Raw genomic sequence first — 57,671 nt, 5'->3', positions numbered from 1 at the left:
GTGGTTTTTTATTCTCTAATGCTCAAATAATAAATAGAAGTAATAAAAATGATAAAAGCGCTACTCTAACGTCATCAATGTATTTAAACGCCGCATTTTACCATTCTTTTCAAGCCATACTTTATCCGCATCATCACGATAACAGTCAAATTGGGGTTTTAGTCTAACTTCACCTTTATCATTAATGATCCCAAACTTACCCGCTTGCTTATAAGTATAGAGCTGATGATATAGCAGTTTTCTAATCGGTGCGTCTGATGCGAGGATTAACTTACCATTAGCGTCGATAATTTGAGCGCTAATAATATCGTCTTGAATATCTTCACTCATGCCAGTAGCGGTGCTACCAGCAACTAACGTGCTGCATAAAAATAGTATCGGCTTGGCAGAGTTATTAAAAGATTCGATATGTTGGTTGGCAGCGAGTGGAATGATGACATCATTATTTTGGTCAATAAGCGCCGTTTTATTTTTAAAGCTGACTTGTAAATATAAAGGCTCGCCTGTACAGGCATTTAACGGATGAATCGTATCATATTGCGGCATTACAGCCCAGTAGCCTCTATCATCAAGCAATCCTGTCAGCTCGTTATTGTTAGTAACTATAAAATAATCTTGGTCATAATCAGAATCGTAATGCGCATGCTCGATATGAGCATTGTCTAACGGATAAACCCAGCCGCCATGGCGATTGATAACACCCTGTTTGGTCTTACCATCTGATGACTTAACGCTGACAATAAAGCTGGTGGCAATATCCGGTTCGGTTTGAATCTCATCATATGTAAAAGGCACAATTATCTTGCCAGCCGCATTAACAACGCCGTATTTACCATTTTGCTGAGCTAATACATATTTATCCATCACTATATAAGCATCAGACAAATTATCCGTGAGGATGTTGCCATTTAGATCGTGTAGCTGCTGCGTTCCATCGGCTTGTTCGACCAACTTGCCAGCAAAAGGCTTATTATTTTCGATACGCTCAAAATAACTACTGGGTAAATAACCGGCGCAGCTAATTGTTGCATAAGCAGGGGTAAAACTTAAAATAAAAGCGATGATTGTGAATATACCTACCATCATCGGTCGCACATTCATATGAGTAAGCTGAATCATAATGTGCATAACATTGGCCACTCCAAAATTTCTTTAGCATTAACTGGCTATATGATAGCAGCCTGGACCAGTAATTTTACTAAAGCCTCCTGACAGCTTATCAACTTGAATTTGGGTTAAAATACGCTCTTTTAGGGCTTGTACGTGTGAGATGACACCAATCAATTTGCCTTCTTGTTGCAAACTGGTCAAGGTATCTAAAGCAATATCAAGTGACTCTTCATCTAGAGTGCCAAAGCCTTCATCCAAAAATAATGAATCGACGCGGATATTGTGACTGGCCATCTGCGATAACCCAAGTGCAAGCGCCAAACTGATAATAAACCCTTCACCACCGGATAGGTTTTTGGTACTGCGTATCTCGCCACCTTGATAGTTGTCAATGACATTGAGCTCAAGTGGGTTGTTGTCATCACGAGCCAGCAAATAGCGATCGCTCATTTTGTGCAGTTGGGCATTGGCATGTGTCACCATAATATCAAAGGTTAAACCCTGTGCAAAAGTACGATACTTCTTACCACTACTTGACCCTATCAATTCATTGAGTTGTCGCCATACTTGCAGGGTCTCTTTTTGCTGAGCAATAGCTTGACGTTGGGCTTGTTGATTGCCTTTTTTCTCTTCATTGTCTTTGAGCTGTTGACTCATGGCGCCAATCGCCTCAATCAAACGGTGCAACTCATTTTGCGCCAGATGCTGCTGCTGAACCAGTGTTACTCTCTCTTTAGTGGTTAAGGATTCAGACTTTTTCTTAGTAAGTGCTTGCATGGTTTGAGCCAATAGCGATTGCGCTTGCTTGAGCGTATCACTTATCTGCTGCTGCTGCTCCGTCAGGCTATGGCGCTCGGCGGTAGGTAGGCGCGAGCGCATGAAGTCTGCTTCATCAATAAAGTCAGAGCTGGCGAGCGCCGCTTTAAAGATATCTTCTTGCATGGTGAGTGCAGTAGTAGCAGTGGTTAATTGGTCGGTAAGCTGTTGCTGTTTCTCCTGTAATTGCTGAAGGATATGCTCAGCACTGTCTAACTGTCTTTGTGCCGAGGCCTGTTCAGTATTTGCCTGTTCTACTAAAGCGCGTAATCGTGTGTCTTCTTCATCAGGATTAATAGTGATGTTATTGCTATGATCAGCACCGATATTACGTGCGTTGTCCGTAAAAATGTCGCGCCGTTCAGCCGTTAACTGTTCAAGCGTTGCAGTTTTATCAGCAACCGCTTGAGTCAGGTGATCAAGCTCAGCCTGGTCTTTATCTAATTGTGCCTGCTTGGTTTCGATTTGCACCGTTACGCTGCCAAGCGCGGTCATCAGGGTTTGCTGCTCATTCTTATACGCATTGAACTGCTGTTTTAATTGCACCAAGTTACTACGCTGCTGACGAAGTGTATGGATATGAGCGTCATAGTCCATTTCGTTTAGTACAATTCTCTCATCTATACTCGTTATCAGCGGCTGTAAGGTGGCAGGCTTTGCGACAGAATCTAATGCATAAGCCAGATACTTATTTAATATCGCTGATATAGCGCCTTTAAGCGTGGTTAATTCAGCAAAATTTGCGCAGGTTTTTTTGTCGATACCTTCTACAGCCAACAAACCTATCTTAATATTGGTTTCAATCTCATGCATATCACTAGCAAGCTGATACTGCTGTTGTTCAAGCGTCTCAAGGGTTTTACTTGTTGTCGTAAGCTCAGCGCTCAGCGCTTCATATTGGCTAAGCGTATTTTTTAGACAAAGCCTGCGCGCGGCAAGTTGGTCTTTAATCGTACCCAGTACTAATAAAGCGTCTTGTATAAGGTTAAAATCAGCTGAATCAGTCGCTATCTGCCCGCTCAGTAAATCCATGTCGGCGCCAATCTGGCCAAGTCGATTCATGATGGTGGTGAGGGCGTGAGAATCAGAATAGGTTTTATGCAAAAGTGGCTGTATTAAGCGACCGCTGTCTGCGCACAATGTTTTTATCTGCTCATATAGTGGGCTTTTTTGTTCTTGCCACTGGTCAATCTGACTTTGAGTAGTGGCATACTCAATACGCTGCTTAGATAAGGTTTGTTCTAGCGCATTTATCGTCGTATCTAGCTCGTTTATTTGCTGCTGCGTTTGGGCAACTTCGGATGGCTCCTTATCTAACACAGGGTGATGCTCACTATAAGGATGCTCAAGCGCGCCGCAAAGCGGGCAAGGGTCGCCCTTTTTTAATTGGCTAATGTAGCGCTCTAAACTTGCGACGTGTTGCCATGAGTCCAACAGCTTTTGCTTGTCTTGACGACGGTCTTTTGCTTCTATTATGACCGATTCGTTATTAGTAATAGCCGTCGCCAGTTTGACCAATATCTCATTGAGGGTGGGCAGGGTGGTGTTTATCTTATTAATTTGCGCCTTAAGCGCAGCCATTTGTTGTGCTTTAAAGATAACTTGCTCAATCTGTCTGTTGGTGTGGTCAATCTGTTCTTGCTCGCTACGTAAATCCGCCAATGACTGCTCTTGGGTTAAGCCAGCTTGCTTTTTTTGTAAAGCCGTTGATTCCTCACGCGCCTTGGCAATCAAAGATTTAGCGGTGTCTTGCTGCTGCTGACATTTATCAAGGTTGGCTTGATAGTCGCTGGTTTTATGATGATGGTTGTATTTTTCATTTACTAAAGCGGCATTGTCTTGTAGCAGCACCTTTAGACGGCTGCAATGACTGTCAAAGTTTGCCGCATCGGTATCGATATCGTGCAGAGCGTCAGCATCACTAAGGTACTTCTCGATACTCGTCAGCTGGGTGTTGTCTTGATTGAAACGCTCTTTATGATGGTCTATCTCTTGGCATAAGCGCTGTATATTGGCTGCTATAGCCTGCTTTCTTTGGTGATGGTCGTCTAACACATGCCCGTGCTGAGCGATAGCCGCATCCAGCTTGCGGGCTTGTGCAATTTTTGGCAAAGTGGTTTGTAGCTCATTACTTGCTGTCTGCGTACGAGCCTTAGCCGCTTGTAGAGCGCTCATGGCTTGCGTGAGTTGATTTTCTTGCTGCGGCAGTTGATGATTTAGCAACTGCTGTTCATCTTGTAAGCGCTTAACGGTGTCACGGTTATGGACAAGTCGACTGTATTGACTGTCAATCTCCAAGGCTTTATTGGCGGCGATAAGGCGCTTAGCATTAGGAATAAAATCTGCCTGCGCTTGCTTTGCCGACGTAACCTCCTTTTGATAACTGACGACGTTTTTTTCTAACTCCGCCACGGCATCGAGCCAATTGATTTGCTCGTTAAGATGCTGATAGTATTGTTGCTGCTCGGTTTGTGCGGTTTGATGCGCTGTTAATTTTTCGCCAATCAGCGCTTCTTCATCTGCTTCTAACAACGTTAAGCCATCTAAGCCAAACTGCAACTTGCTCAATATTTCTTCTTCATGACGTTTTTTTTCAAAGACATGGGTTGATATTGTCGCGTAGATATCAGTGCCAGTTATTTTTTCTAAGATGTCAGCACGTTCATCGGCTTTGGCTTTTAAAAACGCGGAAAAACTCCCTTGAGCCAATAAGATTGAGCGGGTGAACTGTTGGAAATCCATCCGTGTCAGCTCAATGATTTTATCTTTGGTGCGTGACAGCTTGCTTTCTAATATTTCATCGCCCGCTGGCACGTCTGCGTTGTCTAGATTGTCAGTTTCGGGCTTCACCAAAGCTATCTCGTGGGTAGCATCTTGCAAGTTACCATCTGCTTTGCCATAAGCGCGGCGCTGACCCCAGCGGCAGCGATATTGCGTGCCATTTAAATCAATCACCACTTCAGCGAAACACTCCGCCGTTTGCCGCGTCATGACCTCATTACTACTTTTGCTGATGCTATTAATCCGCGGTGTCTCACCATATAGCGCAAGACATATGGCATCCAAAATCGTCGTCTTGCCAGCGCCTGTCTGCCCAGTGATGGCAAATATTCCTTCATTGATAAAAGCGGAATCAGCAAAATTGATATGCCATTCGCCTTTTAAGGAATTTAAGTTTTTGAGTCGTAGTTCAATTAGGCGCATGTATAGGTCTTTGTATTTTTAATGGATGGTTTCAATAAGAAAAAGAAATGAGGAAGAAAAGAGAGGCTGATTAGATGCCCAGTAACTATTTTTACTCAGCCCGACTATCATCATGATAAATATTATGGAGTATCTGCTGATAAGCAGTGCGCAATGACGATTTTTGCGTATCAGCAATACCATTAATTTCTAGGCACTTATCAAACACATCCAGCTCATTTAAGTCTTGTAGGTTTTCAGAGTTTTGCTGTTGATTGAGAACTTTATTATAGTTACGCGGATTCTTTGTTAGTAACACTTCACAATTTAAGCCTTCTATCATGGCGTTTACTTCTTCACGCAGCTCATTGACGATTTCGTCACCGTCATAAACCACCTCTAGCCAAATAGACTCTGAGGACTTTAATGACTTTATCGCAGCAGCAATAGCGGTCAAATCACCTGTTATTTGTGCCAATTTTTGGAAACAAGGAATAGGAAGCGAGACAACCTGCATCTGACGCGACTCATCATGATGCAATAACTGAGAGGTTAAAGAAGATGTAACATTGGAAGTAGAGTGAGTGTGATGTATAGCAGCTGTTTGGTTAGAAAGTTCTTTATCCACGCTATTTGGTTTTGCTATGATTTCTGCTGAATCAGGAAAACCAAATAAATCATCTATAAAACCAGTCGTTTGAGTGGCTGCCTTTTTAGTCACTTGCTTGATTGGTGGTAAAGAATGCTCAGTAAAAGCGGTTGATGTTTTATCCTTAAAACCGTTTTCTACTGTACCAAATTTTACCAGCAATACTTGTTTTTGTTGCTTAGCCTCGCCAAAGCCCATGGCGATAGGTGAACCTGAATAGCGGATATGCTCACGACCACCGACACGCTGCGGTACATGCAGATGACCAAGTGCCACATAGTCAAAGCCATCATCGAACATATCAGCAGAGATTTGACCTAAATTGCCCACATACAGATCTCGCACACCATCGTCTTCCGTGGTCTTACTGCCAGCGGCAAATAAATGACCAGTGGCGATGATAGGAATCTGACATTGATGAATCTTCGCTAGTTCAGCTTGTTTGGCTCTGGCAATCTCTGCAACACCGTCGTAGTGGGCGCGAATGCCTTTGATAACATTGGCATTTTTGCTATCCGCAGACTCGCCAGCCTGACTACCACGCACGTCACGGTCACGTAAGTAAGGTACAGCAGCAATAATACAATGCGGGTTGCCGTCTGCATCGTCTAACACCATCACTTCATCGTTTAAGTCTTCACAAGCGGTACCGATAACATGGACGTTTAAAAACTTTAATACATTGCTTGGTGCATCTAAAAAAGTAGGGGAGTCATGGTTGCCCGCGACGATGACGATATGTTGACAGCATGACTTCGACACCTTGCCTAAAAATTCATAATACAGAGCTTGGGCTCTGTTACTGGGGGTCATGGTGTCAAAGATGTCACCAGCGACAATCAGTACATCCACTTGCTGCGCGCTAATAGTGTCTTGTAACCAGCGCAAAAACGCTTCAAATTCCTCGTAGCGCATGCGCCCATAAAGCCTGCGTCCTAAATGCCAATCGGAGGTATGAAGAATAGTAAGCGGTTTAATAGCAGATACGGACATAGTGAGGCTTAATGGTAAATAAAAGACAGCGATTATTCTAGCAAGAATTACTGTGGTTTGCTGTGCTTATAAACTTCTTAGCAAAGCAGAATAGATCAAGTCGAATAGCGGTATTTAGTAATATCTAAGCCATCATTAATAAGGGTATGTTATGTCATTTATTAGATTATGCACATTGGCTTTGATTGTCAGTGCTTCTTTATCAGCTTGCAATAGTTATGAAAAAGTAAGTCTTAATAATAAAGCGCATGTTGTGCAAGCTTCTGAGGCTATTATAGGTGAAGTGACGGAGGTAATGAAGAAAAGGACTACAGAGTAAGGATTACAGCAATCTCTATTAGAGATTGCTTAGAGTATTAATGCATTCTGGCGTGTTACGAACATTTTTTTAATTTTCTAATGCTTGGCTTGCGTATCCTCTCACAGTTAATAAACCCCAAAAGCCAACTTTTTATTAACATAATTATTAATACTGAATTTCATTACGGCTTAGGCTTATCGTCCCAATCAAGCAAGAATTTTCTACGCAATTCAGGGGTTAAAATTTCAATAGAATGTATAGTTGCTACTCTATCCGTTAAGCATTTTTCATTGCCAGTAGTTTGAAGTGGCGGAAGATTTTTCTTTTCAATAAAACCGCCTCCAGCGTAAACTTCTGTATCAAATGGAACTGCTGTTGCATTTAAGATTACAGTTTTTGAATCTAAGTCAACCTTGATATTACTAGCTTTCGTATCAAACACTGGAGTTATATAACCATCTTCATCGCCAAATAGAAGACATCCATTCTTCATTGTAAATTTACCTGATAATAATGCAGTTAGTTGAACATTGTTATTTTCATTATAATAAGAGAATAGATCGAATGAATTTTTCGTTCTTATCACTGGGTTAGAAGTACTACTTACTATTTGATTAGTGCAACCAAATTGAAATAAAACTAAGATAGGAATTAGGAACAAATATCTATTTATCATATTTAATAAGCCCATGGCACTGATGGAATAGTAACGGATATTTCATGTGCATTATGTATTGAGGAAAAGTATTTTGGTAATGAGACAAGCATTTTTTTTGCTATCGATATCCCAAGTATTTAACCCTTAATTTAGTCTAACTGGTAGTAACTTACCATAAAGACCTCAATTCCTCACTAGGGAGCCGAACCATAGTTGATGCTTTCATTGGCTCTAGAGGCTAAGCTGCTTAATATATCGATGTCGTAGAGGTCTTTGATGCTAACGACAATCTCGGTAGTGGCTTGACCTTAATAGCACTTAGCCAATCACCAACTGCTCCAAACCTTCTTCTTGCTGTGCAGCCAAATTGGCTACCATAGATAACGCATGCGCTTGCTGATTCGTAAATTGTTTTGAATCTTTATCCGGAGTAGCTGCTCTTTCACGTAGCCAGTTACTGGCTGTATCATTAACATTCTGGTTATTGTGGTTATACCAAGCCAAATCATGATGTAGGCTAACGACGTCACCCATAATGAGTAAAGCAGGGGTTGGCAGTTGTGCTTGTTCTTGCAATTCAACAATATTGGCAAGCGTACCGGTCAATACTTGCTGATTGGGCATACTGGCGTTGGAGACGATGGCAATTGGGGTATCTCTACTACGCCCAGCGTCAATCAAGCCTGTCGTCAAACGTACCAGCGAATGTAGACCCATATAAAACACTACAGTCTCGTCGGTATTTAAAAAGCTTTTAAAGTTACTATTGGGTGCGCCGGCCTTTAAGAAGCCAGTGACAAAACGTACAGACTGAGAATGATCTCGATGTGTCAGTGGAATACCTGCATAGCTGGCGGCAGCGTTAGCAGCGGTAATACCTGGTACGACTTGATAAGGGACACCATGCGCACGTAAGCTTTCAATCTCTTCGCCGCCACGTCCAAAGATAAAGGGATCGCCGCCTTTTAGACGTACCACACGTCGACCTTCTTTAGCGCTATTGACTAGCAGCTCATTAATACCAAGCTGAGCTACCGCATGGTTGCTGCGTTTTTTGCCGACAAACACTTTATCGGCATCACGGCGGCATAAATCCAATACTTGCGGTGATACTAGCGCATCATAGTAGACAATATCCGCTTGCTGCATAAGACGCAGCGCTTTAAAGGTAAGCAATTCTGGGTCACCAGGACCGGCACCAACGATATAAACTTCGCCCATCGTATTTTTTACAGTTTGGAATTCCGTAGATGTATCATCTGCTGTATTTTTTCCGTTGATATCGGATGCAGTGTTATCTAAATCGGCTTGTAATTGGGCAGCGGCTTCCTTTTCATTACCGGCAAACATCAGCTGGCTGACTTCACCTTCAAAAGCGCGTTCCCAAAACTGGCGACGTCCTGTCAAGGTTGGGATTTTGGCCTTTACCTCGCCACGAAACTCGCCAGCAAGCTTTGCCAATTTGCCATAACCTTGCGGGATTAAAGTCTCTAAGCGCGCCCGTAATAGACGTGCCAGCACCGGCGCTTTGCCATTGGATGAGATGCCAATCACAATGGGATTACGGTCAACGATGGCAGGGAAAATAAAATCGCATAAATGCGGAGTATCAACGACGTTAACAGGAATATTCAGCTCGCTGGCGTCAGCATGAATTTGATGATTCAGCGTTTCATCATCGGTGGCGGCGATGATAACGCGCGCGCCCGTCATATAAGCTTTATTATAATTTTCATAAATCAGTTCGTGCTTGGCTTTGTACTTAGTGTGGCTGAGCAAAGTTTGTAGCTCATGGCTAATGCTTGGCGCGAGAATAGTAATAGCGGCGCCAGCGCGACTGAGTAAGTCAGCTTTACGTAGCGCGACATCACCGCCACCAACGATCAGCACTTTGCGGTCTTCTAATTTAAAAAATAGCGGAAAGGTGTTCATAGCATCACCAATGATTCAATCAATATAAAATATGTCACCATTATGAGGTATCACAGGCGGACGCTCACCTAGTGAATTGGCATTAACATATTCTTTTTTGTCATGTTACTGATGATTTTCGCTAGGATGTGGAATAGCTGAGGAATAAAAATGCAGAATCGCGGCATAAAAAACCACAAGCTAACTTTTAAGCTTGTGGATGATAGATAATAGTTGATGGTTAATAGCTACATGATGACTTGCATTGATATTGGCAATGACGTCATTTAACGGACTGCCAAATTCTACTCAAACTCACTTAGCATTTTAGTAATGCGGGCATCTTTTTGTTGCCAAATGTCCTCTAGCCAATCAAACATCATTTTTTTAGTGGCTTCATCACGGTCATAGCCGCCGTCCATGATGGCAGCAAATAATTCGTCTGGTATCTGTAGGCGAGTCACATCGACCCCTAAACGGCGAATATTGCCTTTCCATAAATCATCATAGTCGGGCGCACCATCTGGATAGACGATAGTCACGTCTAGAATTGAGTCTAATTCATTGCCTAATGCATTAATGGCTAATGACAACCCACCAGCGCGTGGTTTTAATAAATGCTGATAAGGTGAGTCTTGCTTATCATGTTTTTCTTTAGTAAAGCGCGTCCCTTCCAAATAATTGAGTAAGGCAAAGGGTTTGTTTTTTAATTGACGACAGGCACGCTTTGCTTCTTCGATATCCTTACCTTTGAGGGCAGGATTTTTGGCAATCGCTTCTTTAGAGTGGCGGCGCATCATTGGGAAGTCTAAAAAGTAAAACGCTTGACCGATAACGGGAATGTAAATCAAATTAAACTTAGTAAAAAACCTTGTTAGAGGCAGGGTGTCTTGGCTGATATATTGCACAATACTCGTATCAACCCACGACTGATGGTTACTGACCAAGAGATATTGCTTATCTTCGCTTAGATCATCGGGCAGGTTGATGCGCCAGTCTTTATGAGGTAGTGCGTGGTCGATAACGGCATTATTAGTATTAATCCAATACTTAGTAATCGCAATTAAGGCATCATCGGTCAGTTTTGACCCGGTCAATACTTTCGCCGCGCCCATAGTCCAGACCGGTAGACCAACCAACGCACTATTAGCAGTAAGGACGCTAACGCCCGTGAGAAAAGAAGCCGCTTTGCCTACGACTGGCAGCTTATCGTGGAGTTTTTCATAGAATGAATCAATTTTTTTTATTAAAGGCATATCAAATGTCCGTATTGATGAGTGTGGCAAAGCCACGATCGAGCTTGATTATAAAAATGAGCACAAGTAGCCACAACGACGGGCAACTTCGTCCATAGTTTAGCTTTAAAAGGTTGGCTTAATGTTTAATGTTTAATGTGATGTTACGTCAGCTTTGAAGCCATAGAATACCTTAATGTTATCCGATAAAACGTTAAGAAAACGTTATTTATGCAACTAAGAGGGTGGATATGTGTCAGTTATTAGCTTATAAAAAATATCCAACATAGGCTAACATTGATAGTTAAGTGACTATGTTAATCTAACCCAGATACAATCAGATAGAAAAAAATCTTAATTTACAATATAAAAAAACAAGGATGAATATTATGGAATTACAAGATAGGGTAGCCATTATATTTGGCGGCACCTCAGGACTAGGCGAAGCGACTGCAAAAGCATATGCCGACGAAGGCGCAAAGGTAATCGTCACGGGTCGCGATCAAGAAGACGGCAATCGCATTGTTAAAGATATGACAGACAAGGGTCAAGAGGCTATCTTTGTGCTTGCTGATGTGACAAAGAAAGCAGAGATTCAAGCGGTGGTCGATAAAGCCTTAGAAACTTATGGTCAAATTGACATTTTATATAATGGTGCTGGCATCCATGATGGTTATGATAATGCCGTCGAGTTAGAAGAAGATTTATATGACAAACTGATGGCGATTAATGTTAAAGCGCCATATCTTGCCTCAAAAATGGTGATTCCACATTTTATCAAGCAAGGGCGTGGGGCGATTATCAATGTTGGCTCACAAGCGACGCAAATGGCAGGTCCGGGTGGTTCAGCTTATGTGACCTCCAAGCATGCGGTGTTAGGCTTCACCAAGCAATTGGCATTTGATTTTGGCAGTAAAGGTGTCAAAGTGAATATTCTATCGCCAGGTTTTATCGAGACGCCTATGACCGATGGTATTGAGGATGAGCGCTTAAATCGTATCCCAGCCCAGCGCGCCGGCAAGCCCGAAGAGATTGCAGCGCTCGCGGTATTTTTAGCGTCTGATGATTCGAACTATATGCATGGCTCGAACGTCTTTATGGATGGTGGTTGGGTGCTTGGTCGTAAATAACGCTCTAAAAAAGCTATAAGCTATCTAAATCGAAAAAGCCCTTTTATTTTTAAAAGGGCTTTTTACGTTCAAAAATAGTTGTTTATTAAATTAATAATATTATAACTGTGTATGCAAACCACACTCACGGCTTTCTTCTACTTTAGTCGGATCAAAGTAATCAAACTCATTTGGTAAGTTATGCTCTTGAAGATAAACATCCAAATCAGCGTCTGTTTTTTCAAACAATGGTGCGACTTTTAACACGCCGTCTTTTGATAGGCTAAGCACATCAAGTCCTTGGCGGAATTCCGTTTGATCCTTACGAATGGCATTAAACCACACATCTGGCTTTAGCTCATCTAGCGCACGGCGAAATGGCTCTAGCTTTACTTGGTCAGTGAATTCATCATGCTGCGGATTATCGATGCCTGGGATGCCGTTCATGGTCGCGTCACGATACGCTGCCGTTTGCTTAGGGATATAGGTGATGACGTTTAAGTTTAAATCGCGAATAACTTTATTGGCAAATTGATACGTTGCATCGGTGTTATAGCCTGAGTCTACCCACAATACGATGATATCAGGACGCTGTTTAGCAACTAAGTGCAAAATCGCTGATTCGTAAGGGCGGAAGTTAGTGGTAATGATTGGGTTTTTGGCTTGGTTTAATGCCCAGGCAACGATTTCTTCTGGTGATTTACCTTGCAAGTCTTGGTTGGCTTGGTTGATATCTAGATTTGGGTGTAATTGGCTCATAATATATTCCTTAGTGATAGTTAACAATAGTGATAATTAATAATGACGTACCTAAACTAAAAATAGCTGAATTGAAAAATGGTTAATAATCGCTTTTATGGCATCAATGCACTAAGCACCTGCAAACATCGGTAAGTCGGCGGCGTTGCGACCGTCATAGCTGCTGGCCAGCGCGTTAAAGGCTTGGCTGATATCAGAGATAGACTGCAGGTCATGCGCGCTTATCACAAAACTGTCGGCGCCTGCGCGTAGCAGATAGGCGATTTGATCGCGGCCAAACTTGCCAGCCATACGAATCTCGCCTTGATAGCCCATTTGGCGTAAGGTTTGGGCGTAACTGAAACCGCGTCCGTCAGTGAAAGCGGGGACGTGAATCACAATCAAATCCTGCTGTAATAAAAACTCTGGAATACGCGTCAGCACTTCGGTATCGCTATCTGATGTCACCCAGACACCGGTACGGCTAATATGCTCGGCTAACAATTCACGTACTTGTTGTAATAGTCCGCCTGCAATATTGCCTTTAGCATCTAATAAATCAGTAAGCGGTAAAACGACCTCGAGTTTTTCTTGTTTTTGCAGCAGCTCTAACAAAGATATATCGGTCAGGGTAATACCGTCAGGCAGCTCATCGGTGCTAAGCGCAAGCCAAGTGTCAGTCTCGCTAATATCGATGCCTTCGCTAGTAAACACATGATGATTAGCCATAGACCTTCTCCTTAAAAGGGGTAATACCGATACGGTCGATTAACTCACCAAAGCCTTCGACGTCATTGTCATTGCTAACGCGCTGCTCTAAGTAAACGTCGATTATCTTTTGTATCGTCGTTGCTACGGCATCGGTTGGTACCGCCTTGCCTAATATCTTACCGATTTTGGCGTCGTTGCTAGAGTTACCGCCTAGGCTGATTTGATACCAGTATTCGCCTTTTTTATCGACCCCAAGGATACCAATATCGCCGGTATGGTGATGGGCGCAGGCATTCATACAGCCAGACATATTGAGGCGAATCTCACCCAAGTCATAAAGGTAGTCAAGATCATTAAACTGCTTTTCGATTTGCTCAGCGATATTGTGGGTCGTGGCATTGGCAAGCGAACAAAAATCCCAGCCTGGGCAGACGATCATATCGGTTAGAGTATTGATATTTGGACGGGCCAAATGTAGTGCAGCCAGCTGCTGCCATAATTCGTACAAGCGATTGGTTTGTACATCGGCAAAGACTAGATTTTGCTGATAGGTACCACGTAGCTCGCCAAAGCTATGCTCGTCAGCGAGGTCGGCGAGGGCGTCCATTTGCGCGGCGCTAATATCACCTGATGGTACATATTTACCATCGACCAAGCCGGCTTTTAACGAAATAACCACCGCGCGATAGCCTGCGATTTTATGCGCCACGGTATTTTGCTGATACCAATTGGCAAAGTCTTTATCAGCCTCTAGTTGCTGCTGCAAGTCTGACTGTACCTGTAGTGCATCAAAACTTAGATAATCAGGCTCAGTAAAAAAGCTGCTGGCCTTGTCAAAGTTGGCATCGGTCAGGGTCAACGGACCATCTTTGATATTGGCTTCCCATTCGGCATCGACCAATTTGGCAAATGCTGGGCCGCCCATGCTATCGACCAATATCTTGATACGCGCTTTGAATTTATTGTCGCGGCGACCATGCAGATTATAGACACGCAAAATCGCATCTAAATAGCTGAGCAGATGCTGGCGCGGTAAAAATGCATTAATGGTTTTACCAATCACTGGCGTACGCCCAAGACCGCCACCAACTATCACCTCAAAGCCAAGCTCGTCTGCGTCATTTTTCTTTAAATGTAGTCCGATATCATGTACCTGCGTTGCCGCGCGGTCTTTTGCCGTACCAATGACGGCAATGTCCGATATCATGTACCTGCGTTGCCGCGCGGTCTTTTGCCGTACCAATGACGGCAATTTTAAATTTACGCGGTAAAAAAGCAAATTCCGGATGAAAGGTTGACCATTGACGAATAATCTCACAATAAGGACGCGGATCGGCGATCTCTTCCTTATGAATACCCGCATAAGGGTCGGTGGTGGTATTACGGATACAGTTGCCCGAGGTTTGGATCGAGTGCATTTGCACCGATGCCAATTCTGCCAAAATATCTGGCACTTCTTCAAGTTTTGGCCAGTTCAGCTGCATATTGGTACGGGTGGTAAAGTGGCCGTAACCTTTATCATATTTACGGGTAATCTCAGCCAATTTGCGTAATTGATAGGTTGCCAGCAAGCCATAAGGCACGGCGATACGTAGCATCGGTGCATAGCGCTGGATATATAGCCCATTTTGTAAACGCAGCGGTAAAAACTGCTCTTCTGGCAGCTCACCTGCCAAAAACCGCTCGGTTTGGTCGCGAAACTGGGCGACTCGTTCCTCTACCAAGGTTTGGTCAGCGTAATTATATTGATACATGACGTAATCTCAATTTTGTTTTTAACTTAAAAAGCCGCGACGAAAATGATTTGCGTGTGATCGCTTGTATTGCCAATCGCAAGGTAAACAATTCAGAGTCACATCATATAAGCTTAAATCTATAAACATAAATTCCTTTAAGACATATCCATATCCAAACACAGCATAAATTTTCATAACCAAAGTTAGGTAGCCTATGTTTATCAAATTTAATCGCTCATTCTCCTGACCAACTATCTCTCAATTTCATTATTAAGGTTTTAAAAATGACATCTACCAATCCCAATCTCTCCTCATCAAAACTTGTTCCGCCGCACGGCAGCAGCGAGCTAAAACCATTACTATTAAAAGGTGAGGCGCGCAAGCAAGCATTAAAGCTTGCCAGCACGCTGCCGACGATTACCTTAAGCTCTCGCGAGCGTGGCGATTTGATTATGCTTGGGATTGGCGGCTTTACCCCGCTAAATGGTTTTATGAATCAGGCAGATTGGCAAGGCGTCGTGGATAATATGCGCCTGCAAAGTGGCGACAATGCTGGCTTGTTTTGGCCGATTCCTATTACTTTATCAGCGCCAAAAGCAACCGCCGACAGCCTAAACCAAGGTGATAAAGTGGCATTGGTCGCAAAAGATGGCGAAATTATGGGCATTTTAACGGTAGAAGAAACCTATACCATCGATAAAGCCCATGAGTGTCAGCAAGTCTTTACCACCACCGATAGCGAGCATCCGGGCGTGCAGCAAGTACTTAACCAAGGTGACGTAAACATCGCCGGTAGTGTCGAAGTACTAAGCGAAGGCGAGTTCCCAACCTTATACCCAGAGATTTACAAAACACCCGCTGAGACGCGCGAGATTTTGGATGCCAAGGGCTGGAAAACGGTTGCCGCCTTCCAAACGCGTAATCCGATGCACCGCTCGCACGAATATCTTGCCAAGATTGCTATCGAAATTTGCGACGGCGTATTGATTCATTCACTACTCGGCGCACTAAAACCGGGCGACATCCCAGCCGAAGTGCGTCAAGAAGCTATCAAGACCTTGATTGATAATTACTTTAGAGCAGACACCGTTATCCAAGCTGGGTATCCGCTCGATATGCGTTATGCTGGACCACGCGAGGCGCTACTACATGCGGTATTCCGTCAAAACTACGGCTGTAGTCATCTGATTGTTGGTCGTGACCATGCGGGCGTTGGTGATTATTATGGCGCGTTTGATGCGCAAACCATCTTTGAATATGTTGGTAAAGACGACTTGATTACGCAGCCGCTAAAAATTGGTTGGACGTTTTGGTGTAATGCTTGTAACGCCATGGCTTCTGATAAAACTTGCCCGCATGAAGCATCTGAGCATGTCAAGGTTTCAGGCACCAAGCTACGTAAAGCGCTATCAGAAGACCTCGATGTACCAGAGAACTTTAGCCGTCCTGAAGTGCTAGAGATTTTGCGACATTACTATGCTGGTATCGCTAAGGAAGAACGTGCTGAGGTGAAATTGGTCGGTGCTTCTGCAGTGTAAAAACCTTAATATTGAAAAAAGATAATGCGCAAGAAAAAAGGTGCCAGATAGTTACTCTGACACCTTTTTTCTTATCTCATTTTATTATCTAAAATAGGCAATTAAAGCTATTAATTGAGCGCTAAATCACCCTCAAGCTTTTGATACTCGCCAACGAGTGAAGCTCCACCCGAACAAAAATAATTCAGCGCGTACTTATCTTGGCTATCAATAGTCAACGTATCATCTTTAAATTGAAAAAAGGCGGTACTGTCATTAACCTTACTTTGAAAAATGACACCGTGTGCCTCGTCTTGACCCATTAATGTCGCTTTACCATCGAAGTGACAAGTTGGTTTTTTCACATCACCACGCGCTCGTACCTTGATATCAATTTGCTCATTTCCGTCAGCTCTTATCATCACACCCACCCAATCATAGCCTTGTGCACGCTTGGCATAATCTTCAGAGGCATAATCGCCAACGACCGTCTGCACCGCTGGCGTGACGGCAGCGTTTGGTTGCTTAATCGTTTGGTTATTGACGCTTGGCGTTACGTTATTACAGCCACTTAAGGCAAATAAAGCGACAGAGGTCGTTACAATAACAGCAAAAAAGTGTGAGTGGCGGGCATGACGAGGTGAAGACTTGATCATTGCATTACCTTGAATAAAGGGGTTAGTAAACAGGAAATAAGTGAAAGCGGATCGACTAAGTTTTATCAGTGCGTCGCCTGATATATAACAAGCTAAGGGATAATATCGACTCTATAAAGGTTCGTCTAGAGCCTAAGCAATACCGTAACTTACTCAAAAGTGTCTGCTTATCACAAAATTGCAAAAATATTCATGAAAAACAACCACTTTAGAATAACTAATAAAATTACTTATGCCAAGTTAATAACTCGATAAGCGTATTTGTCACTAAGCAATTGCCTCACAGGCTGTTAGCATATCGCTCATCATCCATAGAACAGCATTCAAGAAATGATAACCTTTGATACGGCTAATCATATTTGAGAATAAGGCTTCTATCAACATTATCGAGAGCCGTTATGCAAGCAACGAACCGACGCATTGAAAAAGCAACTAATAAACTTGAACTGATTAATACCCAAGCACTTATTAAAAATAAAAGTAGGCAATCAAAGCTTGCCACTGACCGTTTTAATTTCAGCTTTAAGTTGGGTGGTGTATTCGCCGTTGCCATGCTAATGACTGGCTGTAATCCTACCAAAGCTACTCAAAGTGGCACGAGCGATGGTACCAATAGTGAGGCAAGCGATAAGCAAAATGTCAGCCTACTTAATGTCTCTTACGATGTCTCACGTGATTTTTATAAAGATTATAACCCGCTATTTACTAGCATTTATAAGGATCAATACCCTGATAGTAAGGTCGATATCCAACAATCGCACGGCGGCGCAAGTAAACAAGCACTATCAGTCGCCAATGGTTTACAAGCGGACGTGGTGACCTTAAACCAAGAAAGCGATATGAACATGTTGGTTGAAAAAGGTCTGGTAAAAGCGGATTGGCGGCAGGCGTTTCCTGATAATGCCGTTCCTTATAGCACCACCATGATATTACTGGTACGTAGTGGCAACCCAAAAAACATCAAAGACTGGGCAGATTTGGCACGTGCGGATATTGACGTGGTGATGCCCAATCCGAAAACCAGCGGTACGGCACGCTATGCCTTTTTGGGCGCTTATGGCTCAGGATTGCACCAATTTAAAGAATCGGTTACTCAACCACAAAAAACCGATGCCTTCATGAAAAAAGTGCTCGCCAATGTCGTGACTTATGACAATGGCGCGCGCGCTGCGACCACCAGCTTTACCCAGCGCGGGCTAGGAGATGTGCTTATTACCACTGAAAATGAGGCACATTTGGTCGCCAAGCAATTTGCCAAAGGTCAAGTCGACATTGTTTATCCTAGCTATTCCATCATCATCCATAATCCAGTGGCAATCGTCAGCTCGGTGACTGAGAAAAAAGGCTCAACTACTGCGGCAACTGCTTATCTAAAAACATTGTGGGACAAGCCTGCGCAAGAGCTGATGGCAAAGATGTATCTGCGCCCGAGCAATAAAGAGGTGCTCGCAGCCCATACAGGCACCTTAAAGGATATTCAAACCTTTGAGCCGGTTGAAGTGTTTGGAGATTGGGACAGTATTATGGCGACGTTCTTTGTCGATGGCGGGCGTTTTGATCAGCTGGCACAGGTTAAATAACAGTCAGCCCCGAAGTCATTTATTTATAGCTTTAACCCCTTATAAATGGCTTTATAAAAGGTTAAAGCAGTTTATAAATATCAGCCAAATTCTTGGAGTCAAATTCTCGATTTATAAAATATTTAAAGTGACCCATAAGTTATGGCATTTAAACTATTGATAACCTTATCTTTATAAATACTATATTCCATTTTGGCAATAACATACGCATATTCATCATTAAACATAATAAGCTTGCGCTGTTAGCATACTTGCATTAACTAACCAATCCCTTTTGAGGCAGCCATGACATCATATACCACAGGTTATAAATATAAAAATAAAACGCTTAGCGCTCTAAGTATCGCCGGTGTGGCGCTCACTTTAGGTATGGCAGGTTGTAGCAATAGCGAAAAAGCTGAACCAGCGACCAATGCGGAAGGCACGCCTGCTACTACTGAGGGGCAAGATATTGAGCTATTAAACGTCTCTTACGATGTGGCACGCGATTTTTATAAAGACTACAACCCATTATTCGTAGACCACTATAAAGCTGAGCACCCAAACAGCAATATCTTAATCAAGCAATCTCATGGTGGTTCAAGTAAGCAAGCATTGTCGGTGGCTAATGGTTTGCAAGCCGATGTCGCGACCATGAACCAAGGTTCAGATATTGAGCTACTCGAGAAAAAAGGCTTGGTTGAGTCAGATTGGCAAAGCAAGTTCCCTGATAACGCCGTACCTTTTACCAGTACCATCGTATTCCTAGTGCGTAAAGACAATCCTAAAGGCATTAACGACTGGCAGGATTTGACCAAAGAAGGCGTTGAGATTGTCATGGCCAACCCAAAAGTCACGGGTAATGGTCGCTATGCTTTCTTAGGCGCTTATGGTTATGGTTTGCATGCGTTTAATAAAGATGAAATACAAGCCAAAAACTACGTCAAAGACATGCTTAAAAACGTCAAAGTCTATGAGAATGGCGGGCGTGCAGCGACGACGACTTTCGTACAGCGCGGTATTGGTGATGTCTTAGTGACCTTTGAGAATGAGGCCAACCTTGCCGCCACTGATTTTGGTTTGGGTAAAGTGGATATCGTTTATCCTAAATACTCTATCAAATCTGAAAGCCCAGTTGCTGTTGTGAAAACCGTGACCGATAAAAAAGGCACGACCGATGCGGCAAAAGCCTATCTTGATTACTTATGGAGCGAGCAAGCTCAGCAATTGGCAGCCAATTTATATCTGCGCCCAAGCGTGAAAAGTGTGCTTGATAAAAACAGCGATAAATTGCCACCTATCGATACTTTCCGTCCAAACGATGCTTTTGGCACGTGGGATGAAATCATGAGCACTTACTTTAGCGATGGCGGCGTGTTCGATCAGCTAGCCATTAATGCACCAAAGTAAGCCGCTAGTACGCTGACTGCCTAGCCCATTTATGAAGTTTTTATGAGCTTTTTATTAAATAGCGGTTAAGCAGTCAGCTTTAGAGTAACGTCCGAGCACATAAAGGACATGGCTACCCACGCTGTGTCCTTTAGCGCTTAAGTAGACCAATAATAAATACATTTGATATCACGTGGTACTTACGATTAATAATTAAGTGCCATCAGTTAGGCAATAGGACATCACTATGAGTGCAACAACTTCTCCTGCCAGCAAACCCGTCAATAAAAAAGGTTGGCTGACGCGCTTGCGCCAGCGTAATGTGTTACCAGGGTTTGGGCTAAGTATGGGCATCACTGTCTTTAGCTTATCATTACTAGTGGTGCTACCGTTTGCCATGATGGCCTATACCACGACACAGATGGGCTGGACGGGCTTTTGGGAGACCATTACTCAGCCGCAAGTCACCGCTGCTATCAAACTTAGCTTATGGATGTCGTTTCTGGCGATGCTCACCAATATGGTATTTGGCACGTTGGTTGCTTGGGTGCTAGTGCGCTATGAGTTTTGGGGTAAGTCGTTGATTAATGCGTTGGTTGATTTACCATTTGCACTACCGACAGCCGTTACCGGTATTTCACTTGCGACTCTTTATGCGCCTAATGGTTTAATCGGCCAGTGGTTTGCCAAGTTTGATATTCAAGTCGCCTTTACGCCATTAGGTATTTGGCTCGCTTTAATAGTCGTGAGTTTTCCGTTTATCGTCCGTGCGGTACAGCCAGTATTGGCAGAATTGTCCGTTGAGTTTGAAGAGGCGGCCGCAGTATTGGGTGCCAATCGATTTACGACCTTTCGTAAAGTCATTTTACCAGAGCTGTTACCCGCACTGCTCATGGGCGCTGGCATGATGTTTGCCCGTGCGACTGGCGAGTATGGTTCGGTGATTTTTATCGCCGGCAATATTCCGATGCAGTCTGAGATTTTACCGCTCATTATTATCAGCAAGCTCGAGCAGTTTGATGTTCAAGGCGCCTCAGCGGTTGCACTATTTATGCTACTGATCTCATTTGTAATTTTATTGACCATTAATATCGTACAGTGGAAGCTGTCGCGCCGCGTAGGAGCCCGCTAATGCAAATCTCTAATAGCTACGACTACCAAAGCAACCCAGCGACTAAGGACACGCCATGGATACGACGTACCTTTATTACCATCGCGGTGTTATTTATGGTCATCATGTTGGTCGTGCCATTGTTGGCGGTATTCTATGAAGCCTTTAAAAACGGTTGGCAGTTATATATTGCCTCATTAGTCGACCCTGAGGCCTTGCAGGCAATTAAGCTAACCTTAATTACTGCCGCGATTGTATTGCCGATTAACATGGTGATGGGCATCGCGATTGCCTGGCTCGTCACCCGTTATCAGTTTAAAGGTAAGCAGCTGGTGACAACCTTGCTTGATTTACCATTTTCGGTGTCGCCCGTGGTTGCAGGTTTAATGTTTGTCCTATTGTTCGGGCTGAACTCTACGATTGGTGGCTGGCTTGAAAGCATGGGTTTTCAGGTAATTTATGCGGTACCAGGGATTATTTTAGCCACATTGTTTGTGACCTTTCCGTTTGTGGCACGTGAGCTGATACCACTGATGCAAACCCAAGGTGATAGTGAAGAGCAAGCGGCATTAACCCTAGGCGCTACAGGCTGGCAGACGTTTTGGCACGTGACACTGCCGAATATCAAATGGGCGCTGCTGTATGGTTTGATTTTGACCAATGCGCGGGCGATGGGCGAGTTTGGCGCGGTGAGTGTGGTGTCCGGTCATATTCGCGGTGAAACTAACACTATGCCGCTACTGGTTGAGATTGCTTATAACGATTATAACTTTACCGCCGCCTTTGCCTTATCGAGCTTACTTGCTGGCTTGGCACTCGTGACCCTGCTAATACAACAAGTAATGACCAAGCTACAAGATCGTAAGTTTGCCAAGTCCGAGCGTTTAGCAAGTGCGCCTGAATTGCCAGTAAGTGCCAATGCTAGCAATGCATCAAATGCTAAAGATGCAACCTTGGCAGAAAGCACAGGTCGTCTATAAGAAATAGCTTCACAAAGCAGGCATCATAAAACCATCTGCCGCCCGTGTTAAGACGTTAAGCCAAAAATATAATAAGAGAACCCATTATGAGCATTGAGATTCGTAACGTTAATAAAAAATTCGGTAATTTTACCGCCTTAGATGATATCAATATCACCGTGCCAACGGGTAAGTTGACAACTTTGCTTGGTCCGTCAGGCTGCGGTAAAACCACCTTGCTGCGCATCATTGCTGGTCTTGAGTATGCAGACTCTGGACAAATATTGTTTGATGAATTAGATGTCACCAATACGCCCGTGCAAAAGCGCCATATCGGCTTTATGTTTCAGCACTATGCGTTATTTCGCCACAAAAACATCGCTGATAATGTCGGCTTTGGCTTAACCTTGCTGCCAAAAAATGAGCGACCAAGTAAGGCTGATATCAATAAGCGCGTTGCAGAATTGTTAGACTTAGTACAGTTGCCGCAAGTTGCCAATGCTTATCCGCACCAATTATCAGGCGGTCAGCGTCAGCGTATTGCGCTGGCACGTGCTTTGGCAGTAAAGCCAAAACTACTATTACTCGATGAACCATTTGGGGCGCTAGATGCCAAGGTACGTAAAGAGCTGCGTACTTGGCTAAAGAATATCCACCACGAGCTTGGTATTACTAGCATTATGGTAACCCACGATCAAGAAGAGGCGCGGGCGGTATCTGATGAGATTGTGGTGATGAATCATGGTCGCGTCGAGCAAGTAGGGACGTCAGAGGAGCTGATACACCAGCCAGCCAATGCTTTTGTGAGTGATTTTTTAGACTTGGTATAATGCCGAATTAAAGGCGTATTTTAAGACAAAGTTTGAAAACAAAAAAAAGACCTATAAATGATAGGTCTTTTTTTATGCGCTGAATTATTTGTTATAAATATCTCTTAAGTCCGTGCTTTTAGTATTAAATTAAGCAGGCTTTGGCATATTGATGTCTTTGGTCGATATCTGTTTATAGGTGATTTCCAAAATATCTTGGCACCATTCTGGCAGATTATCAGACACCTCGTACCACATCCATGTTCCATCACGAACACAGCTTAAGATACCCAATTTTTTCAAATGATTCAAGTGACGCGAGATGGTCGGCTGCGGTTGATCCAGTATTTCTACCAGCTCACCAACACAGCGCGACTCTTTGTTAAATAAGATTTGAAAAATCTTTAAGCGCGTTGGGTCAGACAATACTTTAAATAACTCAAGCGGTTGTATCGTAGAATTATTATTAGACATAGAACAATTCCAATATAGATTTAGTTAATAGGGGGTCAATATAACAGCAGTCATCGGTAAAATCGATTAAAAAATGAGCAAATTTACAGTTCGTCGCCATTTTACTACCTTTGATACTTTGTGGTTACACCTAACGCTATATGCAGTTACATGGATTAAGTAAGCGTAATATAAATATTTAGAGGTAACTGCTATGACTGATGAATACTTTAAATACTATTGTAAATGGTAATAATTATCGTTATTATAACTAATAACAAGTTAGATATTCACAGTAGGAGCTAGCACATGTACGTATGTATCTGTAACGACGTCAAAGAAAAACAAATTAAAGCCGCTATTGCCTCTGGCATTGATACGTTAGACGGTTTAAAAAATACCCTTGATGTAGCGACTTGCTGTGGCTGCTGCGAACCTATGGTCAATGATTATCTTGATGAACATCACGCCAAACTTGATGTTTTAGCCTACGCCGTTTAACTAGGCTCGATTCAGACCTCTAGCGTCTCAAATCATATTCTCTATCATTAACGACCAGATCGTTAATACGCCCTAACACCAATTATATTCACTATTGCGCACTTATCCTTTCATTATACCCAAAGGATAAGTTGTGAGCGTCCATATAACTTCAGTCATCCACCGACTGCAAGCATATTTAGCAGCGCCATTTGTCATTTTGCTTGTGACTGTAATTCATAAGGCGAGCTAATTATAGTTCTCAATTAGCATCTTATTCTTAGTTAATATCGTTACAAGCGATATAACGTCTGTATGCTACTATATCTGCCTAACTTTGTAAGACATTTCGTTGGTTTTAGTCCTTACTGAGTAGTTTACGAATAGTACTTTCTATATATGTATTATTGTGAATGTATCGGCAAATAAATAAAATACAGGAGTATAGGTGATGATAGGCAGCCCAAAGGTCATTGATTATTTAAATTTTTTATTAGGTGGTGAGCTTGCGGCTCGCGACCAATATTTCATTCACTCTGAGATGTACGCAGAATGGCATTACGGCAAACTGTATGACCGTATTAGCCATGAGATGCAAGATGAAACGCTACACGCACGAGCGATTATCCGCCGTATTTTAATGTTGAGCGGTACGCCTAAGATGAGCGTCAACGATATTAATATTGGGACGACGGTTCCTGAAATGTTGCAGCTTGATCTTAATTTAGAGTATCAAGTACAGCAGCATCTTAAAGATGGCATTGCGCTTTGTGAAGCCGAACATGACTATGTGACGCGTGAGATGCTGGTTGAGCAGCTCAAAGACACCGAAGAAGATCATGCTCATTGGCTAGAGCAGCAGTTGCGTCTGATTGACATGATTGGTCTAGCCAATTACTTGCAAAGTCAGATGGCGGAAGTGTCTCCTGATATTGTTTAGTACTTTATTCGCTAAGCGCCTTTAACTGTTATTAAAAGTCATCGATAATAAAATTATATATCAATACAGGGAGATAAAAATGCAAGGGGATAAAGAGATAAATCGTGCCCTTAATAAAGTGCTCGGTCAGTCATTGATAGCTATCAATCAGTATTTTTTGCACGCACGTATCGCACGCCACTGGGGCTTAGAGTCGTTAAATGATTCGCTATATAAACAATCAATTGCTGAGATGAAATGGTCAGATGACCTCATTGCGCGTATTTTGTTGTTAGGCGGTCTACCCAATTTGCAAGAATTGGGTAAAGTCTTGGTTGGCGAAGATGTGCCAGAGATAATCGACTGTAACCTACGTTTAGAGAAACAGAAATTCGATATCATCACCGATGCAATCACTTTGTGTGAGAGCAAGCGCGACTATGTCTCGCGCCAGTTGCTCATCACCCTAAAAGACGGTAACGAAGAATATCAAGACTGGTTAGAAACCCAAGAGGACTTGATTAAAGATATTGGCGTTGAAAACTATATCCAATCGCAAATCGATGACGATAAAGCGCCTTAAAATTATAAAAAAGTGCTCATAGCTGCCAGCGCATACTAAGATAAGTTTTGGATTAACTGATTTTAGGATACGTTGGTATTTTTATGTTTAATGCTTTTTTAATAGTTTCAATATCAACGATTAATACAAGCCGCGGCCATCTTCAGGTTTTAGGCGTAAAAAGTATAAGCCCGAGAGAATAGTCAAGATACCAAGTATCCAATACGTGGTCTGAAAGGCGACTAAAGTATCAAGCTCGAAACGCTCACGTAGCAGATTCAATAACGCCGCACCAAAGGCGATACCAAAGCTAATAGCCAATTGCTGATTGACCGCCATTAAGCTATTACCACTACTGGTTTGCGTGCCTTCTAAATCACCGATGGTAATGGTATTCATGGCACTAAACTGCATTGAGTTACAAGCACCCATTACAGTCAAGATAGGAATAAACCATATCCAATTTGCCGCATCATTAAACTGCGCCAAAATGATAATAAGCACACCTATCAAAAAGGTATTAGCCACCAACACCTTACGATAGGTAAAACGCTGAATAATTTTACTCACCCAAGGTTTGATACCAATTGCACCAACAGCGATGGGCGCGAGAAGCCAACCCGCTTGCGACGGTGAGTATTCAAACACTACTTGTAGCAACAGTGGCAGTAAGAAGGGCACCGCACTGATGCCTAAGCGGGTGAATAAGTTACCAGTAATACCGATGCGAAAGGTACGAATGTTAAATAAGCTCAGCGGAAATAATGGCGCTGCGCGGCGTTTGGCATGCCAAACGTAAGCGCCTATCAGGATACTGGCGCCTAATGCGAGCAACAAACCGTAAAGCCCTCGACCTGTTTGTGAGCCAAATTCTACCGCAAGGGTAAAACCACAAGCGGCGGCGGCAAATAAAGCAAAACCCGTCCAATCTAGACGCTTAGTATCTTCAAATAATGCCGGTACTAGTTTTTTACCCATAATAAAGCCGAAAATACCCATCGGAATATTGATTAAAAATATCCAATGCCAGCTAGTATATTGCACGATATAACCGCCCAATACCGGTCCAACTAAGGGCGCGATTAATGCGGGTATCACCGCAAAGTTCATGACGGTTAACAGCTTATTGCGCGGATAGGACTTGACCAATATCAAACGCGCGACCGGGGTCATCATTGCTCCACCAATGCCTTGCACAATACGTGAACCAATCAATAAATCCAACGTCGGTGAAGCGGCACACAATAGCGAGCCAATACAAAAGATGATAATGGCGTATAAAAATACCCGCTGTGTGCCATATTTATCGGCTAAAAAGCCGCTAATAGGAATGAAAATCGCCAAGGTTAGCGCGTAGCTAATAACCGCCCATTGCATTTTTAACGGTGATTCACCAAGCGCCTGTGCCATCTGAGGCAGAGAAGTATTTAAAATGGTGGCATCTAAAATTTGCATAAACAACGCCACCGCTAGCACATAGGGTAGGTATTTATCTTGCGTTGGAGTGAGGGTTACCATATTGACATCACCATATCTTCTGAACACTGTGGTTAAGTCGGTCTCTTAAAGGCCGTTAAGTTGTGGGTAGTATAAAAACAACCGACTATGAGTTAAAGAGTAGCAAAGTAACGATATGCGCCCAGTTCTTATAAAATTACCTTTAAGCCAATTAGCCGCTCTTAAAAAACAGGTTACAAGACAGGGCTTTAATCAAAGCTTTAATCTTCGTTATAGTAGGTGGCTATCTCGTAAAAACCGATAAAGCAGAATGGTTTTAATAGGAAGTTTTTTTGCAGAAACGTAAGTGGAAATACAGCTAGCAAAGACTTCAGTTATTAAAGAGCATTCAAATAACAAATAATAAAACGACAAAAAAGCAGGTAATCTTATGAGTAATGACAATAATCAATCAAACAAGACCAGCGCATATACTCCGCCTAAAGTATGGAAAAACGACAGCGAAAACGGTGGTAAATTCGCCAGTATTAATCGCCCAACGGCTGGCGCGCGCCATGAGCAAGCACTGCCCGTCGGCGACGCACCTTTACAGCTATACTCATTGAACACGCCGAATGGCGTGAAAGTAAATATTTTGTTAGAAGAGCTTGCTGAGCTGAATACTAAAGGGGCTGAGTACGACGCCTATCAAATCGATATCTCTGAGGGTGATCAGTTTGGCTCAGGATTTGTCGCTATCAATCCCAACTCAAAAATCCCTGCGCTGGTAGATTATTCTGCTACTGTAAATGGCTCAGATGCTGGCGAGCCTATTGCACTTTTTGAGTCGGGTGCTATCTTATTATATTTAGCAGAAAAGTTTGGCAAGTTTGTGCCGCTTGCTGATGGCTCGCAAAATAAAGCGCGGGCAGAGTGTCTCTCTTGGCTCATGTGGCAGATGGGCAGTGCGCCTTTCTTAGGGGGCGGTTTTGGGCATTTTTACGCCTATGCCCCTGAGCCGATGGAATATCCTATCAACCGCTATGCCATGGAGGTCAAACGCCAGCTCGATGTCTTGGATACTCATCTCGAAGACCATGAGTATATGTGTGGCAACGCTGAGTCTGACTACAATGTTGCCGATATGATTATCTGGGCATGGTATGGTCAACTGGTACTAGGTAAGCTTTATGATGCTGGCGAGTTCTTACAAGTAGATGATTATAAGCATGTAAAGCGTTGGGCACAAAAAATTGCTGAGCGTCCAGCGGTTAAACGCGCCGTAGATTTAGTGCTTGAGCCTATTGTTTAAGCCCATTACTGAATCTCATCACTTAAGCATGTATTTTAAGTTGTCTATTTCAACGATTATTGACGATAGCTCGCTCATCATATAGCTCAATAAAAAGGTTAATAGGCAATTTGCTTATTAATCTTTTTGCTTGCTATATTCTGTATAATATATTCTTTATTCCAAATATATTTATCGATATATTACTTTTTGACTATACTTTTTTCATTACATAATGATACATTAGTATAACAGATAGAAACATTAGTACGTTAAGATAGCAGCCACCTCCTTGATGGGTAGGTGTTGATATTTCTTCTATTGATGAGTAATGACTATGAAGAGTAATAAAACTACATCGTTACCTGTATTAAGTGAGATGGCTTTTACGCTTCCACAGACCATTAACCACTACCACTACCACTACCACTACCACTACCACTACCACTACCACAAGAAGTTTAATCGTCTAACAGACAACGCTCATATCAAAATACATTCTATAAAAATAAAAAAGTTGCCCTTATTGATGACAAAGAAAATTTTATTACCGTTATTTGCCGCCATTAGCACGGCTTTGTTTAGTTCAGTGACACAGGCTGCCACGCCCGTTGATTTTAGCAATCAAGACTGGGAAGTTGCTTGCGATAATACGCGCACTTGCAGGCTGGCAGGTTACCAAGCAGAGAACAATAGTGATTTACCCGTATCTGTATTATTGGTACGCCGTGCAGGAGCTAATGCGACAGTCGATGGCAAGGTAAAACTTGGTGGCGCTAAAGAAAGCTCTGCCAAGGCACTGATGCAGCTTGGTAGTCGTCATCGTATATCCTTGTTTATTAACGATAGAGATTACGGAGAAACCAAACCTTACTCAGTATCAGGAGGTCATGCGGAGCTAACCTCAGCGCAGGTAAGCGCGCTACTTGAGGCGTTAACCAAATCAAGCAAAGTTGAGCTAGTGATTCGCAACACGCGCTGGCAGCTATCGGACAAAGGTGCCAGCGCCGTCATGCTTAAAGCCGATGAAGCACAGGGACGAGTAGGGACATCGAGCGCCTTTATCCGTACTGGTAGTTCTAGCAAATCTAGTAGCAATGTCTTGTCACCACAAGCGGCACTGTCATTAAGAATGGTAATGCCCAACCCTAAAACCATCTCTGTCAGTAAGAAAAAATTTGCCATGCGTTCATCACAGTTATCAGAGCTGATGAAAAGCACCATGAAAGATGTAGAAAGCGACTGCCCAAACTTAACGGATAGCTCATCTTGGCGGGTCAGTCGTTTGAATAATAAGCAGCTGCTCGCTCAGCATGATTGCTGGACCGGCGCTTATAATGCCGGCACGGGTGTTTGGGTGCTTAATGACACTAAACCTTATCAGCCAACCTTGGTAACGACCAGTGCGACAGACTATAGCAATGGCAAATTAACCTCGGTGCAAAAAGGCCGCGGGATTGGCGACTGCTTATCTAAAACTGACTGGGTATGGACGGGCCGAGCCTTTGAAAAAAGCCATGAAAGCACCACAGGCATGTGCCGCTTGATAGAGGCGGGCGGTGCTTGGCAATTGCCAACCTATGTGACGGAAGTAAAAGTGTCACGTTAATCATTAAATTTTCTTAAAGCTTTAGCTTGCTTAAAGGCTAGGTTTAATATCAGCTTTTAAGCATATATTAGCGCTTATACTGAATATTTTACTAATAAACAGAAAAATAGCTACAGCTTAGCGTTTTGTTGTGCTATACTGCGTCGCCACGTTAGCATAGACTAGCGTGAATTATGAGATTGATAACATCGCCTGCGATTTTGGGTCTAGGATGACCATAAGTAATTGTTGCCGATGATTTTGTGTACTTAAATAACCCTTCATATATATTGAAAAACACGTTATTTTTGACTCATATCTTATCTACTGACCCATGTATGGGCTAGATTGGTTGTTACCAGCCTTTATCTGCTTTGGACAAAGCATAGATAATGCGCTTTTAGCAAACAAGGATGAGACACTCGGCACTACCACCAAAATACGTCAGACAGCACGAACGCCTTTATAATATTGACAAGCTTTAAAGCTTGGCCTTTGATTGTTAAACCTTTTTAGGGTAAGACAATTATTTTATAAATGCAGCGTGGTGAACGGTTATCAGTGGTATGCATCAAGCTTGCTGAATTTACAGCAGCTTATACTTACCAAGGATTACTATGACTGACATCTTATCTGCTATCGCCGCTGAAAACGGCATCATCGAAAGCACTGATACCCCAAACACAATTGCAAATACCGATACTAATAATCAAGCGGCTACTGCTGACGCTGCTGAAGAAAACAAAATCACTTTTGCTGAACTTAATATTGCCAAGCCAATTTTGACCGCGCTTGATCGCAGTGGTTATACCCACCCAACACCTATTCAAGAACAAGCCATTCCTTTTGCTCTAGCGGGTCGCGACTTATTATTGTCAGCGCAAACCGGTAGTGGTAAAACAGCGGCATTCGTTATCCCTGTACTTGACCGTTTAAGCCGTGCCACTAGCTTTGACAAATTAACCAAAGCCCTTATCCTAACGCCAACGCGTGAACTTGCTCAGCAAGTACATGACAGTGTGCGTACGTATTCTAAAGATATGCGTGGTTTGTTCTGTGTGCCATTAGTAGGCGGCGCACCTTATAACGGTCAGATTACGGCTTTGAAAAAAGGCGTGCAAGTGATTGTTGCGACTCCTGGTCGTTTACTTGACCATATCAATGCGGGTCGCGTTGACTTATCAAGCCTAGAAATACTAGTACTTGATGAAGCTGACCGTATGCTAGACATGGGTTTTGCTGATGATATCAGTGACATCTTACGCGCTGCACCGACTAATCGTCAGACGATTATGTGTTCAGCAACTTGGGATGGCCCTGTTGGCAAGATTGCTGCCAGCTTCACCAAAAACCCTGAGCGCGTTTCAATCAAAGTTGAATCAGCACACATCGAAGAAAAAGTGTATTACTGTGACGATTTTGATCATAAAAACCGTTTGCTTGACAAAATTGTTTGCGATAAAGATATGGAACAAGTCATCATCTTTGCTGCAACCAAACGTAGTACTGAAAAACTAGCCAAATCTCTACAAGAGCAAGGCCATAAAGCCAGCTTCCTACATGGCGACTTGCCACAAAGCAAGCGTAACCGTATCGTTCAAGACTTGCGTAATGGTAAATGTAAAATCTTAGTAGCGACTGACGTTGCTGCTCGTGGTCTTGACGTGCCAGCACTATCGCACGTAATTAACTATGACTTGCCACGTCAAACAGAAGACTACGTGCATCGTATCGGTCGTTGTGGCCGTGCCGGTCGTACTGGTATTGCTATCAGCCTATGTAGCATGGATGATCGTCCACAGCTAAACGCTATCAACCGTTATTTAGATCGCAAAATGGAAGTATCGGTCATCGAAGGCATGGAGCCTAAGAAGACTTATGTACCTAGCGAAAACAAAGGTAATGGTCGTGGCCGTGGTCGCGGACGCTCAAGTGGCGGCGGTAACGGTCAAGGCCGTGGTCGTTCAAGCGGTGGCTATCAAGGCAATCCTGCTAATGCTCGTGGTCGTTCAAGCGACAGCGCACCGACTGGTCAACGCGCTAGCAATGACAGCGGTTATCAAGGTAAGCCACGTGACGCGTCTGGAAAACCAAATGAGCGTTCAGGTGGCAAGCCATACCAAGGCAAACGCACTGGTGCTCCTAGCCGTGGTGATAGCACTGGCGTTCCACGCGGTGAGCGTGCTGCAACGGGTCGTGGTCGTCCAAGTGGCAGCCAAGGTCGCCCAGCTGGTCGTGCTGACAGCCGTGGTCAAGGTCGTTCAAGCGGCGGTAACCGTAGTAATAACTCGTAATACCGTTATATTTAATGATTAATAAAGGTTATTAATAAAATAGCCTCTGACTTAATCGGATAAAATAGCGTCAAAAAGCCAGATACTTGTTATCTGGCTTTTTTGTGCGTCATGGTTTTATAGTAAGGCAGCTCTATTTTAATGATAAAACATTGATAAAAAATCAACAATGCGAGATCGTTGCTTGCGCGTCTTTTTCGCCTTGTCTATACTGACAAGCTTTTATTCATCGTGTGCTGTGGAGCCATCTGATGCCCGACATCTCTCATTTAGCAATTGACAGTCTGCCATTAGCGTTTGGCATCATTATGTCTATTATCGGCTTGGTTTTTTATACCCAAGGGCTGCCCGGTAAGTTTTGGCGACGCTTTTATGCGGTATTGCCGGGCATTGTGCTGTGCTGCTTTATCCCAGCAACGTTAAACAGCTTAGGCGTCTTTGCTGATGGCATCGGCTCACAGATTTATGGCTTTACCGCTACCTATCTGTTGCCCGCCAGTTTGCTACTAATGACCTTATCGATGGATGTCCCTAAAATCTTAGGCTTAGGTTGGAAAGCCATTGCGATGTTTTTTGCGGCCAGTATCGCTATCATCATTAGTGGTCCAATCAGTTTAGGCATCGCTAAGTGGATATCGCCTGAGATGTTTACCGACGATACTTTATGGCGCGGATTTTCAGCGGTCGCGGGTAGTTGGATTGGCGGCGCGGCCAACCAAGCAGCGATGAAAGAGCTGTTTGGCGTCAGCGATGATTTATTTGGCATGATGATCTTAGTCGATACCACTAATGCGTCGTTATGGCTTCTAGCTATTTTGGTCATGGCCAAGCACAGCGCTAAGATAGATAAGTTTTTACGGGCGGATAGCAGTAGTATTGATAAAGTGATTGCCGCGGTTGAAAGCTATGAGCGTGACCATGCGCGTCCAGCGACCTTAAATGATTTGATGGTGATATTTGGCTTGTGCTTTGCTATGGTTGGCGTGGCGCATTTCGTCGGCGGTCAAATAGCAGACTTCTTTGCCCCTTATAGTTGGGCTGTACAATACAGCTTTGCCAGCGCATTCTTTTGGATGGTGGTGATTATTACTATCATAGGTGTCATATTCTCTTTCACCAAAATTCGCCGTCTTGACCATGTTGGTGCCTCCAAATTCGGTACAGTATTTATCTTTATATTGATTGCTGCTATCGGTATGCAAATAAATCTCGCGGGTATTGTCTCACAGTGGCGCTTACTACTCATTGGTCTATTATGGATGAGTATCCACGTCGTGATTATTTTTGCGGTCGCTAGGATGATTCGCGCACCGTTTTTCTTTCTAGCGGTCGGCTCCAACGCCAATACCGGCGGCGCATCATCGGCACCGATTGTCGCTACGGCATTTCATCCGTCGCTCGCGCCAGTTGGCGTGTTCTTGGGTATTTTAGGCTATGCGGTAGGCACCTTTGGCGGTTATATTAGTACGCAGATGATGCGGCTAGTGGTAGGGTGATAGCATTTTTATCAGTATTGACAGCTGTTATGCAAATAATTACCCAACCACCTCAAAAACTCATCGCTTGTTGTTGATACATTTAGGCGAAGATGGTTTGAGGTGCGGGCATCGGGATAAAATAATTGTCCCGGTGCGACCAGCCAACCTTCTTTATAGGCATCTAGTGCCAGCTGGCTCGTATCCTGCCCCGTGTCTACCCAAGCAAAGAGACCTGCTTGTGTATGCTCAGGATAGGTAAGTCCTATCCTTGGTAATGCTTTGCGCATTCTTTCATGAGCGCTATATAAATGCTGCTGTACTTTTTTAATCTGCCGGCGATATTCACCATGCGTCCATAAGTGGTGACAAACCCGTTCGCCAAATTCTGGCGTGTTTGAATTGCTTAAGGTTTTAATACGCAACACATCATCAATATAGTTATCAGGACAGACCAACATGCCGACGCGCCAGCCTGACGACATTGACTTTGAAAACCCAGTCGCATAAAAAACCCGTTCAAACTGATCAAGGCTAGCATAACGCAATACTTGACCAACCGGTACAAATGCAGCGTATAAATCGTCCTCAAAAATATAAGCATCGTACTCATGAATAAGATTGAGTACTTGGTGCGCACGGGCAGGATGCAGGTTACAAGAGGTCGGATTATGGAGCACGCTATTGGTTAAATAGAGCTTAGGACGATGCATCGCAAACAGCTTTTGCATCTGCTCAATATTAGGCCCTTGATGGTCACGTTCTACAGAGACGACGTTTAATCCTTGTTGTTGTAGGCAGCTTGATAGCCAATACCAGCCCGGCCCATCAACGACCACCGTATCCCCAGCTTGAGTAAGAAGCCGCGCAACCATGGTCACGGCTTGAGATACCCCAGCTGTAGTAATCACATGGTCAGTATGAGTTTGCATACCCAGTGTATGCAGGTGTTGAACCAGCTGCTGACGTAGCGGCAAATAGCCGTGAACATTGCCATAATCATAGATAAAGCTATCAGCTTGCTGAGTTACCTGACGTATAGCCCATTCCATCTTCTCATTACGTATCCAGTCTCTCGGTAATGTTCCCACCCCTGGCGAACGATTATGCGGGATATCACTAAAAACTTGCTGTATCAGCCAGCGCGTATCTATTACTGGGTACTTAGCGGCTGCTCTTTTATCATCATTCGGCTGAACTGCTTTTGCTTGCGTATTGACATAATAGCCCGAGCTGGGCTTAGCGATTAGCACACTGGTAGCCACCAATTGCTCATAAGCTTGTACCACTGTAAAGCTTGATATATTTAATAGTTTCGCTAACTTTCGCACCGAGGGCACACGCTGATTGGGCAGGTAAATCTGCCAGTCAATACGCTGCTGTAGCCATTCAGAGACGGCGGCAGTCTTGGTTAAATTGGGATTAAGCGTATAGGTTTCTACCATAATGAATGTGCTTATCTCTTCAATGTAATGATTAATTGTAACGTTAAAAGCGACTATACACCTTGTTCACCATTAGTGAAACTGTATCGGTTCTGTTATGGGTATTTAAACTATAGTTGAGTGTATCAACAATAGTTAGAATCATACGGATGGTAGACAGAATGAATTTAACCGCAAACTTTGACGGCAGCATAACGGCATAGGCTGTATTTATACTGGTCAATTCCATCACGTCCAAATACAACAATTTAATGTCAATAAATAATCATTATTTAGGATAATCCTATGACTCCAATCCACATTGCTTTAGCCGTATTGGTTACCTTTATATGGGGTGTAAACTTTACCTTTATTGCATGGGCGCTTGAAAGCTTTCCACCATTGATGTTAACCGCTCTACGTTTTTTCTTTACTGCCATGCCGTTGGTTTTATTCCTTAAACCGCCCAAATTCAACCGTACCTTATTTATCTATGCTATCGGTACTTTTGTTATGCAGTATGCCTTTGTATTTACCGCGATGCACCTAGGTGCATCAGCAGGGTTGACGGCGCTCTTGTTGCAAGTCCAGATTTTCATCACCGTCCTATTGGCCTATGTCATTTTGGGAGAGTCTGTGGGTCGCATGCAGATTATCGGTATGCTGGTCGGTGTGCTAGGGCTGGGTGTGATTGCCTTTAACCTTGGTGGTGACATGCCCTTGGTTGGCTTTATCTGCATACTGATTGCAGCCATAGGTTGGAGCTTTGGCAATATTGCTTCAAAACAGGCCTCAATGCAGCAGAGTACCAGTAACATCTCTACTGCCTCGCCTGTTAATAGCAACAATAAAGCGTCAAATAAGTCATCGGCACTGTCTTCGCTATCACTAGTAGTATGGGGCGGTCTGATTGCATGTATAGTTTTGACTCTATCTTCTCTGCTATTTGAAAATGAGGCATGGACGCTTGCAACACTCACACAGGCATCTTTCAAGTCTTGGTTATCGCTTGGATTTATCGTCTATATCTCAACCCTGATTGGTTTTGGATTGTGGGCGCATTTGCTTAGTCAAAATATAGCCTCTAAGGTTATGCCTTTTGCTCTACTGGTGCCAGTATTCGGTATGGCGACTTCAGTGTTGTTCACAGGGGAAATAGTGACATGGTGGAAGATGCTAGCAATGGTGCTCATCTTATCTGGACTGATATTGGCTAATGTGAAGGTAGGACTGGGAAGAAAGGCTGCTCACGCATAGTAGTAAATAACTGATGCAACTGATAAGCCAGATCAAGCGCGCTGAAGGGTAGAGATAAATGGTCATGTAGACCGGCATATTCTTTTATTTTTCCTGTATAAATGCGCTTCTTCTGACTCAAATTTTTCGACAAGGCGTCTTTTATGAGCAACGCTCACCCCTCTATAGATCCTATTACCTTATCTGTCGTACCTGGTGTCATAGTTAAAAACCAAAAGCTACGTAACCATAGATGAAGTAGCGCATAGAGTCGGTTATGGCGACCAAGGTTACTTTGCACGCATTTATAAGCAGCATTTCGGTTATAGGCCGCGAGATACTCCAAGCACAAGCACAGGATAGTCATTGTTATGTACTCTGTCATGCAGTCGCTGTATGATTTATGAAGTGAGCATAAGCGTATATATTAAGTTAAGGAAAAACCAAGATGACTGATTCTACGAATGATAAAGCAGCAAAAGTAGAGATATATGAAAGCGCTGATGGAAAGGCGCAGGTAGACGTACGTTTTGAGCAAGAGACTGTTTGGCTGTCACAAGCACAAATGACCGAGCTGTTTGGTCGTGACCAGTCAGTTATTTCGCGTCATATTGCCAATGCCATCAATGATGAAGAAATCGCTGAAAAAAGCAATATGCAAAAAATGCATATTCCAAATTCTGATCGCCCTGTGAATTTTTATGACTTAGATGTGGTTATCTCAGTAGGGTATCGCATCAAATCTTCCCAAGGTGTGCAGTTTAGACGCTGGGCAACCCAGCGCTTACGCGAATACTTAGTTCAAGGCTATACGCTCAATCAAGAGCGCTTTGATAAAAACTCAAGCGAGCTACAACAAGCGTTAAATTTAATTAGAAAAACCGCGCAAAGTCCCGAGCTGAAAACCGATGAAGGTCGAGGCTTGGTTGAGATTATCAGTCGTTATACACAGACATTTTTATGGTTACAGCGCTATGATGAAGGCTTGCTTGATAATCCTGCAGGGCAAGAGGGCGGTATCTTACCGAGTCCAACTGAGGCAATGGCAGCGCTGACGGACTTAAAAGCACAGCTGATAGCAAGGGGCGAGGCGACTGAATTGTTCGCCAAGCCTCGAGGTGATGGTTTGGACAGTGTACTGGGTAATTTACAGCAGACGGTGTTTGGCGAGCCTGCATACCCGACCATCGAGAGTAAAGCGGCGCATCTGCTGTACTTTATGGTCAAAAACCATCCTTTTACCGATGGCAATAAACGCAGCGGCGCTTTTTTGTTTGTAGATTTTCTGCACCGTAATAATCGACTGCTCAATGATAAAGGTGATATGGTCATCAATAACACCGGGCTTGCCGCATTAACCTTATTGGTCGCTGAATCTGACCCCAACCAAAAAAAAACCTTGATTAAATTAATTATGAATATGTTGTCGTTAGAGTCTTGATAAGTAGGCTTATTGTCAGCACCATTTAACCCCTTAAAACACATAACGCCAATAATAAAAAGTACAGTCTAACGACAAAATTAAAGGAAATTTAATATGTTTAGCATGATAAAAGACTGGCGCGAGCAGCGCATATTGGACAACAGCGAGTTTATCCATGCTGACTGGCTGCAAGCGGCTCAGCGTATTGTCATACTTGATAGGCTAAACGAGAATGAGCTAACACGCCTGTTTGAACTGGCGACGTTATTTTTGGCTAACAAGTCGATTACTGGCGCGCAGGGTTTCGATATTACCGATGCGGTCAAGCAATCTATCGCATTACAAGCTTGCCTCCCTATTTTAAACCTAAGCCTTGAGTGGTACGCTGGCTGGTCGGCCATTATTATTTATTCTGGTTCCTATAAGAGCGAAACCACCACCGTAGATGAGTTGGGTATCGTCCACGAAGGTAGCCAACACCGCAGCGGCGAAGCGTGGTTACGCGGTCCTGTCATTCTGTCGTGGAAAGATGCCAAACACTCAGGCGAGCGCGACGGTCATAACGTGGTCATTCATGAGTTTGTGCATAAGCTCGATATGTTAAATGGTCGCGCCAATGGTTTTCCGCCGCTGCAAACCGATATGGATCCTGCGCGCTGGACTGAGATTATGACGCGAGACTTTGAGGATTTTCAAACCCATCATAAATCAGGTCTTGATCGTTACGGTGCAACCAATCCAGCGGAGTTTTTTGCGGTACTCAGTGAAGTGTTTTTTGAGACGCCGCAAAAGCTGGTCGACGCTTACCCTGACATTTACGAGATTATGGTGAAGTTTTTTCGCCAAACGCCGCTTTAATAAAAATCATCAGTATTAAGTATCTATAGCAAATAAAAATATATATAGGTGAAAAAAGCAATAAAAAGGGCAGTGTATGGATTCAATAACACCGCCCTGTGCTAGTTTTTATGGCTATAAACTCATGTTTTTATGGATAAAAAGGCTTTAAACCGTCCATTGGTCATTGATGATAGCCACTAAATAACGTTTGCCTTGATAGTCATCAAATACTAAGCGCATGCCACGCCAATCCATACCGTCATACTCGTCCGTACCCTTATAATAAAAATCAACCACGTCTGATTTTGGGTAAACATCCTTCACGTTATTAATCATATTACCTCTAGACTCAAAATCATTAATTTTTATGCGAGCATCGTTAAACTTTTTAGCATCAACCCAAGTCGCCAAATACGTCGGTAGCGGCGTGACCAATAACTCCCCAGTACCATCCAAATCACCCCAAGTAAAGCGGATTTTGGACTGTTGTAGGTATTGGGCGAATTGTTCACGGCTAAAGACCTTATCGGTCTCAGGTCGCACATACGCATACATCGAAAAACGAACGCCGCGAGTTGGGTGGATATCATTGGTGATGCGAGCAAAGTCATTAGTCGCCAACGCACGCTGAATACGCAACGCTTGCTGTCTGAGCGTTTGCTGGCTGGTGTCAGAGATGACGGGCGCTGAGGTATTACCATTTTGCTGATTGGGTATTCTGACATTAGAATCAGCAGAAGATGAGCAGCCAGTCGCAACAAGTAGGGAGGCAAAGCACGCAGCTGTTATTAATTTATAAAACCCTGACTGAGAAATATCAAAACGAGATGACGGCATCATAAGAATATCCTTATCGTAGCTTATTGAAATTAGAGCGGCATTAGACCTGAGACCTGAGACCTGAATAAATACTGAGTTAAATGGGCGTTTGCTCATCAATAGTACTCATAACTCATCAAAGTTCATAATGGTGCTGTGTGAACGGGATTTTCTCTCGATAAACCTAACCAACATAAGTATGTAGTAAAATAGTAGTTTATATGACTTTTTATGAATATAATACATAAAAAGTCATAGCAAATGGAGGGCACCATGCAGAAAACGACATTTTCCATCATGATGTTAATCATAGGGTTTTCTGCTATGGCTGCGACCGCCAATCTAACAGAGACCTTGCAGACGACGTTTGCCATGAAAGTTAAGACAATCGCTGATATGTACCAGCAAGATGTGGATAATCAAGGTCAGGATTATCCGATGGTTTTGCAACAATATGGCAGCCAAGAGCTACAGGCGGCAATGCAGCTTGAGCAGGATTATTTTGCTAGAGAGCAAATGTCATGTCATATTGGTTATGACGTGTTATGGAGTTCGCAAGATCCTGACTATGAGCAAGATAAGCAGTTTTCAGTGACCACGCAAGGATTGGTGCAAGTCAGCTTAACGCAAGGCAATGCTGTATATTATGAATTGTCATGTAAGAGCATTGATAATGAAGTGGCTTGCCAAGTGACAGATGTCATTCTAGATGAGGACGGCAAATCTTTACGAGAGCATTTGCTAAAGAATTGTCGTTAGTTAATATTTGAGATGTTGGTATTGGTATTAAAAGTATTGATGTTAAATGTTGGTATAAACCATATAGATATTTAAGTTCTACTAGAAACGAATGTAAAGATTCACAAATTAAAAATATTGCGTACTCAACTCTTAAGACCGTTGGTTTGTTTTCGCATAATGTATATTATGTTAAATGAAGTCTATATGCTATTAAGTTCATAGTACAGGCTGGGATCCTTATATATCAAGTACATAAGAATTAAATAAACTAAAGCTATCTTATCATTATGTTTATGAGATATTATCTTCATAATACATAGTGTCTATGAGAGATTAAGTTCATGTTCGTGTTATCGCCTATTGTTATGCCAGATGGCTCAAAGATAAAGATACTTTTTGATGTAAAGACTACGCTGCCTCTTCTATACCCATTACGATACTCTATAGACCATCTCAATAATAGATCCTCTTCTAGTCAGGATGCATCTCTACAAGCAATCAAATACTTTTATGAATATTGGTTGGAAAAGCATGGCAAGACATTCTGCTACAGCTTTTTTGAGTCGGATCATAATCCATCGATAGCTATAGACGAGCTAGATAATTTTTTTCAGTATCTTGTTGACGGGTACTCATACACTCCTAAAATAATTAAATTCAATCCTACTCCAAGTGGAAGCATTTATACTCATGCTGAACGTACACGCGCTGTAGCACGTTTCATTAAATATCTAATAAGTAAGTATGTATCTGCTCAATATTATGATGATGAACCAAAAGAAATCATAAGGTATTCAGATAGAATGCTGAAGAATTTAAAGATAAAAACTGAAGGATATAGCTCTCTACTTGTACGTAGAAAAGTAGATGAATCTAATGTAAATCAGGGGTATAAAAGTTTAACCTTAGAAATGGTAGCTGCTATATATGGAATTATCACTCCAAGCTCTAATAAAAAAAGAAATGAGTTAAATCCTTTTTCCACAATACCATTACAGTGGCGTAACTACCTTATCGTTAGAATTCTTTTAAATTATGGGTTGAGAGTTGGTGAGCTAATGTTGCTCGAGTTAGAATCCATCAAAACAAATATAAGAGGAAACAAATATAGCTTGATAATAGCCAATATATCAGATGATAATCATGATTCAAGAGCACGACTACCCTCTTTAAAGACTGATAATGCTCATAGAGTTATTGATATCGAACAACACGATTATGACTTTTTACAGTTCTACATAAATAGAATTAGACCTAAAGCTAAACACCGCTTTGTATTTACAGCATTAAAAGCACCATTTAGCCCACTTTCTTACCCTGCAATTTACCTCTTATTCAACAAGTTAGATGATGCTTTTACAAAGAACTATCCGACTTTTAAAAATACTAAATATTCTGATTCTATTGACAAGATAACTCCCCATGTAGCAAGACATACGTGGGCATACCTTACGTTAGAGAGCATATATGAGAAAAAATACAAGGAAGTACTAAAACTATCGTCGAAATCAGGTATCGATTTTTCTAATAATGGAATAATGGAAGATTCAAAGTCCGAACTTAGAGAGCTTGCTGGTTGGAGTTATGGAAGCCATATGCCAACCCACTATGCTAAGCGCTTTATGAAAGAAAGAGCAAATGAGTCTAATCTAGAACGAATAAAAGCAGAGACAGCTACATATGCTGAAAATATAGGAACTTTCTGAGATGTATGCAATCAATAAGGTTAAAGAAGCTGATGAGTTACTTCCACTCCTGTCAACAAAGCAAATTGCGTTCATCAATAAGTTATCCATACCCCCTACTCTTTTATTCAAAAATGCTACAGCCTTTGATACTAAAAGAATAAAAACAAGTAATGATTTATGGAAATACAGTTTTTCTGGGCGTGATCATGTAATAAAATTTACTGGTGAAAAAAATACTATTCAGCTAAAAAAATATATTTTGGTTTCTTATATTAGTAAAAATTCTCCTTCCTCATTAGATAAGCATAGTGCAGTTTTAGATAATTTATTTGATATTTCATATCACTTAGACGGTTTTTCGTATAACAGTTCGGTTTTAGCTATTGATGAATTTACTGATCAACCAAGTTTCTACTTTGCTCTTTTTATCATAAGAATTCTTTGTACCATTGATTTTCCTGAATTTCCTTATAACAAACTTGAAGATTTAACGTTTATACCTCGTCCAATTAATGTTGCATGGTTGAGTTATCAAAATATAGATAACGTTCTCTCTACATATGATAAGAATTTAATCAATAAAGGCCTTAAAGAGATATCCGTAAGAATTAACAACAACGAAGGCGACTTGGTAACTGAACAAGAGTTAATGGACAGCTCTATCCTTGGTTTATGTTACACCTGCGGTATTCGTCCGGTACAAGCAGCTAGGCTAGCAGTGATGGATTTAAGAGTTGACTCTAGTAGATCAAAAGATAATTTCAAACGCTATAGCATATCAATACCTTATGCAAAACAACAGAAGCTAGTAATTGAAAAGGCATTAATTGCTATACCTTCTGATTTAGCGGATATATTAAAAGAATATCAGAGACGTTTAAATAAAAAGCCTGATGAGCAATTTTTCAATATCGGCTATGCAGCTACTGGGTTTGTTAATCGCGCTATTAACAGACAGATGTTACGTTTTGCTCCAGAAGATATTAGAGAGGCAATAAACAATAATTTAATGCTCCAGCCGCTATATAGTTCCTATGATTTTCGTCATAACGTAGGACATTCTCTAGCAATGAGTGGGGCAAGTGCTGATGAAATCGCTTATATTTTAGGACACTCCACTTTGGTAGCCGCTAAAAACTACATCATGGCAACGCCAGAACTTGCACTTGTACGCGCTAAAGTACTTGGTACAAATCCTGTATGGCAGACTATGATTTCAATGATGTTGACCGGATCTATAATTCAAAAAAGCGACTGGAAAGGCAAAGAGGTTTTTGGGGTAATTGACGGTAGTATTCATGCTGGTATAGGTGGCTGTAGTCGATCCTATGTAGATTGTCCATTTTCAGAGGTAAGAGCTTGCTACGGCTGCCTCTACTACCATCCTTTTGTAGAAGGCGATCATCAATCTGTATTATCGAGTATAAAGAATGAATTAATAGATTTAATAGAAATTTCAGATTCTATAGGTTGTTCTAATAATCCACTTATTCAGGTTCATGAAAGTACGAAGATTGAGGTTGAATCAGTAATTGCTCGTTGTAGGATATATCAAGATGATAGCTCTCAAACTATCTCTCAGAAGCGATAGGACGATAAATGAAAAAACTCTTAGAAAATTTCCAGCAGTTTATAGATGAACAGCAAGACTATTTTTACACCTATCTTTCCAGCGACTTCAGCGATAATTGGGATGATGATAATTGGTATGTTGGAAGGCATAGTACTGGTTGGCTACAGGGTTCAGGTAAATCAACTTTGCCTTTTAGCCTAATACATAAGACTACAAAAGGTTTTGACTCTAATTTTACGATTGATAGCAAAGAATACAAAGACTTTATGAAAGCGGTGCTAGTATTTAATTATCGTAAAAAACAATCCATTTCTACAACTGTAGCAGTTGCTAGTGTTCTGATATTAAAACGTTGGTATCACTCTTTGTTTATCTTGACAGGTCAGAAACATCCTGTCTATCTTACGACTGATATCATAAACGATGCTATGAATACGTATGTAAACTCTTCCAAAACTGGCGATCCTAATATTGTAGGTACATTTTGTCGCTGTGCCGAGCTACAAAATCCCGTTAATTATTATGCCTTTAGTATTTCACCATTGAATTTTAAAAACAACTTGAAATTTACTAACCCCTTGAATTATACAAAGAAAGCAAAGAAAGCTAATAGTCTTAAAAAGGAGAAACAGTTAGACGACACTAAGGTAGATGATAAGGACAAATTGATTAGTATTTCTACATTTCTTAACATCATCTCTCTAATAAACAAATGTGAGACTACTGGTGAAAAGATACTTCTTAATCTAGTACTTCTACTTATAATTACGGGATTTCGGTCCATTGAAGCGACAACCTTGAGAAAAGACTCTTTAGTTAGACGCGAAATTGAGGATCTAGTTACTCAAGAAAAGCTAAAAAAGAAAGGTGTGCCGCTATATTTTCTTGGTATTAAATATGTAGGTGCCAAAGGCGCTGGAGAAAGAATTCATTGGGTTGAACCATTAGCTATACCTCTAGTCGAATCTATTTTCTCTATCGTTACAGAATTAACTAAACCATTTCGTGAACACTTGAGCTATCTGCGTAGTAAAGAATTCTCAGACTATCTACCCCAGCCGATTGATGACTTGCCAACTGATATGGTTGAAATATCTGATGTTCATAAATTTATTGTAGGAACTACTCTAAACTACAGCGGTAAAAATGGTGGCCGTGAGAAGACTTATAAGATTTTGCAAAATGCAGGTATATCTCCAATTAAAAAAGGTATATTCACCTTTTATAGAAAGAAAGAACTAAGCCAATATATCGCTGATAATTTCCGAAATAATAAAAAACAATCAAAAGAGCCATGTGCACTTGTCTGGACAGCAAAAAGTAAGCAACATAAGGTCTTCTATGAGGATCTACTCTTTATTCATGCTTATCGCTCAACGAATTTAGCTAGAGAAATAATGAATATAGCAAATCCAGTGCCTTTTGATATAGTTAGTATAAATGGCTTTCTAGGTGCTCTTGAAGCAAAATCAGCATTTGAGAAATACGGATTAAAAGAGCCTAACGGCGATTTTTCTAAGCTAACAAGTCATATTCCTAGACACAATATAAATACCTTTCTAGCTATTGCCAACATATCTGACCATCTACAGGCGATGCTCATGGGCCGAGTTGATATTTCTCAAAATGATCATTATAAGCATATTGCTATCGAACATCGTCAAAAAGCAACCTCAATCCTCCCTTATACTTCTAAAATAACTATTCACGAAGAGGGTTCAGAGAATATTGATAGTAAGTTATATAATCAGACTCCATTAGAAAAAGTAAAAGAAACAGGTGTTATGCGCTTATCTAAAAATTTAGATTTAGAGAAAAATCTAAAATCTAACTTACATACGTTTGATGATCGTGACGATGTTGCCAAATTTATGAAAGCATCGTTTTTAGATGGCATCTTTGATGATATTCGTGACTCTTTTGAAGAGTTGAAAGAGTTAGAAGGTGATGATGCAGCAAGCGAGCTCGTTAATCGCCATGCAGATCTGCATCCTCTAAATTTTGGCTCTTGTACTTATAACATAGCGCTCTGGGGTTGTTCCTACAGACTTAAATGTCAAAGTGGAGAGCCCTGTAGTTACTTTACTTTAACGGGCCGTGTTGACGAGGTAGACAAATTGCTCTTTATCAAAAATAAACTCGAGAGAAATTTGTACGAGTTAAAAAAAGTCGCTATAAAAGGAGCTCCTCTCCAACACAGAATTGATAAAATAAACTCTATGTTGGAGAACATTAATACTCTTGAGATAAAGGCAAAAGAAATTGCGCAAAGCCGCAATACTATCAATATATACCAACCATTATCAGATAGTAATAACTCTAGAGATATTACTACCTTAGCCGATTTGTTTGCTTTGGAGTATACGTATCAACAGGGAGAAAATAATGAAACGAGGTAAACTGTTAGATGAAGCTATAGAAAAAGAATTGCAACTTATGCTTGCTGAGGGTTTTGAAACCTCGCCTATCTCACACAAGGCTTTACATGATCGCTTAATTGCTAAAAAAATTGTAAGTGGCAGTCTAAGTACTTTGAGTACTATAGAACGTAAGAATATAATTGCACACTATATAGGTGAGCAACTTAGCCCGCTTAAGCTAAAGCCTAAAGAAAAGCAACAGTACATAAATGGGAAGACTCGTGATGCACTTACGAGCAAAAACGCACAGCTTCAAGCAGAGATAGCCTCATTAAAAGATCTTCTAGCACGGAATACAATCTCATTAGTGAAAATAATTAATGCAGTTAGTATAAACTCTTCGATTCCTGTAGAGAGGATTATTGCTCCTCATATTATAAGAGAAATGAAGGATAAAAAATCATTAGAAAATGAAGCTCAAAAAAGCGAAAAAATTGACATAGATAACATATTCAACTAAAAACTAGGAGGTATACAGAACCCGGTACGGGCTCACTCTTATCAACATTTTTTTAACTTATTTGGATTTTTATTTTAATTGATGAGTGTTTGATATTTAAATTTTCTTCTTGTTCATTTAAGCAGTGGTTTTGATGCAGTTTTCTTTCTTGAACTATTAACTCATTTGCATTGTTCTTTTTAATACTCCTTTTATATTTGTGATAGTTCTGCTGAACTGCTTGTAGAGAAATATTAATTTGATATTTATCTCGTAATAAGTTAGCTATCTCAGAGTAAGTGTAGCTCTTACTTTGAGAGTCATAAGTCTCTACTATGAATCTAATTGCTTCTCTGGTAAGTTTGGGTTTAGCCATTTAGACATACCTTAATATTCTTTATGATTTTTTTACTAAAATAACGGGTAATTCTAACCACTTATCACGTTCATTATAATCTTCGACGATTAACATACATTTCTTGTTTTATTCTCTTAGGCTTTAATATACCGACTATATCCCGTGGATATTATACCCTACCGCTGTGAGTATTGCTATTTTTAGCAGTGGTTAATGAGATGACAATAGATGAGCGTATGATTGCCTTTGGCAAACGTGTCCGTGAGGTTCGCAAAAGCAAAGGAATATCTCAGGAAAAACTAGCAGAGATGGCAGCTATTGATCGAAGTTATATGGGAAATATCGAACGTGGAGAGAAAAACATTACACTAAAGAAAGCATATGAGATATGCGATGCGTTGGGTATTGAGATACGAGATTTAGTCTAAGGTTCAGACCAAATCTCATGAAATGTATGCTTTGTCTTAAGTGATTCTATTACGAGTCATTAGCTTGAATGGCAGCTAAGCATGCAGCAGAGCCGCTAATACATTCGAAAACCTGAAGCGGTCCAGTTGTTTATACCAAACTAATAACGATTTGCATCTATAGATGGTCCATATATTCCTACACCACTAATTGGCTTTGTATCAAAAATATAACTTCCAAATATTGAGTTGAAACTTTCTTCAGCATCTATGAAGTATTGCAAAATAGCCTCTAACAACTCCCGAAAAGTCGAGCTATACCATGTGACTCCTGGTGTAATCTTAGATAAAGTTTCTATTTTAAAACTCTCAAGGTCAGAAGGTGTATTAAGTAAAGTACCAGTATTGAACATAGGACTTATACTGGGCATATTAAACATTGCCAACATAAATGAAGATACACGATACTCCGAACGTAACCGATCAAACAAATCCTTATTTTCTTTGGAAAGTTTGTTGTATTCTCTATCACGATAACTACCAAATTCTTCAGTGTATTGTAAGACACGGTCTGCAGCGTCCCCAACACGAGGGCAGAAATATCTCGTCCACCAAGCTTCAAAATATCGTTGTTGAAATTCTAAATAAGTTAGACCAACTATATTTGTATTTCTCGTATACTCCTTCGCTCCAGATTGTAGCCCGTGCTTAGAAATAATAAATCCAATATTGGCTCCAGTTTCATGCATAACAGTCGTAAATGAATGTACAACAGATTGAGGAATAGATGAACTCCAGTTTTTACACTCAACAATATACTTTATGTTGTCTAAGCTTAATGAGTCGATAGCCAAAACGTCAACATTAACAGAGCCACGTGGGGTAGATATACTTACTTCGACTTCTGACGACAAGCCAACATTGCGAAATATTTTCTTCACACCTAATTGAAGGTCTTGCCATTTATCAGGATATGGATTATCAATCATAGAGTTTGGAGTATCCTTTTAGCTAAGCGTAAGAATTGTTCTGTCTAACTCATGTATATCGTGGTGTGCCTTTCAAGCTTGATATATCTACTCGATCACCGATACCCTTTTCAATAGCTAATTTTCGAACCTTCTCAATATCTGTGTCTGATAAAAATGGTCCAAGATGAATTCGCTCAATCAGATCGGTTATTTCAAATTTAACTTTTATACCGTGCTCAGGTATATCTACTCCAAACTCTTCTGCCAATCGGAGAGAAATACCTATCCGAAACTCTTTTTCCCAATCGAAAGCAGTGTGCTTATGCCAAAACCGTTCTATCATACTAACTTTCAGTTTTCCTTTGGTAAGATCAACATATTTGACATTGCCAACGCATAGATTTTCTTCAGCATATTTAGGGCTTAATCTAAACGGTTTTATGGATTTTTTTATCTTATCTAAGTTGGTTTGTATAGCCACACCCTTCCATTCATCGGCGTATAACTGCCACATGGCATCGCTTTCATACAAGGATCTATGCCAACAACTTACTTTGGTTAAACGTTTTAATTCTTCAAAAGCTTTTTCAGTACCTTCAAGTTTCGTATAACGTGGATCAGTTTTATATTCTGAAGATACTATTGCCACAGCTCCTTCAAACTTATCATTAAACTCACGAGCTGAAGCAAAGTACAATTCACCAGTGTTCAGAAAATCTATTAGCCTTTCTGTTTTAAAATATCGCCATAATGGTTCTATAGTATTTGGCTCATCGCCGATAAAGTTCATAATCTATCCTAATTGGTTTGTTGCATATTTTTAAGGATGGTTTCCACTTTTATATAGAACTCATTAGCCTTATCGCATATATTCGATGCGCTTGCAGTCATACCCCAAAACTCATCAACAAAAATTTCAACGGCTATTAACAAATGCTCTGCGGCTAGATTAGAATTTACATATTTTGATGGAATATGTAAGCTTTCATTATCCCTCGCAAAATATAATGATTTTTCCCTTAGTGATGAATATTCGCCAGAACTATAGCCTTCGAAGATCTCCTTAGCTCTATCAGCACCAATACTATTAGCTATGCGATCACCAATTAGGTAAACAGGTGATATTGCAATTTTATGCTTCATTCTATGGTTAAAGAGATGATCTTTTCCTCGTTTTACTTTTAGTAAATCCTTTTGTTGTGCTGCACGCATATACCCAGCTTTTACTTTGGCAATTTCTTCAAATATAGTAATTGATAAAAAAAGAGAGGGGGCAAAACTACCGTTTTTCAACAAAGTATATGATGCGCATATCAAATCGTAGATGTGAGCAATAGCATCGTTATATTCTTCTCGACCATGTAAGCCCGTATACTCATCTGAAAATATTACAGAAGCTTCTACGGCTATGTTATTTCCGCTCTTTCCCACAATGTATTCTCTCTTGTTAGCTCTATTTATCTGTTCTAGAAGTTAAATTTGATTTAAAGACGCTGTTATTTTTGAAATATATCCTATCTATCAAGCCACCCTACTCTTCTTAAAGTTCTCAGCCTGCTCAAATATTTCTTTATAAACCTCTTTTGAATCAACAGGTGGATAACCCCATTCATCGAGCAATATCATCAGGTCAAACTGTAGCTCCGCTTTGATATCATCGCGCTTATTCCAGTCGGTATACCTTGCCTTGTCATCGATGAGTTTTTTCACTTCTTTTGACAGCTCAAGCAGCTTGTCTTCTGGATAGGTAAAATCGTACTTATGCGCCAGCGACAGCAGGATGTCGTAAAACGCTTTTTCTTCAAAGTCGATACCCATCTCACCAAACGATGCCATCTCAACCCGTAGCTCGTTGTATAGCTTGATGATTTCATCCGAGAAATCACCAATAACTTCAGCACGCAATACATCTTGCTCGTCACGGTCATTATACTTCTCGACCAAAGCATTCATCTTTTTACTGAAATCAACGCCCTTTACCTTGTTGGTTTTTTTAAGCTCACCAATGGCTTTAGCGAGTAGCTGCTGTAACAATTCTAGCTTAGTATTGGGCTGCTTGATTACTTCAAGCTTGGCTAGGTAGTCTTCATCGAAGATATCGATCTCACCGTCGGTGTTATCGCCCAGCTTGAAGATCTCTTCAACGCCATCACTCATCAGCGCGTCTTTGACCAGGTCACGTACCTTTTGGTTTATCTGCTCAACGTCAGGTGCACCGCCAGTAGTGATTTTAAAGATAATGGTACGAATAGCTAGGTAGTAATGAATCTTGTCTTTATGAGTCTTGGTGAGCGCTTCACTACCCACGCAAATATCATAGGCAGACTTCAGACGCTTAGCTAAATCCATAAAGCGTTTCTCTAGCTTTTTAGATTGCAATGCAAAGTCAGCCGCCGCATTTAAGCAACTGAGCTGCTCTAGTGGCGTGCCATTAAAGTACAAGCTAGAGTCAAACTTATGATAGACCGTATCAAGTAGGTCTAAATGGTCTTTAACTACCACGACTGACTTTTGGATATCGTCTAGGTTTTGAACCTGACCACCAGTGTAATGAGAGAGCGCCAGATTCATCTGCTTTTTAATGCCGATGTAATCGACCACTAAGCCACTCTCTTTGCCTTCAAACTTACGGTTGACCCGTGAGATGGTTTGAATCAGGCTGTGCTTTTGTAGTGGTTTATCGATGTAGATGGTATCTAGGAATGGTACGTCAAAGCCTGTAAGCCACATATCGACAACAATGGCGATTTTAAAGTTGGACTTGCCATTTTTAAACTGACGATCAAGCTCTTTGCGATAGTCTTTATTACCCAGATTGTCCCACATGCCTTTTTCATCGTCTTTGTTACGAGTCATGATCATCTTGACTCGCTCCATGGGCTTGACCTTTTTCTTATCACTTTCAGATAAGGCTGAGCCTTCCTCGCATGCTCGCACCTCATTCCATTCAGGACGCAGCTCTATAATGTCTTTATAGAGCTGATAGGCGGCTTCACGGCTACTACAAACAAACATCGCTTTGCCTTTCTGCGTCGTACCCTCTTCTACTCGCGCTTCATAGTGCGCAACAAAGTCTTCAGCAATGGCTCTGATGCGATCAGGGTCACCAAGAATGGTGGACATACTCGCCATGGCTTTTTTGCTTTTCTCTATCTGATATTCATTGGTGCCAGCGTCCGCGCTTTCTTTATAGTATTTTTCTACTTCATCCAGCTGCTTGCTATCGAGTAGTACTTTAGCAGCGCGGCCTTCATAGACGATACGTACCGTGATTTCATCGAATACCGACTCAACCATGGTATAGCTGTCAATGACTGGACCGAAGACATCAAGGGTGGCATCAATCGGTGTGCCTGTGAAGCCAACGTAGGTGGCATTGGGCAATGAGTCATGCAGGTATTTAGCAAAGCCATAAGTCTTTTTGACGCCATCTTCAGTGACGGTGACCTTTTGCTGTAGGTTAATTTGGCTACGGTGTGCTTCATCAGAGATACAGATGACGTTGGTACGCTCGGTCAGTAGGGCTAAGTCTTCGGTGAACTTATGAATGGTGGTTAGGAATACGCCGCCACTTCTGCGTCCTTTTAGCTGTTCGCGTAGATGCGCTCGACTCTCAACACTGATGATATTGTCATCACCGATATAGGTCTTAGCATTGGTAAAGGTTTCAGACAGCTGACCGTCTAAGTCGGTGCGATCAGTGATTAAAATAATGGTCGGACTGCCAAGCTCCACATCTCGCATCAATAATCGTGCTAGAAACAACATGGTAAAGCTCTTACCACAGCCAGTCGCGCCAAAGTACGTACCACCCTTTCCATCACGTAAAGCATCGCTCTCATCAAACTTGCCGTTTGCATCAAGCACTTTCATATGACGTTTAATATTGTCAAACAGTTTGGTGGCGGCATAATACTGCGGGTAACGACAGACGATTTTCTCTTCCCTGCTTGATTTGTCAGGCACATAGATGAAGTTGCGAATGACATCAACCAAACGTGCTTTATCAAATAATCCGCTCATCATGGTTAGCAATGAATGGATACCGTCTTTCTCAAGCTTTTCATCGCCCGTCACTTTGCGCCAAGAGTAATAGAACTCATAAGGCGCAAAGAACGAACCCATCTTTGAGTTGACCCCATCACTGATGACGCATAAGGCATTGTATTTAAACAGCTCTGGAATATCGCGCTTATAGCGAGTGGTCAGCTGGGTGTAGGCATCAAACATAGTGGCATCTTCACGGATGCTGCTCTTAAACTCAAACACCACCAGTGGTAAGCCGTTGATATAAAGAATGCCATCAGGAATACGCAGCTCAAAGCCTTGTATCTCCATCTGATTGACGATGCGATAGCGATTGTCATCGCGTGCTTCATAATCAATGAGCTGGATGTATAGGTCTTTTTGGGTATAGTCCTCACGCTTCAAGAAAAACCCGTCAGCGACAAACTTCATAATGGCTTTGTTGGTGTCGTACAGATCAGACGCAGGAAGGTACTCAAGCTTATGGATGATGGACTCAATCTCATATTCTGTGATCAAGTCTGCTTGATAACGAGTGGCTAGAAACTGTCGAAGATCAGACTTAATCAGCACATCATCAGGATTACGATCAAGTGCTTCACCAACCGTATGTGGATAGCCCTCAGCTGCTAGTAGTTCGATAATGGCTTGTTCAAGTCTGTCTTCGGTGAATTTCAATGGTAAGTCCTTTTTATTATTCTGTATTATCTTTATCAACGATTAATACGCCAGTTCACGGCTAAACCAAAGCTAAATTATTCATAAGCTTTTTTTGTTGGATTGAACTTCACAATCTTGCTGTAATTAACATGCTCAATACGCTCATAGTCTTCAGTAGGCTTTTCGCCTTTATATGTCAACATAATGGGGTAATACATGGTATTGGTGTTCTCAGACAGTACTTTGAAAGTTCCTTCATATGCGTAATATAGAGGTGAGTCTTCATCATAAACACCGTTTTCCATTCCAGCATCGCCTAGAGCATACAAATTAATGAAATCATTTTCAGGCAACTGTAAAACGTCCCACCACTGTACGAAGATGCCATGATAAAAAGAGCCATTTTTTAACACGCTACCTGTTATCTCTTTGCCTAAAGGTTGCATCGTATTTTTAATACTTTTTTCATCAAGCATTATTCGACCACTAACACCAGTAGGTTCTACCTTTTTTGGCGTCCGACTTACTAACTGGAATAGACCATTATTTAGCTTTTTAAAACTGTAAATATCAGCTGTTGCTTTACATGCGTGGCAAGATACAAGCGACCCCGTATTACTGTCGATCTTAACCTTCTCAATAATGACTAAGTAACGTGCCTCTCCTACATTGTTTTTATACTCAACAACAGGGTTCATTAAAGCGGCTGTCCTTTCACCGTCGCTATTCGCTTTACCTAAGCCAACGTGTGGCACCGCTTCAATAGTTTCGTCATCTATAAAAAAAGAAAACATTTCACCACTATAAAACTCACGCATGACTTCTTTAAAGCTTAAGTCTTTGATTTTGACTTGAGCCATTTGAGTGGCAGAGAATGCAGGAGCTGCTGCCATTACAGGAGTCGCAGATAAAGCGCCCAAGCTGAGTGCCAAACTAAGTAAAAGCTTCTTCATCTTGAACTCCATTAATGATTATATTTTTGGGATAAACGTTTACTGTTAAAAGCTATATTGCTTCATCCACCAGTGCAGCAGCATCTGCAATACGAAGCTCGCCTGACATTAACTTAGGCAAAAGGGTGTCGCGAAGTTTGGCTAGGTTTTCAGAGTTCTCTTCATTTTTATATATTTTATTGTGATAAGGCACTAGAACTTGATCGGTGAAATAATCAACTAACGCTTTTTCACTGGGTAAAGTCAGCATTAATTGTGACAAAACATCAAATGTTATTTGCGGGAAAGTTCCCGAACGATCTTCTGCCATGTACTGTAAGTCTAAAACAACACTCTCTTGTTTAAGATAAAAATAAGAAAAAAGCGACTTAACACTACTTACAGACCTCAATACCATTAACTTTGTAGAAACAACGTAGTCATCTGCCTCAAAGTTTACATAAGCATATCGCTTGTTTTTGGGTCTGATTTCACTATATAAAATATCATCTCTTTTTATAGATTTTTTAGCTTGTCCAGGTAAACTAGATGCATCAGAATAATTTTTATGGAGAAATTTTCCAGCTAATATGTCACCTGTATTAAGAAATATGACTTCATTAACAGTTTTGAGTGGGTAAGTTATAGATACTGATTCAACTAAATCACTAATTCTCTTTATACCCCACCCCCTCGGAATCCAACCCATTTCCTCAGTGAACTCAAACTCATCAGGGAATAAACTCTGAATCTCTGAATTGTCTTTTTTCTCAATCGCTTTACGCTGTTCAGCACGATCCATAAATTCATCAGGAATGGCGTTACCAGCCGCGAGCGCGTTATCAATCACCGGATCAAAATCTACAAACCAGCTTTTGAATAACGCCTGCGCCATCGCTTCTAGCGTCTCGTTCATCTGGTGGTTAAGCTCGATTTTGTCATCTAAAGAACCAAGAATATGAGCAATGGCTTTTTGAGTTTTAAGGTCGGGCAGTTTTACAGGAAACTTCCGAAGATACTCAAGGTTTATTTTTGGCACTCCCGTGCAATCAGAATCGCGTATTATCTTCTCGATTGTTTGGGGTGAAGAAACAACGTAGTAAATATATGCAGGTAATGCCTTTAATGGATCTACCCGTAGGCGCATTTGATTAGAGGAAAGAATATATCTTGTAAATATCGAGGGATTGGGAATAATTCCAGTTTGACCAAGCGTGCCCTTTTTGGTGAAAATTATGTCATCTGGCAGGCATTCACTGCGTTGCAGTTTTTCAAATGCATCTTGAGAAATATAAACAAATTCATGCTGTTTAAACTTTTCTTTTCCCAGTGATAAATTACTTCCACGTATAACAGGAATACCCTCAGTTACATAGCTTGAAGCTGGAAGATTTGAGCCAAACGGCCCATCAACCACACCACCACAAGGATCAGCTATTCCCCCTAAAGTCGTTTCAATCCAATTACTCGCCATAACCCAATACCTCCAAGTTCTGACAAATAGTCGCATCAAGCTTTTTAGACTCTTGCATCTGTGCATATAACGTTTGGCTTAGCTCTAACATTTTAGTCTCAAACGGAATACCGTCATCTTCGATAGCAGCAGCACCGACATAACGCCCAGGGGTGAGCACATAGCCATTGGCTTTGATATCTTCTAGACTGGCTGATTTACAGTAACCTGCCTCGTCATCGTACGCTTCATAACCGCCAGCTTCTTTCTCACCACGCCATGCATGATAAGTCTTGGCAATCCCCTCAATATCATCTTTCGTGAGTTCTTTATTGGTGCGGCTAATCATACTGCCGATAGCACGTGCATCAATGAATAGCGTCTCACCGCTGCGATTACGTAAGCCGCGAGCTTGGCTATCAGCGGACTTGGCGGCTTTGTCTTTACTGATGAACCATAAGCACACCGGAATCTGCGTGGTATAAAACAGCTGACCCGGTAGCGCAATCATACAATCGACCAGATCGTTTTTGATGATTTGCTCGCGTATCTCACCTTCGCCGCTAGTAGTGGTAGACATCGAGCCGTTCGCCAGTACGAAACCTGCTGTACCGTGCTCAGATAGCTTGGATATCATGTGCAATATCCATGCATAGTTGGCATTGCCCGTCGGCGGTGTCGGATAGCCTGCCCAACGTGGATCATCGACCAGTTCATCAGAGGCGCGCCAATCCTTTTGGTTAAAAGGTGGGTTTGCCATAATGAAGTCCGCTTTTAGGTCTTCGTGCTGATCTTTAAAGAACGTATCGGCTGCCACATCGCCCAAGTTGCTAGAGATACCACGAATGGCAAGGTTCATCTTAGCAAGCTTATAGGTGGTGCTAGTATACTCTTGCCCATAGATAGACACGTCTTTGGTATTGCCGTGGTGACTCTCGATGAATTTGATGGACTGGACGAACATACCGCCCGAGCCGCAGCAGGGGTCATAGATTTTGCCTTGATACGGCTCAACCATTTCTGCAATCAGATTGACCACAGACTTAGGCGTATAGAACTCACCACCGCCCTTGCCTTCAGTCGCGGCAAACTTACCCAAGAAATACTCGTACACGCGCCCTACCGTGTCTTCTTCTGGATTACCAATAGTATCGATGTTATTGACCACATCAATCAAAGCGGCAAGCTTACTGGCCGTTAAACCAAGACGAGAGAAATAGTTATCAGGCAATGCGCCTTTCAATGATTGGTTGGTCTTCTCAATCGTGCTGAGCGCTGTGTCGATTTTGAGCGCGATGTCTTCTTGCTTAGCATTCTGCTGGATGAAACTCCAACGGCTCTCTTCTGGCAAATAGAACACGTTATCTTTGGTATAGGCTTGCACCATATCGATATGCTTTTCATAGCCTGTATCGATAAGCTTTTGGCGCTGCTGCTCAAAAGTATCACTGATGAACTTTAAGAAAATCAGGCTAAGGACGATATGCTTATATTCTGAGGATTCGACGCTACCTCGTAGCTTGTTGGCGGCATCCCAAAGGGCTTCTTCAAAATTACCATTGTCTGTTTTATCTTTTTTGCTTACCAGTGTTTTAGCCATGTTCTTTTGTTCTCTATTTGCGATACTTTCAATTTTTATGATGAATTGTGTTTAATTATGATATGCAATACAGGTATGATTACGACTACTTTTGCGATATAGCTATCGCCTTATAATATTGAAATCAGTATCATTAATTTTGTTTGGTATTATACCATCATAAGAATACTTGAGCGCCATGATATACAGAGCATCATTCCCTCTGTAGTTTGGATATTTTTGGTTATATTCATCGAGATATGCAAACTAGTGCAAAGATGTTATTTTTGCAAAAAAATGAATAACTTGCTATGAAAATTCTATCATTAGACTATTCTCAAACGGTAAAATAATTAAATGATAATTAGTCTATCATTAGAGTTTTTTTAGTTATTAAATGATAGTATTATCACTAAATATTAAAATATAAGTCTAAATGATAGGTTGATACTATGACAGTCAGAATTTATGTAAGAGCGAGTACCAGAGACCAAGATGCTAAAAGAGCATTGACTGACTTGATTAGCTTTAGCAAAATTTATGATGAGAGCTATGTTGAGTATATCGAGAATTACAGTGGCACTAAGTTAGATAGACCAGCATTAAATAAGTTACTTGATGATGCCCAGCAAGGTGATATCCTATTGGTAGAGAGCGTAGATAGACTTAGTCGACTATCACAAGGTGACTTTGCTGTCTTAAAACAAAGAATTAAAGATAAAGGTCTCAGATTAGTAGTAGCTGATCTACCTACTACGCATACAATTAATGGTGGTATGACTGGTGATATACTAGCTGTAGTAAATAACATGCTGATCGATTTACTAGCGACGATGGCTAAACTAGATAACGACAAGCGCAGAGAGCGTATTAAGCAGGGATTGGCTAATAGTGGTTATAAGCCATCAGGTAAGAAAGCCAATACAGCAAAGCATAAACGTATCTTAGAACTAAATAGACCCCACTCTCAACTTGAAATAAGCAAATCAAACTGAAGAGGCGGGTTACCAAGTTTTTTATTGAGTACAAAGCA

The 57,671-nt window shown here is 41.6% G+C and carries 45 protein-coding genes and 2 pseudogenes; 25 read left to right on the top strand and 22 right to left on the bottom strand.

The genetic code is table 11. The annotated features are described in order from the left end of the window. Nucleotides 1-60 precede the first annotated feature (60 nt). From JMX13_RS09005 to JMX13_RS08980, 6 genes are all read right to left on the bottom strand, one after another. Complete coding sequence (locus JMX13_RS09005) at nt 61-1,119, bottom strand: WG repeat-containing protein (protein ID WP_201612184.1); 1,059 nt, start codon at nt 1,117-1,119, stop codon at nt 61-63. Nucleotides 1,120-1,158: 39 nt separating this feature from the next. Continuing rightward, the gene (locus JMX13_RS09000; RefSeq protein WP_201612183.1) at nt 1,159-5,130 is read right to left on the bottom strand and encodes an AAA family ATPase; all 3,972 of its coding nucleotides are present in this window, start codon (nt 5,128-5,130) and stop codon (nt 1,159-1,161) included. A 91-nt stretch (nt 5,131-5,221) separates the two neighbouring features. Then, nucleotides 5,222-6,751 carry an exonuclease SbcCD subunit D C-terminal domain-containing protein gene (locus JMX13_RS08995; protein WP_201612182.1) on the bottom strand — a complete coding sequence of 510 codons (1,530 nt, stop codon included), beginning with the start codon at nt 6,749-6,751 and terminating at the stop codon, nt 5,222-5,224. Nucleotides 6,752-7,233: 482 nt separating this feature from the next. After that, entirely contained in the window at nt 7,234-7,728 is a 495-nt protein-coding gene (locus JMX13_RS08990) for a hypothetical protein (RefSeq protein ID WP_201612181.1), read from the bottom strand. Nucleotides 7,729-8,028: 300 nt separating this feature from the next. Beyond that, nucleotides 8,029-9,642, bottom strand: a complete 1,614-nt coding sequence (cysG, locus tag JMX13_RS08985) for a siroheme synthase CysG (protein ID WP_201612180.1) — start codon at nt 9,640-9,642, stop codon at nt 8,029-8,031. Between the two features lie 284 nt (nt 9,643-9,926). Then, nucleotides 9,927-10,877, bottom strand: coding sequence for an acyltransferase (locus JMX13_RS08980; RefSeq protein ID WP_201612179.1), 951 nt, complete (start codon nt 10,875-10,877; stop codon nt 9,927-9,929). Between the two features lie 368 nt (nt 10,878-11,245). On the opposite strand from JMX13_RS08980, the gene JMX13_RS08975 reads away from it, so the two are divergent. Then, nucleotides 11,246-11,986, top strand: coding sequence for an SDR family NAD(P)-dependent oxidoreductase (locus tag JMX13_RS08975; protein WP_201612178.1), 741 nt, complete (start codon nt 11,246-11,248; stop codon nt 11,984-11,986). 99 nt (nt 11,987-12,085) lie between these two features. On the opposite strand, the gene JMX13_RS08970 is transcribed toward JMX13_RS08975, so the two are convergent. The 3 genes and pseudogenes from JMX13_RS08970 to JMX13_RS08960 form a co-directional block, all read right to left on the bottom strand. Next, nucleotides 12,086-12,724, bottom strand: coding sequence for a phosphoadenosine phosphosulfate reductase family protein (locus JMX13_RS08970; RefSeq protein ID WP_201612177.1), 639 nt, complete (start codon nt 12,722-12,724; stop codon nt 12,086-12,088). Nucleotides 12,725-12,835: 111 nt separating this feature from the next. Next, nucleotides 12,836-13,432, bottom strand: coding sequence for a DUF934 domain-containing protein (locus JMX13_RS08965; protein ID WP_201612176.1), 597 nt, complete (start codon nt 13,430-13,432; stop codon nt 12,836-12,838). Beyond that, a pseudogene (locus JMX13_RS08960) lies at nt 13,425-15,168 on the bottom strand (nitrite/sulfite reductase). Before JMX13_RS08960 ends, JMX13_RS08965 begins: the two are co-directional and overlap by 8 nt. Before the next feature lie 266 nt (nt 15,169-15,434). Between JMX13_RS08960 and sat the strand changes: the two are divergent. Then, nucleotides 15,435-16,688, top strand: a complete 1,254-nt coding sequence (gene sat / locus JMX13_RS08955; protein WP_201612175.1) for a sulfate adenylyltransferase — start codon at nt 15,435-15,437, stop codon at nt 16,686-16,688. 110 nt (nt 16,689-16,798) lie between these two features. On the opposite strand, the gene JMX13_RS08950 is transcribed toward sat, so the two are convergent. Beyond that, complete coding sequence (locus tag JMX13_RS08950) at nt 16,799-17,323, bottom strand: hypothetical protein (protein ID WP_201612174.1); 525 nt, start codon at nt 17,321-17,323, stop codon at nt 16,799-16,801. 398 nt (nt 17,324-17,721) lie between these two features. On the opposite strand from JMX13_RS08950, the gene JMX13_RS08945 reads away from it, so the two are divergent. The 5 genes from JMX13_RS08945 (at nt 17,722) to JMX13_RS08925 (ending at nt 23,171) form a co-directional block, all read left to right on the top strand. Then, the gene (locus JMX13_RS08945) at nt 17,722-18,903 is read left to right on the top strand and encodes a sulfate ABC transporter substrate-binding protein (protein WP_201612173.1); all 1,182 of its coding nucleotides are present in this window, start codon (nt 17,722-17,724) and stop codon (nt 18,901-18,903) included. A 285-nt stretch (nt 18,904-19,188) separates the two neighbouring features. Next, on the top strand, nt 19,189-20,292 hold the full coding sequence (locus JMX13_RS08940; protein WP_201612172.1) for a sulfate ABC transporter substrate-binding protein: 1,104 nt from the start codon (nt 19,189-19,191) through the stop codon (nt 20,290-20,292). A 226-nt stretch (nt 20,293-20,518) separates the two neighbouring features. Next, the gene (gene cysT / locus JMX13_RS08935; RefSeq protein WP_201612171.1) at nt 20,519-21,403 is read left to right on the top strand and encodes a sulfate ABC transporter permease subunit CysT; all 885 of its coding nucleotides are present in this window, start codon (nt 20,519-20,521) and stop codon (nt 21,401-21,403) included. Continuing rightward, nucleotides 21,403-22,362, top strand: coding sequence for a sulfate ABC transporter permease subunit CysW (cysW, locus tag JMX13_RS08930; protein WP_201546453.1), 960 nt, complete (start codon nt 21,403-21,405; stop codon nt 22,360-22,362). The genes cysT and cysW overlap by 1 nt, the downstream gene beginning before the upstream one ends. An 86-nt stretch (nt 22,363-22,448) precedes the next feature. Continuing rightward, nucleotides 22,449-23,171, top strand: a complete 723-nt coding sequence (locus tag JMX13_RS08925; protein ID WP_183618246.1) for a sulfate/molybdate ABC transporter ATP-binding protein — start codon at nt 22,449-22,451, stop codon at nt 23,169-23,171. 129 nt (nt 23,172-23,300) lie between these two features. Here JMX13_RS08925 and JMX13_RS08920 read toward each other — a convergent pair whose 3' ends face one another. Beyond that, nucleotides 23,301-23,624: an ArsR/SmtB family transcription factor gene (locus JMX13_RS08920; protein WP_201546454.1), complete on the bottom strand. Its 324-nt coding sequence runs from the start codon at nt 23,622-23,624 to the stop codon at nt 23,301-23,303. 288 nt (nt 23,625-23,912) lie between these two features. Here JMX13_RS08920 and JMX13_RS08915 point away from each other — a divergent pair, with 288 nt between their 5' ends. The 3 genes from JMX13_RS08915 (at nt 23,913) to bfr (JMX13_RS08905) (ending at nt 25,585) form a co-directional block, all read left to right on the top strand. Beyond that, nucleotides 23,913-24,104: a bacterioferritin-associated ferredoxin gene (locus tag JMX13_RS08915; protein WP_201612170.1), complete on the top strand. Its 192-nt coding sequence runs from the start codon at nt 23,913-23,915 to the stop codon at nt 24,102-24,104. A 430-nt stretch (nt 24,105-24,534) separates the two neighbouring features. Further along, nucleotides 24,535-25,023, top strand: a complete 489-nt coding sequence (gene bfr, locus JMX13_RS08910) for a bacterioferritin (protein ID WP_201612169.1) — start codon at nt 24,535-24,537, stop codon at nt 25,021-25,023. Nucleotides 25,024-25,102: 79 nt separating this feature from the next. Then, nucleotides 25,103-25,585, top strand: a complete 483-nt coding sequence (gene bfr / locus JMX13_RS08905; protein ID WP_201612168.1) for a bacterioferritin — start codon at nt 25,103-25,105, stop codon at nt 25,583-25,585. A gap of 120 nt (nt 25,586-25,705) precedes the next feature. On the opposite strand, the gene JMX13_RS08900 is transcribed toward bfr (JMX13_RS08905), so the two are convergent. Beyond that, a complete protein-coding gene (locus tag JMX13_RS08900) occupies nt 25,706-27,082 on the bottom strand; it encodes a DHA2 family efflux MFS transporter permease subunit (protein WP_201612167.1) in 1,377 nt (458 codons plus the stop codon). Nucleotides 27,083-27,452: 370 nt separating this feature from the next. Here JMX13_RS08900 and yghU point away from each other — a divergent pair, with 370 nt between their 5' ends. The 4 genes from yghU to JMX13_RS08880 all read left to right on the top strand — a co-directional run bounded on the left by yghU (nt 27,453) and on the right by JMX13_RS08880 (nt 33,670). Next, nucleotides 27,453-28,313, top strand: coding sequence for a glutathione-dependent disulfide-bond oxidoreductase (yghU, locus tag JMX13_RS08895; RefSeq protein ID WP_201612166.1), 861 nt, complete (start codon nt 27,453-27,455; stop codon nt 28,311-28,313). 508 nt (nt 28,314-28,821) lie between these two features. Then, nucleotides 28,822-29,901, top strand: a complete 1,080-nt coding sequence (locus JMX13_RS08890) for a DUF1176 domain-containing protein (RefSeq protein ID WP_227686271.1) — start codon at nt 28,822-28,824, stop codon at nt 29,899-29,901. 596 nt (nt 29,902-30,497) lie between these two features. Beyond that, nucleotides 30,498-32,174, top strand: a complete 1,677-nt coding sequence (locus JMX13_RS08885) for a DEAD/DEAH box helicase (RefSeq protein WP_201612164.1) — start codon at nt 30,498-30,500, stop codon at nt 32,172-32,174. A 251-nt stretch (nt 32,175-32,425) separates the two neighbouring features. Then, nucleotides 32,426-33,670 carry a DUF819 domain-containing protein gene (locus JMX13_RS08880; RefSeq protein ID WP_201612163.1) on the top strand — a complete coding sequence of 415 codons (1,245 nt, stop codon included), beginning with the start codon at nt 32,426-32,428 and terminating at the stop codon, nt 33,668-33,670. Between the two features lie 11 nt (nt 33,671-33,681). On the opposite strand, the gene JMX13_RS08875 is transcribed toward JMX13_RS08880, so the two are convergent. Next, nucleotides 33,682-35,094 carry a PLP-dependent aminotransferase family protein gene (locus JMX13_RS08875; RefSeq protein ID WP_201612162.1) on the bottom strand — a complete coding sequence of 471 codons (1,413 nt, stop codon included), beginning with the start codon at nt 35,092-35,094 and terminating at the stop codon, nt 33,682-33,684. Between the two features lie 285 nt (nt 35,095-35,379). On the opposite strand from JMX13_RS08875, the gene JMX13_RS08870 reads away from it, so the two are divergent. From JMX13_RS08870 to JMX13_RS08855, 4 genes and pseudogenes are all read left to right on the top strand, one after another. After that, entirely contained in the window at nt 35,380-36,330 is a 951-nt protein-coding gene (locus JMX13_RS08870; RefSeq protein ID WP_201612161.1) for an EamA family transporter, read from the top strand. Nucleotides 36,331-36,555: 225 nt separating this feature from the next. Further along, a pseudogene (locus JMX13_RS13820) lies at nt 36,556-36,672 on the top strand (AraC family transcriptional regulator); the annotation flags it as partial. An 85-nt stretch (nt 36,673-36,757) separates the two neighbouring features. After that, complete coding sequence (gene rhuM, locus JMX13_RS08860; RefSeq protein ID WP_201612160.1) at nt 36,758-37,750, top strand: virulence protein RhuM/Fic/DOC family protein; 993 nt, start codon at nt 36,758-36,760, stop codon at nt 37,748-37,750. Between the two features lie 96 nt (nt 37,751-37,846). Further along, on the top strand, nt 37,847-38,590 hold the full coding sequence (locus JMX13_RS08855; RefSeq protein ID WP_201612159.1) for a zinc-dependent peptidase: 744 nt from the start codon (nt 37,847-37,849) through the stop codon (nt 38,588-38,590). Between the two features lie 147 nt (nt 38,591-38,737). Here JMX13_RS08855 and JMX13_RS08850 read toward each other — a convergent pair whose 3' ends face one another. After that, on the bottom strand, nt 38,738-39,412 hold the full coding sequence (locus tag JMX13_RS08850; protein WP_201612158.1) for a hypothetical protein: 675 nt from the start codon (nt 39,410-39,412) through the stop codon (nt 38,738-38,740). Between the two features lie 252 nt (nt 39,413-39,664). Here JMX13_RS08850 and JMX13_RS08845 point away from each other — a divergent pair, with 252 nt between their 5' ends. The 5 genes from JMX13_RS08845 to JMX13_RS08825 all read left to right on the top strand — a co-directional run bounded on the left by JMX13_RS08845 (nt 39,665) and on the right by JMX13_RS08825 (nt 46,273). Next, nucleotides 39,665-40,150, top strand: a complete 486-nt coding sequence (locus JMX13_RS08845) for a hypothetical protein (RefSeq protein ID WP_201612157.1) — start codon at nt 39,665-39,667, stop codon at nt 40,148-40,150. Nucleotides 40,151-40,473: 323 nt separating this feature from the next. After that, complete coding sequence (locus JMX13_RS08840) at nt 40,474-41,838, top strand: site-specific integrase (protein ID WP_201612156.1); 1,365 nt, start codon at nt 40,474-40,476, stop codon at nt 41,836-41,838. Nucleotide 41,839: 1 nt separating this feature from the next. Beyond that, a complete protein-coding gene (locus JMX13_RS08835; protein WP_201612155.1) occupies nt 41,840-43,411 on the top strand; it encodes a site-specific integrase in 1,572 nt (523 codons plus the stop codon). Between the two features lie 8 nt (nt 43,412-43,419). Beyond that, entirely contained in the window at nt 43,420-45,792 is a 2,373-nt protein-coding gene (locus tag JMX13_RS08830; RefSeq protein ID WP_201612154.1) for a hypothetical protein, read from the top strand. Beyond that, nucleotides 45,779-46,273, top strand: a complete 495-nt coding sequence (locus JMX13_RS08825; RefSeq protein WP_201612153.1) for a hypothetical protein — start codon at nt 45,779-45,781, stop codon at nt 46,271-46,273. The genes JMX13_RS08830 and JMX13_RS08825 overlap by 14 nt, the downstream gene beginning before the upstream one ends. A 52-nt stretch (nt 46,274-46,325) precedes the next feature. On the opposite strand, the gene JMX13_RS08820 is transcribed toward JMX13_RS08825, so the two are convergent. Next, the gene (locus JMX13_RS08820) at nt 46,326-46,628 is read right to left on the bottom strand and encodes a hypothetical protein (RefSeq protein WP_201612152.1); all 303 of its coding nucleotides are present in this window, start codon (nt 46,626-46,628) and stop codon (nt 46,326-46,328) included. A gap of 200 nt (nt 46,629-46,828) precedes the next feature. Here JMX13_RS08820 and JMX13_RS08815 point away from each other — a divergent pair, with 200 nt between their 5' ends. Further along, on the top strand, nt 46,829-47,038 hold the full coding sequence (locus JMX13_RS08815) for a helix-turn-helix domain-containing protein (RefSeq protein ID WP_227686270.1): 210 nt from the start codon (nt 46,829-46,831) through the stop codon (nt 47,036-47,038). Between the two features lie 140 nt (nt 47,039-47,178). On the opposite strand, the gene JMX13_RS08810 is transcribed toward JMX13_RS08815, so the two are convergent. The 7 genes from JMX13_RS08810 to JMX13_RS08780 form a co-directional block, all read right to left on the bottom strand. Next, entirely contained in the window at nt 47,179-48,006 is an 828-nt protein-coding gene (locus JMX13_RS08810; RefSeq protein ID WP_201612151.1) for a restriction endonuclease, read from the bottom strand. 49 nt (nt 48,007-48,055) lie between these two features. Continuing rightward, nucleotides 48,056-48,778 carry a DUF2971 domain-containing protein gene (locus JMX13_RS08805; RefSeq protein ID WP_201612150.1) on the bottom strand — a complete coding sequence of 241 codons (723 nt, stop codon included), beginning with the start codon at nt 48,776-48,778 and terminating at the stop codon, nt 48,056-48,058. A gap of 8 nt (nt 48,779-48,786) precedes the next feature. Further along, nucleotides 48,787-49,419, bottom strand: a complete 633-nt coding sequence (locus tag JMX13_RS08800; protein ID WP_201612149.1) for an AbiV family abortive infection protein — start codon at nt 49,417-49,419, stop codon at nt 48,787-48,789. Between the two features lie 90 nt (nt 49,420-49,509). After that, nucleotides 49,510-52,692, bottom strand: coding sequence for a type I restriction endonuclease subunit R (locus JMX13_RS08795; protein ID WP_201612148.1), 3,183 nt, complete (start codon nt 52,690-52,692; stop codon nt 49,510-49,512). A 77-nt stretch (nt 52,693-52,769) separates the two neighbouring features. Further along, nucleotides 52,770-53,627, bottom strand: a complete 858-nt coding sequence (locus tag JMX13_RS08790) for a hypothetical protein (RefSeq protein ID WP_201612147.1) — start codon at nt 53,625-53,627, stop codon at nt 52,770-52,772. Between the two features lie 52 nt (nt 53,628-53,679). Further along, nucleotides 53,680-55,080, bottom strand: a complete 1,401-nt coding sequence (locus JMX13_RS08785) for a restriction endonuclease subunit S (RefSeq protein WP_201612146.1) — start codon at nt 55,078-55,080, stop codon at nt 53,680-53,682. Beyond that, nucleotides 55,070-56,659, bottom strand: coding sequence for a type I restriction-modification system subunit M (locus JMX13_RS08780; RefSeq protein WP_201612145.1), 1,590 nt, complete (start codon nt 56,657-56,659; stop codon nt 55,070-55,072). Before JMX13_RS08780 ends, JMX13_RS08785 begins: the two co-directional genes overlap by 11 nt. Before the next feature lie 431 nt (nt 56,660-57,090). Between JMX13_RS08780 and JMX13_RS08775 the strand changes: the two genes are divergently transcribed. Beyond that, nucleotides 57,091-57,633 (top strand): recombinase family protein, encoded by a 543-nt coding sequence (locus JMX13_RS08775; RefSeq protein ID WP_201612144.1) that lies wholly within the window; start codon nt 57,091-57,093, stop codon nt 57,631-57,633. Nucleotides 57,634-57,671 lie beyond the last annotated feature (38 nt).

It is taken from the genome of Psychrobacter immobilis, assembly GCF_904846285.1.
In the GTDB taxonomy this organism is placed as follows: domain Bacteria; phylum Pseudomonadota; class Gammaproteobacteria; order Pseudomonadales; family Moraxellaceae; genus Psychrobacter; species Psychrobacter immobilis_D.
The sequence above is the reverse complement of the archived record's forward strand: the minus strand, read 5'-3'. Positions and strand labels throughout refer to the sequence as shown.

What these genes read in the sequence shown, in the direction of transcription:
- JMX13_RS09005 (WP_201612184.1), bottom strand. Translation starts at nt 1,119, where the DNA reads ATGATTCAGCTTACTCATATGAATGTGCGACCGATGATGGTAGGTATA.
- JMX13_RS09000 (WP_201612183.1), bottom strand. Translation starts at nt 5,130, where the DNA reads ATGCGCCTAATTGAACTACGACTCAAAAACTTAAATTCCTTAAAAGGC.
- JMX13_RS08995 (WP_201612182.1), bottom strand. Translation starts at nt 6,751, where the DNA reads ATGTCCGTATCTGCTATTAAACCGCTTACTATTCTTCATACCTCCGAT.
- JMX13_RS08990 (WP_201612181.1), bottom strand. Translation starts at nt 7,728, where the DNA reads ATGATAAATAGATATTTGTTCCTAATTCCTATCTTAGTTTTATTTCAA.
- cysG (WP_201612180.1), bottom strand. Translation starts at nt 9,642, where the DNA reads ATGAACACCTTTCCGCTATTTTTTAAATTAGAAGACCGCAAAGTGCTG.
- JMX13_RS08980 (WP_201612179.1), bottom strand. Translation starts at nt 10,877, where the DNA reads ATGCCTTTAATAAAAAAAATTGATTCATTCTATGAAAAACTCCACGAT.
- JMX13_RS08975 (WP_201612178.1), top strand. Translation starts at nt 11,246, where the DNA reads ATGGAATTACAAGATAGGGTAGCCATTATATTTGGCGGCACCTCAGGA.
- JMX13_RS08970 (WP_201612177.1), bottom strand. Translation starts at nt 12,724, where the DNA reads ATGAGCCAATTACACCCAAATCTAGATATCAACCAAGCCAACCAAGAC.
- JMX13_RS08965 (WP_201612176.1), bottom strand. Translation starts at nt 13,432, where the DNA reads ATGGCTAATCATCATGTGTTTACTAGCGAAGGCATCGATATTAGCGAG.
- sat (WP_201612175.1), top strand. Translation starts at nt 15,435, where the DNA reads ATGACATCTACCAATCCCAATCTCTCCTCATCAAAACTTGTTCCGCCG.
- JMX13_RS08950 (WP_201612174.1), bottom strand. Translation starts at nt 17,323, where the DNA reads ATGATCAAGTCTTCACCTCGTCATGCCCGCCACTCACACTTTTTTGCT.
- JMX13_RS08945 (WP_201612173.1), top strand. Translation starts at nt 17,722, where the DNA reads ATGCAAGCAACGAACCGACGCATTGAAAAAGCAACTAATAAACTTGAA.
- JMX13_RS08940 (WP_201612172.1), top strand. Translation starts at nt 19,189, where the DNA reads ATGACATCATATACCACAGGTTATAAATATAAAAATAAAACGCTTAGC.
- cysT (WP_201612171.1), top strand. Translation starts at nt 20,519, where the DNA reads ATGAGTGCAACAACTTCTCCTGCCAGCAAACCCGTCAATAAAAAAGGT.
- cysW (WP_201546453.1), top strand. Translation starts at nt 21,403, where the DNA reads ATGCAAATCTCTAATAGCTACGACTACCAAAGCAACCCAGCGACTAAG.
- JMX13_RS08925 (WP_183618246.1), top strand. Translation starts at nt 22,449, where the DNA reads ATGAGCATTGAGATTCGTAACGTTAATAAAAAATTCGGTAATTTTACC.
- JMX13_RS08920 (WP_201546454.1), bottom strand. Translation starts at nt 23,624, where the DNA reads ATGTCTAATAATAATTCTACGATACAACCGCTTGAGTTATTTAAAGTA.
- JMX13_RS08915 (WP_201612170.1), top strand. Translation starts at nt 23,913, where the DNA reads ATGTACGTATGTATCTGTAACGACGTCAAAGAAAAACAAATTAAAGCC.
- bfr (WP_201612169.1), top strand. Translation starts at nt 24,535, where the DNA reads ATGATAGGCAGCCCAAAGGTCATTGATTATTTAAATTTTTTATTAGGT.
- bfr (WP_201612168.1), top strand. Translation starts at nt 25,103, where the DNA reads ATGCAAGGGGATAAAGAGATAAATCGTGCCCTTAATAAAGTGCTCGGT.
- JMX13_RS08900 (WP_201612167.1), bottom strand. Translation starts at nt 27,082, where the DNA reads ATGGTAACCCTCACTCCAACGCAAGATAAATACCTACCCTATGTGCTA.
- yghU (WP_201612166.1), top strand. Translation starts at nt 27,453, where the DNA reads ATGAGTAATGACAATAATCAATCAAACAAGACCAGCGCATATACTCCG.
- JMX13_RS08890 (WP_227686271.1), top strand. Translation starts at nt 28,822, where the DNA reads ATGACAAAGAAAATTTTATTACCGTTATTTGCCGCCATTAGCACGGCT.
- JMX13_RS08885 (WP_201612164.1), top strand. Translation starts at nt 30,498, where the DNA reads ATGACTGACATCTTATCTGCTATCGCCGCTGAAAACGGCATCATCGAA.
- JMX13_RS08880 (WP_201612163.1), top strand. Translation starts at nt 32,426, where the DNA reads ATGCCCGACATCTCTCATTTAGCAATTGACAGTCTGCCATTAGCGTTT.
- JMX13_RS08875 (WP_201612162.1), bottom strand. Translation starts at nt 35,094, where the DNA reads ATGGTAGAAACCTATACGCTTAATCCCAATTTAACCAAGACTGCCGCC.
- JMX13_RS08870 (WP_201612161.1), top strand. Translation starts at nt 35,380, where the DNA reads ATGACTCCAATCCACATTGCTTTAGCCGTATTGGTTACCTTTATATGG.
- rhuM (WP_201612160.1), top strand. Translation starts at nt 36,758, where the DNA reads ATGACTGATTCTACGAATGATAAAGCAGCAAAAGTAGAGATATATGAA.
- JMX13_RS08855 (WP_201612159.1), top strand. Translation starts at nt 37,847, where the DNA reads ATGTTTAGCATGATAAAAGACTGGCGCGAGCAGCGCATATTGGACAAC.
- JMX13_RS08850 (WP_201612158.1), bottom strand. Translation starts at nt 39,412, where the DNA reads ATGATGCCGTCATCTCGTTTTGATATTTCTCAGTCAGGGTTTTATAAA.
- JMX13_RS08845 (WP_201612157.1), top strand. Translation starts at nt 39,665, where the DNA reads ATGCAGAAAACGACATTTTCCATCATGATGTTAATCATAGGGTTTTCT.
- JMX13_RS08840 (WP_201612156.1), top strand. Translation starts at nt 40,474, where the DNA reads ATGTTCGTGTTATCGCCTATTGTTATGCCAGATGGCTCAAAGATAAAG.
- JMX13_RS08835 (WP_201612155.1), top strand. Translation starts at nt 41,840, where the DNA reads ATGTATGCAATCAATAAGGTTAAAGAAGCTGATGAGTTACTTCCACTC.
- JMX13_RS08830 (WP_201612154.1), top strand. Translation starts at nt 43,420, where the DNA reads ATGAAAAAACTCTTAGAAAATTTCCAGCAGTTTATAGATGAACAGCAA.
- JMX13_RS08825 (WP_201612153.1), top strand. Translation starts at nt 45,779, where the DNA reads ATGAAACGAGGTAAACTGTTAGATGAAGCTATAGAAAAAGAATTGCAA.
- JMX13_RS08820 (WP_201612152.1), bottom strand. Translation starts at nt 46,628, where the DNA reads ATGGCTAAACCCAAACTTACCAGAGAAGCAATTAGATTCATAGTAGAG.
- JMX13_RS08815 (WP_227686270.1), top strand. Translation starts at nt 46,829, where the DNA reads ATGACAATAGATGAGCGTATGATTGCCTTTGGCAAACGTGTCCGTGAG.
- JMX13_RS08810 (WP_201612151.1), bottom strand. Translation starts at nt 48,006, where the DNA reads ATGATTGATAATCCATATCCTGATAAATGGCAAGACCTTCAATTAGGT.
- JMX13_RS08805 (WP_201612150.1), bottom strand. Translation starts at nt 48,778, where the DNA reads ATGAACTTTATCGGCGATGAGCCAAATACTATAGAACCATTATGGCGA.
- JMX13_RS08790 (WP_201612147.1), bottom strand. Translation starts at nt 53,627, where the DNA reads ATGAAGAAGCTTTTACTTAGTTTGGCACTCAGCTTGGGCGCTTTATCT.
- JMX13_RS08785 (WP_201612146.1), bottom strand. Translation starts at nt 55,080, where the DNA reads ATGGCGAGTAATTGGATTGAAACGACTTTAGGGGGAATAGCTGATCCT.
- JMX13_RS08780 (WP_201612145.1), bottom strand. Translation starts at nt 56,659, where the DNA reads ATGGCTAAAACACTGGTAAGCAAAAAAGATAAAACAGACAATGGTAAT.
- JMX13_RS08775 (WP_201612144.1), top strand. Translation starts at nt 57,091, where the DNA reads ATGACAGTCAGAATTTATGTAAGAGCGAGTACCAGAGACCAAGATGCT.